The organism is Vibrio paucivorans (assembly GCF_054053395.1).
Map to the genome: position 1 here is coordinate 1 of NZ_CM133230.1, position 57,671 is coordinate 57,671.

Annotated in this window: 46 protein-coding genes, 3 pseudogenes and 1 riboswitch (1 of these 50 running past the window's edge); of the genes and pseudogenes, 24 read left to right on the top strand and 25 right to left on the bottom strand. The window is 43.5% G+C overall.

Annotation, left to right across the window (positions count from 1 at the left end):
- From dnaA to ACXABW_RS00025, 5 genes are all read left to right on the top strand, one after another.
- Positions 1–1,407, top strand: coding sequence for a chromosomal replication initiator protein DnaA (gene dnaA, locus ACXABW_RS00005; protein WP_252028899.1), 1,407 nt, complete (start codon positions 1–3; stop codon positions 1,405–1,407).
- 67 nt (positions 1,408–1,474) lie between these two features.
- Positions 1,475–2,575, top strand: coding sequence for a DNA polymerase III subunit beta (gene dnaN / locus ACXABW_RS00010; RefSeq protein WP_457523363.1), 1,101 nt, complete (start codon positions 1,475–1,477; stop codon positions 2,573–2,575).
- A gap of 16 nt (positions 2,576–2,591) precedes the next feature.
- The gene (gene recF / locus ACXABW_RS00015) at positions 2,592–3,671 is read left to right on the top strand and encodes a DNA replication/repair protein RecF (RefSeq protein ID WP_265687067.1); all 1,080 of its coding nucleotides are present in this window, start codon (positions 2,592–2,594) and stop codon (positions 3,669–3,671) included.
- A gap of 13 nt (positions 3,672–3,684) precedes the next feature.
- Positions 3,685–6,102 (top strand): DNA topoisomerase (ATP-hydrolyzing) subunit B, encoded by a 2,418-nt coding sequence (gyrB, locus tag ACXABW_RS00020; protein ID WP_252028902.1) that lies wholly within the window; start codon positions 3,685–3,687, stop codon positions 6,100–6,102.
- A gap of 484 nt (positions 6,103–6,586) precedes the next feature.
- Entirely contained in the window at positions 6,587–7,021 is a 435-nt protein-coding gene (locus tag ACXABW_RS00025) for an Hsp20 family protein (RefSeq protein ID WP_457523366.1), read from the top strand.
- 130 nt (positions 7,022–7,151) lie between these two features.
- Here the strand turns inward: ACXABW_RS00025 and ACXABW_RS00030 are convergent, their stop codons facing one another.
- The 3 genes from ACXABW_RS00030 to glyQ form a co-directional block, all read right to left on the bottom strand.
- Positions 7,152–8,405, bottom strand: coding sequence for a valine--pyruvate transaminase (locus tag ACXABW_RS00030; protein WP_457523368.1), 1,254 nt, complete (start codon positions 8,403–8,405; stop codon positions 7,152–7,154).
- A 212-nt stretch (positions 8,406–8,617) separates the two neighbouring features.
- Positions 8,618–10,684, bottom strand: a complete 2,067-nt coding sequence (gene glyS / locus ACXABW_RS00035; RefSeq protein ID WP_457523370.1) for a glycine--tRNA ligase subunit beta — start codon at positions 10,682–10,684, stop codon at positions 8,618–8,620.
- Positions 10,685–10,686: 2 nt separating this feature from the next.
- A complete protein-coding gene (gene glyQ / locus ACXABW_RS00040; protein WP_457523372.1) occupies positions 10,687–11,607 on the bottom strand; it encodes a glycine--tRNA ligase subunit alpha in 921 nt (306 codons plus the stop codon).
- Between the two features lie 211 nt (positions 11,608–11,818).
- A riboswitch (yybP-ykoY riboswitch) is annotated at positions 11,819–11,998 on the top strand.
- A gap of 27 nt (positions 11,999–12,025) precedes the next feature.
- Between glyQ and ACXABW_RS00045 the strand changes: the two genes are divergently transcribed.
- The gene (locus ACXABW_RS00045) at positions 12,026–12,580 is read left to right on the top strand and encodes a TMEM165/GDT1 family protein (RefSeq protein WP_457523373.1); all 555 of its coding nucleotides are present in this window, start codon (positions 12,026–12,028) and stop codon (positions 12,578–12,580) included.
- Positions 12,581–12,759: 179 nt separating this feature from the next.
- Positions 12,760–13,020, top strand: coding sequence for a hypothetical protein (locus ACXABW_RS00050; protein WP_265687073.1), 261 nt, complete (start codon positions 12,760–12,762; stop codon positions 13,018–13,020).
- A gap of 46 nt (positions 13,021–13,066) precedes the next feature.
- Here the strand turns inward: ACXABW_RS00050 and tusA are convergent, their stop codons facing one another.
- Entirely contained in the window at positions 13,067–13,315 is a 249-nt protein-coding gene (tusA, locus tag ACXABW_RS00055) for a sulfurtransferase TusA (protein WP_252028908.1), read from the bottom strand.
- Positions 13,316–13,464: 149 nt separating this feature from the next.
- On the opposite strand from tusA, the gene ACXABW_RS00060 reads away from it, so the two are divergent.
- Entirely contained in the window at positions 13,465–13,656 is a 192-nt protein-coding gene (locus ACXABW_RS00060) for a hypothetical protein (protein ID WP_457523376.1), read from the top strand.
- Positions 13,657–13,813: 157 nt separating this feature from the next.
- Complete coding sequence (locus ACXABW_RS00065; RefSeq protein ID WP_265687074.1) at positions 13,814–14,755, top strand: LysR family transcriptional regulator; 942 nt, start codon at positions 13,814–13,816, stop codon at positions 14,753–14,755.
- A gap of 73 nt (positions 14,756–14,828) precedes the next feature.
- On the opposite strand, the gene acuI is transcribed toward ACXABW_RS00065, so the two are convergent.
- The 6 genes from acuI to ilvG form a co-directional block, all read right to left on the bottom strand.
- Positions 14,829–15,809: an acrylyl-CoA reductase (NADPH) gene (gene acuI / locus ACXABW_RS00070; protein ID WP_457523378.1), complete on the bottom strand. Its 981-nt coding sequence runs from the start codon at positions 15,807–15,809 to the stop codon at positions 14,829–14,831.
- A gap of 173 nt (positions 15,810–15,982) precedes the next feature.
- Positions 15,983–17,512, bottom strand: a complete 1,530-nt coding sequence (gene ilvA, locus ACXABW_RS00075) for a threonine ammonia-lyase, biosynthetic (RefSeq protein WP_457523380.1) — start codon at positions 17,510–17,512, stop codon at positions 15,983–15,985.
- 4 nt (positions 17,513–17,516) lie between these two features.
- Positions 17,517–19,373 (bottom strand): dihydroxy-acid dehydratase, encoded by a 1,857-nt coding sequence (gene ilvD / locus ACXABW_RS00080; protein WP_457523382.1) that lies wholly within the window; start codon positions 19,371–19,373, stop codon positions 17,517–17,519.
- 18 nt (positions 19,374–19,391) lie between these two features.
- The gene (ilvE, locus tag ACXABW_RS00085; protein ID WP_457523384.1) at positions 19,392–20,342 is read right to left on the bottom strand and encodes a branched-chain-amino-acid transaminase; all 951 of its coding nucleotides are present in this window, start codon (positions 20,340–20,342) and stop codon (positions 19,392–19,394) included.
- An 11-nt stretch (positions 20,343–20,353) separates the two neighbouring features.
- On the bottom strand, positions 20,354–20,638 hold the full coding sequence (gene ilvM, locus ACXABW_RS00090; RefSeq protein ID WP_457523385.1) for an acetolactate synthase 2 small subunit: 285 nt from the start codon (positions 20,636–20,638) through the stop codon (positions 20,354–20,356).
- Between the two features lie 12 nt (positions 20,639–20,650).
- Positions 20,651–22,297: an acetolactate synthase 2 catalytic subunit gene (gene ilvG, locus ACXABW_RS00095; protein ID WP_457523386.1), complete on the bottom strand. Its 1,647-nt coding sequence runs from the start codon at positions 22,295–22,297 to the stop codon at positions 20,651–20,653.
- A gap of 480 nt (positions 22,298–22,777) precedes the next feature.
- Here ilvG and ACXABW_RS00100 point away from each other — a divergent pair.
- From ACXABW_RS00100 to ACXABW_RS00120, 5 genes and pseudogenes are all read left to right on the top strand, one after another.
- A pseudogene (locus ACXABW_RS00100) lies at positions 22,778–23,689 on the top strand (YifB family Mg chelatase-like AAA ATPase); the annotation flags it as partial.
- Between the two features lie 148 nt (positions 23,690–23,837).
- A pseudogene (locus ACXABW_RS00105) lies at positions 23,838–26,179 on the top strand (hypothetical protein).
- Positions 26,173–28,584, top strand: coding sequence for an integrase (locus tag ACXABW_RS00110; protein ID WP_457523387.1), 2,412 nt, complete (start codon positions 26,173–26,175; stop codon positions 28,582–28,584). Before ACXABW_RS00105 ends, ACXABW_RS00110 begins: the two are co-directional and overlap by 7 nt.
- Before the next feature lie 11 nt (positions 28,585–28,595).
- On the top strand, positions 28,596–29,126 hold the full coding sequence (locus ACXABW_RS00115; protein WP_457523389.1) for a hypothetical protein: 531 nt from the start codon (positions 28,596–28,598) through the stop codon (positions 29,124–29,126).
- Complete coding sequence (locus ACXABW_RS00120) at positions 29,126–30,487, top strand: tyrosine-type recombinase/integrase (protein WP_457523391.1); 1,362 nt, start codon at positions 29,126–29,128, stop codon at positions 30,485–30,487. The genes ACXABW_RS00115 and ACXABW_RS00120 overlap by 1 nt, the downstream gene beginning before the upstream one ends.
- Positions 30,488–30,635: 148 nt before the next feature.
- On the opposite strand, the gene ACXABW_RS00125 is transcribed toward ACXABW_RS00120, so the two are convergent.
- The 4 genes from ACXABW_RS00125 to ACXABW_RS00140 form a co-directional block, all read right to left on the bottom strand.
- Entirely contained in the window at positions 30,636–32,903 is a 2,268-nt protein-coding gene (locus ACXABW_RS00125) for an nSTAND3 domain-containing NTPase (RefSeq protein WP_457523393.1), read from the bottom strand.
- Positions 32,904–33,120: 217 nt separating this feature from the next.
- Positions 33,121–35,298, bottom strand: a complete 2,178-nt coding sequence (locus ACXABW_RS00130; protein WP_457523395.1) for a hypothetical protein — start codon at positions 35,296–35,298, stop codon at positions 33,121–33,123.
- A 288-nt stretch (positions 35,299–35,586) separates the two neighbouring features.
- Entirely contained in the window at positions 35,587–36,387 is an 801-nt protein-coding gene (locus ACXABW_RS00135; RefSeq protein ID WP_457523397.1) for an abortive infection family protein, read from the bottom strand.
- A 220-nt stretch (positions 36,388–36,607) separates the two neighbouring features.
- The gene (locus ACXABW_RS00140) at positions 36,608–37,144 is read right to left on the bottom strand and encodes a hypothetical protein (RefSeq protein WP_457523398.1); all 537 of its coding nucleotides are present in this window, start codon (positions 37,142–37,144) and stop codon (positions 36,608–36,610) included.
- A 267-nt stretch (positions 37,145–37,411) separates the two neighbouring features.
- Between ACXABW_RS00140 and ACXABW_RS00145 the strand changes: the two genes are divergently transcribed.
- On the top strand, positions 37,412–39,679 hold the full coding sequence (locus tag ACXABW_RS00145) for a DUF2971 domain-containing protein (protein WP_457523400.1): 2,268 nt from the start codon (positions 37,412–37,414) through the stop codon (positions 39,677–39,679).
- A 186-nt stretch (positions 39,680–39,865) separates the two neighbouring features.
- On the opposite strand, the gene ACXABW_RS00150 is transcribed toward ACXABW_RS00145, so the two are convergent.
- Positions 39,866–40,159 carry a hypothetical protein gene (locus tag ACXABW_RS00150; protein ID WP_269988323.1) on the bottom strand — a complete coding sequence of 98 codons (294 nt, stop codon included), beginning with the start codon at positions 40,157–40,159 and terminating at the stop codon, positions 39,866–39,868.
- A 405-nt stretch (positions 40,160–40,564) separates the two neighbouring features.
- On the opposite strand from ACXABW_RS00150, the gene ACXABW_RS00155 reads away from it, so the two are divergent.
- The 4 genes from ACXABW_RS00155 (at position 40,565) to ACXABW_RS00170 (ending at position 45,440) form a co-directional block, all read left to right on the top strand.
- Positions 40,565–42,262, top strand: coding sequence for an ATP-dependent nuclease (locus ACXABW_RS00155; RefSeq protein WP_457523402.1), 1,698 nt, complete (start codon positions 40,565–40,567; stop codon positions 42,260–42,262).
- Complete coding sequence (locus tag ACXABW_RS00160) at positions 42,259–43,635, top strand: UvrD-helicase domain-containing protein (RefSeq protein ID WP_457523404.1); 1,377 nt, start codon at positions 42,259–42,261, stop codon at positions 43,633–43,635. Before ACXABW_RS00155 ends, ACXABW_RS00160 begins: the two co-directional genes overlap by 4 nt.
- Positions 43,636–43,936: 301 nt before the next feature.
- Positions 43,937–44,329 (top strand): hypothetical protein, encoded by a 393-nt coding sequence (locus ACXABW_RS00165; protein ID WP_457523406.1) that lies wholly within the window; start codon positions 43,937–43,939, stop codon positions 44,327–44,329.
- Positions 44,319–45,440 carry a beta family protein gene (locus ACXABW_RS00170; protein WP_457523408.1) on the top strand — a complete coding sequence of 374 codons (1,122 nt, stop codon included), beginning with the start codon at positions 44,319–44,321 and terminating at the stop codon, positions 45,438–45,440. Before ACXABW_RS00165 ends, ACXABW_RS00170 begins: the two co-directional genes overlap by 11 nt.
- 65 nt (positions 45,441–45,505) lie before the next feature.
- On the opposite strand, the gene ACXABW_RS00175 is transcribed toward ACXABW_RS00170, so the two are convergent.
- Positions 45,506–46,318 (bottom strand): sce7726 family protein, encoded by an 813-nt coding sequence (locus ACXABW_RS00175; RefSeq protein ID WP_199449553.1) that lies wholly within the window; start codon positions 46,316–46,318, stop codon positions 45,506–45,508.
- Between the two features lie 845 nt (positions 46,319–47,163).
- Entirely contained in the window at positions 47,164–47,334 is a 171-nt protein-coding gene (locus ACXABW_RS00180; protein WP_457523410.1) for a hypothetical protein, read from the bottom strand.
- A gap of 223 nt (positions 47,335–47,557) precedes the next feature.
- Here ACXABW_RS00180 and parS point away from each other — a divergent pair, with 223 nt between their 5' ends.
- Positions 47,558–47,983, top strand: coding sequence for a type II RES/Xre toxin-antitoxin system antitoxin (gene parS, locus ACXABW_RS00185; protein ID WP_168524494.1), 426 nt, complete (start codon positions 47,558–47,560; stop codon positions 47,981–47,983).
- 219 nt (positions 47,984–48,202) lie between these two features.
- On the opposite strand, the gene ACXABW_RS00190 is transcribed toward parS, so the two are convergent.
- On the bottom strand, positions 48,203–48,577 hold the full coding sequence (locus ACXABW_RS00190; RefSeq protein ID WP_457523412.1) for an MbcA/ParS/Xre antitoxin family protein: 375 nt from the start codon (positions 48,575–48,577) through the stop codon (positions 48,203–48,205).
- A gap of 468 nt (positions 48,578–49,045) precedes the next feature.
- Here ACXABW_RS00190 and ACXABW_RS00195 point away from each other — a divergent pair.
- Positions 49,046–49,684: pseudogene (locus tag ACXABW_RS00195) on the top strand (magnesium chelatase subunit ChlI family protein); the annotation flags it as partial.
- 44 nt (positions 49,685–49,728) lie between these two features.
- On the opposite strand, the gene ACXABW_RS00200 reads toward ACXABW_RS00195, so the two are convergent.
- Together ACXABW_RS00200 and ACXABW_RS00205 are read right to left on the bottom strand one after the other, a co-directional pair.
- Complete coding sequence (locus ACXABW_RS00200) at positions 49,729–50,067, bottom strand: hypothetical protein (RefSeq protein ID WP_457523414.1); 339 nt, start codon at positions 50,065–50,067, stop codon at positions 49,729–49,731.
- Positions 50,068–50,177: 110 nt separating this feature from the next.
- Positions 50,178–51,134: a DUF2860 domain-containing protein gene (locus tag ACXABW_RS00205; protein ID WP_457523415.1), complete on the bottom strand. Its 957-nt coding sequence runs from the start codon at positions 51,132–51,134 to the stop codon at positions 50,178–50,180.
- 210 nt (positions 51,135–51,344) lie between these two features.
- On the opposite strand from ACXABW_RS00205, the gene ACXABW_RS00210 reads away from it, so the two are divergent.
- Entirely contained in the window at positions 51,345–52,223 is an 879-nt protein-coding gene (locus ACXABW_RS00210) for an acyltransferase (RefSeq protein ID WP_457523416.1), read from the top strand.
- 38 nt (positions 52,224–52,261) lie between these two features.
- Here the strand turns inward: ACXABW_RS00210 and ACXABW_RS00215 are convergent, their stop codons facing one another.
- From ACXABW_RS00215 to ACXABW_RS00235, 5 genes are all read right to left on the bottom strand, one after another.
- Positions 52,262–52,864: a thiol:disulfide interchange protein DsbA/DsbL gene (locus tag ACXABW_RS00215; protein ID WP_457523417.1), complete on the bottom strand. Its 603-nt coding sequence runs from the start codon at positions 52,862–52,864 to the stop codon at positions 52,262–52,264.
- Positions 52,865–52,901: 37 nt separating this feature from the next.
- Complete coding sequence (locus ACXABW_RS00220) at positions 52,902–53,888, bottom strand: serine/threonine protein kinase (protein WP_265687081.1); 987 nt, start codon at positions 53,886–53,888, stop codon at positions 52,902–52,904.
- A gap of 163 nt (positions 53,889–54,051) precedes the next feature.
- The gene (gene ccoG, locus ACXABW_RS00225; protein WP_252028922.1) at positions 54,052–55,470 is read right to left on the bottom strand and encodes a cytochrome c oxidase accessory protein CcoG; all 1,419 of its coding nucleotides are present in this window, start codon (positions 55,468–55,470) and stop codon (positions 54,052–54,054) included.
- A 296-nt stretch (positions 55,471–55,766) separates the two neighbouring features.
- On the bottom strand, positions 55,767–56,033 hold the full coding sequence (locus ACXABW_RS00230) for a YihD family protein (RefSeq protein ID WP_457523419.1): 267 nt from the start codon (positions 56,031–56,033) through the stop codon (positions 55,767–55,769).
- A gap of 97 nt (positions 56,034–56,130) precedes the next feature.
- On the bottom strand, positions 56,131–56,298 hold the full coding sequence (locus ACXABW_RS00235; RefSeq protein ID WP_252028924.1) for a hypothetical protein: 168 nt from the start codon (positions 56,296–56,298) through the stop codon (positions 56,131–56,133).
- Positions 56,299–56,640: 342 nt separating this feature from the next.
- On the opposite strand from ACXABW_RS00235, the gene ACXABW_RS00240 reads away from it, so the two are divergent.
- Positions 56,641–57,441: a sporulation protein gene (locus tag ACXABW_RS00240; RefSeq protein WP_457523420.1), complete on the top strand. Its 801-nt coding sequence runs from the start codon at positions 56,641–56,643 to the stop codon at positions 57,439–57,441.
- A gap of 92 nt (positions 57,442–57,533) precedes the next feature.
- Positions 57,534–57,671, top strand: partial view of a PAQR family membrane homeostasis protein TrhA gene (trhA, locus tag ACXABW_RS00245; RefSeq protein ID WP_457523422.1) — the 5' portion only. 528 nt of this gene lie beyond the right edge of the window; the window shows 138 of its 666 coding nt (coding positions 1–138); it begins with the start codon at positions 57,534–57,536; its stop codon lies beyond the right edge, outside the window.

Sequence of the window (57,671 nt, forward strand, 5' to 3'; positions counted from 1 at the left end):
GTGTCATCTTCGCTTTGGTTGCAATGTTTGCAACAGCTTCAAGAAGAGCTACCAGCAACAGAATTCAGTATGTGGGTTCGACCGCTACAAGCTGAGCTCAATGACAATACGCTTACTCTATTTGCCCCAAACCGCTTTGTACTTGATTGGGTGCGCGATAAGTATCTAAATAGTATTAACCGACTACTGCAGGAGTTCTGCGGTAACGACATTCCAAGTCTTCGTTTTGAGGTTGGTAGCCGTCCAGTTGCTGCGCCAAAGCCAGCACCGACTCGCACGCCAGCCGATGTGGCTGCGGAATCCTCGGCTCCCGCACAGCTTCAAGCGCGTAAACCCGTGCATAAAACATGGGATGACGACGCTGAAGCGATTGTCGACATCAATCACCGTTCAAACGTGAACCCAAAACACAAGTTCAATAACTTTGTTGAAGGTAAATCAAACCAACTTGGCCTGGCGGCTGCTCGTCAGGTATCGGATAACCCTGGTTCTGCTTATAACCCACTGTTCCTATACGGTGGTACTGGTCTAGGTAAAACCCACTTATTGCATGCAGTAGGTAATGCGATTGTGGATAACAAACCGAATGCTAAAGTGGTGTACATGCACTCCGAGCGCTTTGTACAAGATATGGTTAAAGCGCTACAGAATAATGCGATTGAAGAATTTAAGCGCTATTACCGTAGTGTTGATGCATTACTTATCGATGATATTCAATTCTTTGCCAACAAAGAGCGTTCACAGGAAGAGTTTTTCCATACCTTTAACGCATTGTTAGAAGGCAACCAGCAAATTATCCTGACATCGGATCGTTATCCGAAAGAGATCAATGGTGTAGAAGATCGCTTGAAATCCCGCTTTGGTTGGGGCTTAACGGTAGCGATTGAGCCACCAGAGCTTGAGACGCGTGTTGCGATCTTAATGAAGAAAGCAGAAGACCACCAAATTCACCTTGCTGATGAAGTGGCATTTTTCATTGCTAAGCGTCTGCGTTCTAACGTTCGTGAGCTTGAAGGGGCGCTAAACCGTGTTATTGCCAATGCCAACTTTACTGGCCGCCCAATCACTATCGATTTTGTTCGTGAAGCACTGCGTGACTTGCTGGCACTGCAAGAAAAGTTAGTCACTATCGATAATATCCAAAAGACTGTGGCGGAATACTACAAAATTAAAGTTGCAGACTTACTGTCTAAACGCCGCTCTCGCTCAGTGGCTCGTCCACGTCAGCTTGCAATGGCACTGGCTAAAGAACTAACAAACCACAGTTTGCCAGAAATTGGTGATGCGTTTGGTGGTCGTGACCATACAACGGTGCTGCACGCTTGTCGTAAGATCGAACAGCTGCGTGAAGAAAGCCATGATATTAAAGAAGACTATTCGAACTTGATTCGTACCCTTTCTTCTTAAATCACAGTATTCTTGTACCTAATAGAACAATGTCGGCGCCTCGCCAAAATACCGTTAAGAGCTAGATATGAAATTTACGATTGAACGTAGTCATCTAATTAAGCCACTACAGCAAGTGTCGGGCGCATTAGGTGGAAGACCTACATTGCCGATTCTGGGCAACTTGCTGATCACCGTTCAAGATAATGTTCTGTCGATGACTGCGACAGATTTAGAAGTCGAGCTGATCAGTCGCGTGACGCTAGAAGGGGACTTTGAAGCGGGTAGTGTGACGGTTCCATCTCGTAAGTTCCTCGACATCTGCCGCGGGTTACCAGATAGCTCGGTTATTACTGTGGTATTAGAAGGCGATCGCGTACAAGTACGTTCTGGTCGCAGTCGATTTTCACTTTCAACGCTCCCTGCGAGCGATTTCCCTAATATCGAAGATTGGCAGAGCGAAGTAGAAGTCTCTGTCACTCAAGCTGAATTGCGTGGTCTGGTTGAAAAAACACAGTTCTCGATGGCAAACCAAGATGTACGTTATTACCTCAACGGCATGTTGTTCGAAATCGAGGGAACGACGCTACGCAGTGTCGCGACCGATGGCCACCGAATGGCAGTGTCTCAAACTCAGCTATCTGCTGAGTTTGCTCAAAAGCAGATCATTGTACCGCGTAAAGGGGTACAAGAGCTGGTTAAGTTATTGGATGCACCAGAACAGCCTGTAGTACTGCAAATCGGTAGCTCGAATGTGCGTGCAGAAGTGAATAACTTTATCTTTACTTCTAAGCTCGTTGATGGCCGTTTCCCTGATTATCGCCGCGTGTTACCGCAAAATACCACCAAAACACTGGAAGCAGGTTGTGATGAGCTACGCCAAGCATTTTCACGTGCAGCGATTCTCTCCAATGAAAAATTCCGTGGTGTTCGTGTCAATTTAGCTGATAACGAAATGCGCATTACGGCGAACAACCCAGAGCAAGAAGAAGCGGAAGAAATGCTAGACGTCTCTTTTGAAGGTGATTCTCTCGAGATTGGGTTCAACGTAAGCTATGTGCTTGATGTACTTAACACGCTGCGTTGTGAGACAGTTAGAGTCTCTATGTCGGATGCAAATGCCAGTGCATTGATCGAAAATTCACAAGATGACAGTGCAATGTACGTTGTCATGCCGATTCGCCTCTAATTGCTTCTGAATTTAAATGCCTCTTACGCGTTTAATCGTCCAACAATTTCGTAATATTAAAGCCTGTGATATTGAACTATCGACAGGCTTTAACTTTCTTATTGGCCCTAATGGCAGTGGAAAAACCAGTGTCTTAGAAGCGATCTATTTGCTTGGACATGGGCGTTCGTTTAAGAGCTCCCTTACTGGGCGAATTATCCAAAATGAGTGTGACGAGCTGTTTGTACATGGCCGTTTTTTGAACTCGGATCAATTTGAACTACCAATTGGCATTAATAAGCAGCGCGATGGCTCGACAGAGGTTAAAATAAGCGGTCAATCTGGGCAAAAACTGGCGCAGTTAGCGCAAGTTTTACCTTTGCAGTTGATTCATCCTGAAGGGTTTGATCTACTCACGGATGGGCCGAAACATCGCCGAGCATTTATTGATTGGGGCGTGTTTCATACTGAAACGGCATTCTACGATGCGTGGGGGCGTTTCAAGCGCTTGAACAAGCAACGCAATGCCTTACTGAAAACGGCGACCAGTTATCGAGAATTGAGTTACTGGGATCAGGAAATGGCGCGATTGGCCGAGAATATCAGTGCTTGGCGCAGCCAGTACGTTGAGCAAATGAAAACAGTGGCAGAGGAAATTTGTCGCACATTTTTGCCAGAATTTGATATTCAATTGAAGTATTATCGTGGTTGGGAAAAAGATACCCCATATCAACAAATCCTCGAGACTAACTTCGAACGTGATCAGTCGCTCGGCTACACCTTTAGTGGGCCAAATAAAGCGGATTTAAGAATTAAGGTGAATGGGACACCTGTAGAGGATGTTCTGTCACGTGGTCAGTTGAAGTTAATGGTGTGTGCATTGAGAGTCGCTCAAGGGCAACACTTAACTCAAATGACAGGTAAGCAGTGTATCTACTTGATAGATGACTTCGCTTCCGAATTAGATAGCCAACGTCGCAAGCGTCTCGCAGACTGCTTGAAAGAGACGGGGGCTCAAGTTTTTGTAAGTTCTATTACCGAAAGCCAAATTGCCGATATGCATGACAATACCGGTAAGATGTTTCATGTGGAACAAGGCAAGATAGAGCAAGGATAAAAGAGAGAAACTCATGTCTGAAAATTACGATTCATCGAGTATTAAAGTACTGAAGGGTCTGGATGCAGTACGTAAGCGTCCAGGTATGTACATCGGCGACACAGATGATGGCACCGGTCTACACCACATGGTTTTTGAGGTGGTGGATAACTCAATTGATGAAGCGTTAGCGGGTCACTGTAATGACATCATTGTGACTATTCATGAGGACAACTCAGTATCAGTACGCGATGACGGTCGTGGTATCCCGACTGAAATGCACCCAGAAGAAAACGTATCTGCGGCAGAAGTGATCATGACGGTACTTCACGCTGGTGGTAAGTTCGATGACAACTCGTACAAAGTATCAGGTGGTCTACACGGGGTGGGTGTTTCGGTAGTAAACGCACTATCTAAGCAAGTGACGCTAACGATTCACCGCGGCGGTGAGATTCATACTCAAACGTATCACCATGGTGAGCCTCAAGCGCCACTTTCAGTGATCGGTAAAACGGACACAACAGGTACAGAAATCCGATTCTGGCCAAGTGAAGAAACGTTCTCTAACGTTGAGTTCCACTATGACATCTTGGCAAAACGCCTACGTGAACTGTCTTTCCTAAACTCTGGTGTATCTATCAAATTGATCGACGAGCGTGAAGAAGATAAGAGCGATCACTTCATGTTTGAAGGTGGTATTCAAGCGTTCGTTGAACACTTGAACACTAATAAAACGCCAATTATTCAGAAGATTTTCCACTTCGATAATGAACGTGATGACGGTATTACCGTAGAAGTAGCCATGCAGTGGAACGATGGTTTCCAAGAAAACATTTACTGTTTCACCAACAACATCCCTCAGCGTGATGGTGGTACTCACCTAGCAGGTTTCCGTGCAGCATTGACTCGTACACTGAATACCTTCATGGATAAAGAAGGTTTCTCGAAGAAAGCGAAAACGGCGACGTCGGGTGATGATGCTCGTGAAGGCTTAACAGCGGTTGTTTCGGTTAAAGTGCCAGATCCTAAGTTCTCAAGCCAAACCAAAGACAAGCTGGTTTCTTCTGAAGTGAAATCTGCAGTTGAATCAGCAATGGGTGAGAAACTGTCTGAGTTCCTAGTTGAGAACCCGAACGAAGCGAAGATGGTTTGTTCGAAAATCATCGACGCAGCACGTGCTCGTGAAGCGGCGCGTAAAGCTCGTGAAATGACTCGTCGTAAAGGCGCTCTAGACTTAGCAGGCCTACCAGGCAAGCTTGCAGACTGCCAAGAAAAAGACCCAGCGCTTTCAGAACTCTACATAGTGGAGGGTGATTCGGCAGGCGGCTCCGCAAAACAAGGCCGTAACCGTAAGAACCAAGCGATTCTTCCATTGAAAGGTAAAATCCTTAACGTAGAGAAAGCACGTTTCGACAAGATGCTTTCTTCACAGGAAGTAGCAACGCTGATCACAGCGCTTGGCTGTGGTATTGGTCGTGACGAGTACAACCCAGATAAACTGCGTTACCATAACATCATCATCATGACCGATGCGGATGTCGATGGTTCGCACATCCGTACGCTACTATTGACCTTCTTCTACCGTCAAATGCCAGAGCTTATTGAGCGTGGCTACATCTACATTGCTCAGCCACCACTATACAAAGTGAAGAAAGGCAAACAAGAGCAGTACATCAAAGATGAAGATGCAATGAACCAATATCAGGTTGCGTTGGCACTGGATAATGCTGCTCTACACGTTAACCCAGAAGCGCCAGCGCTAGCGGGTGAAGCGCTAGAGAAGTTGGTTCAGCAGTACAATGCGGGTATCAAGCTGGTGGAGCGTATGAGCCGCCGTTACCCACAACCTCTTGTGCATGAATTCATTTACACTCCACGTCTAACTGCAGAGCAATGTCATGATGCATCAGCGGTTGAAGCGTGGACTAAGCAGCTTGTCGATCAGCTAAATGCGAAAGAAGTGGGCGCAAGCCAATACAGCTTTGAAGTTGAACAACATGCAGAGCTAGGCCTAAACCTGCCGAAGATTGTGGTACGTACTCACGGCGTGACTCATGAGCACGTTTTAAGCATTGATCTGATTAACTCTAAAGAATACGGCAAACTGGCAGATCTTTCAGAAGCGCTAGAAGGCCTAATCGAAGAGGGTGCTTACATTAAACGTGGTGAGCGTACTCAGCCTGTCGCGAACTTTGTTGAAGCACTAGAATGGCTAATCAAAGAGTCTCGTCGTGGTCTAAGTCTACAGCGATACAAAGGTCTAGGTGAGATGAACCCAGATCAGCTTTGGGAAACGACTATGGACCCAGAGACTCGCCGCATGATGCAAGTAACAATCGAAGATGCGGTTGGTGCAGATCAGCTGTTTACGACACTAATGGGTGACCAAGTAGAACCTCGTCGTAACTTCATCGAAGAGAATGCTCTTAAAGTAGCCAACCTAGACGTTTAGTATCTTTGATACTTCGCTCTTTCGCTTAATTTCTGTGTCAGAGGTGCTCACATACCTTCGTATGCTCCGCGCCTCTTCCTTGAACTAAAGCGAAATAGCTTCGTCTCAAAAAACTAAATTGTTATTTTAAAGACTGCCAGAAATGGCGGTCTTTTTTTGTTTTTAAGTGATTGAAAAGTATTGGCTTGTAAAAATAATTGAAAAAAGTCCCTTGAAACTGATTTGAGCTATCCACATATCTATTTGTGAAGAGGGAAGCTGTCTTGCTCAAGAGAGAAGAAACAGACCCTTTGGAACGCTGAAGAGGTATCGCTCAGGAGAGGATAGCCTTGAAGGCACACAATTGAACTGATTTATTACTATGTCCCTGCGTTATGAGAACCCGAGGAGTAGAGGATAAATCCCTTAGTCGGCAGCGATCGAACACACTATCGATCCATGCAAACTCACGACTAAGACTATTGCTTACTAAAAGGATAGCATTATGAGAACTGTAGATTTCACTCCACTTTACCGCAACGCAATTGGCTTCGATCGTCTATTCAACATGATGGAAGCGAATACTTCGAAGAACTCTTCTGGTGGTTACCCTCCATACAACATCGAGCAAAAAGATGAGAACAACTACCGTATTACGATGGCGGTTGCTGGTTTTGCTGATGAGCACTTAGATCTGACTCAAAAAGAGAATATGTTGATCGTTAAGGGTGAACACAAAGCTGAAGAAGAGAAAACATACGTTTATCAAGGTATTGCTGAGCGCGATTTCGAGCGTAAATTCCAGCTGGCAGACTACGTGAAAGTCGTTGGTGCGAGCATGGAAAATGGTCTATTACATATCGACTTAGAGCGCGAAATCCCAGAAGCTATGCAACCTCGTAAAATTGCGATTAATGGCAGCAAGCTAATTGAAGGTTAATGGTTGCCAATAGCTTTAATTAGCTGAACTAAATCGGGAAAAGAGTGAAAGAGCACCTTATAGGTGCTCTTTTTTATTGTGTGGTTTTTAAGTCACTCCATAGGAAGGAGAGGAGTGACTAAGTCGAGGGCTACTGATGTTCGCGATATGCTTTTTCTACTTCTTCAGCAATAATGGCAATGCCTTTTTGCATCATTTCATCGTCTTGAACGTAGTTCATTCGTAGGCATTGATGTGCATGGTCCCAATCGCCTTTTTGGCCGATAAAGAAATATTCCCCAGGTACTATAAGTACACCACGTGCTTTTAAGCGTTGGTATAGTTCCATTGTGGTAATAGGTAATTCGTCAAACCACAACCAAAGGAAAATAGCCCCTTCTGGTTTATGAATTCGAAAACGAGGGTCGGTGATGGATTGCTGCAAAAGCTCCACAGCTCGTTGGGACTTTTGCTGGTAAAACGGCTTGATGACATTACTGCTGAGGTTTAATAAATCACCCTTTTCAATCATATGATTAGCCAGTGCAGGGCCAATACTGCCCGGAGCTAAACTGATAATGCCATTCATATTCGTAAGAGCTTGGATCACTTCTTCACTTGCTATCACAATGCCACATCGCACACCAGGTAAACCCAGTTTAGATAAGCTCATACATAGAATTGTGTTTTCGTTCCAAAATGGCTGAACATCTTCAAAAATGATGTTTGGAAATGGCAGACCATAAGCGTTATCGATAATCAGCGGGATATTGTTTTCTCGGGCGAGTTTATCCAGTTTCAGGATTTCTTCGTCAGTGAGAACATTACCGGTTGGATTGGTTGGGCGAGAAGCACATATCGCCGCTACGGAGCCATCAACCGTTAACTGTTCAAAGTCGACATGGTATTTAAACAATCCATCTTCAAGCATCTCAATTTCAGGGTGGTAGGACACAAAAATGTCTTCATCAATCCCTGCGTCACCATAACCAATGTACTCGGGTGCCAACGGCAGTAGAATTTTCTTATGAGAACCATCTGGTTGAGCACCTGCCAACAAGTTAAATAAGTAAAAGAAGCCACTTTGGCTACCGTTGGTTAGGCTGATGTTCTTTTCGCTGATATTCCACCCATAGGTGTCTTTTAAAAGCTTAGCGAGTGCTTTAACAAAGCTATCTTTTCCCTGAGGGCCGTCGTAGTTGGCCATGGCGGCCACGAGGTCCCCGTTGGCGAGCATCTCCTCACTGGCTTGGCGAAAGTAGTCGAGCATGGCAGGAATGGCCGCTGGGTTACCACCACCGAGCATGATAGCGCCAGGTGTGCGTAAACCATCGTTAAGATCATCCATTAACTGCGTAATACCGGAATACTGATTAAATTTTTCACCAAACTTTGAGAATTGCATTACTACTTTTACCTAATTCATTGTGATTGCTTTTATTGAGTGTGAGTACTGAAGAAAGTTAGTGTCATACACTGTGCTTCGAGTAATCCTTGAACATACCTTAATGACATTGCGAGTCAAAGCTCATTTTTAGCTTAGCGCAAAAATAAAGCCCAACTCATGGAGTTGGGCTTTATCATTTTATCTCTGAAAGAATGGCTTCGAAGTGAAGATTACTTCTGCAGTAGAGAAATATCCGCAATCTGTAGGAACAGGTTACGTAGGTTGTTCAGCAGTGTTAGACGGTTTTTCTTCAGAGCTTCGTCATCTGCCATTACCATTACGTTATCGAAGAAGGCATCAACAGGCTCGCGTAGACCTGCAAGCTTGCTTAGCGCTTCTTGGTAGTTACCTGTAGCGAATGCTGGCTCTAGCGCTTCTGTCATCACTTCAACGCTTTCTGCTAGTGCTTTCTCTGCGTCTTCTTGTAGAAGAGCTAGGTCGATCTCAGCAGCTAGTTCACCGTCGAATTTCGCTAGGATGTTACCTACACGCTTGTTCGCAGCAGCTAGTGCTTCAGCGGCTTCTAGCTCGCGGAAGTGAGATACCGCTTTCACACGCTGGTCGAAGTCTGCTGGCTTAGTTGGACGGTTAGCCAGTACAGCTTGGATGATGTCCACACTGAAGCCTTCGTCTTTGTACCATGCGTTGAAACGACCAAGCATAAACTCGATAACGTCGTCAGCAACATTTGCGTTAGTCAGCTTGTCGCCGAATAGAGACTGAGCCTTCGCGATAAGGTCTGTTAGGTCTAGGTTGTAGCCGTTCTCTACGATAATACGTAGTACGCCTAGTGATGCACGACGAAGTGCAAATGGGTCAGAGCCTTTTGGAGCTTGGCCAATACCGAAGATACCTACGATAGTGTCTAGCTTGTCTGCCATTGCTACTGCAGAAGAGATACCAGTGCTTGGTAGGTCATCACCTGCGAAACGAGGCATGTACTGCTCGTAAAGTGCTAGTGCAACTTGCTCGTCTTCACCATCGTGAGTCGCGTAGTGCATGCCCATTACACCCTGAGTATCGGTAAATTCGAATACCATAGAGGTCATTAGGTCACACTTAGCCAGTAGGCCTGCACGCTTAGATTTTTCAACGTCAGCATCGATCTGCTCAGCGATGTAGCCAGCAAGCTCGGTGATGCGGTCTGTTTTGTCTTTGATAGTACCAAGCTGTTTCTGGAAGATAGCTTGTTCTAGCTCTGGTAGACGGTCGATAAGAGGACGCTTACGGTCAGTGTTGAAGAAGAATTCTGCATCCGCTAGACGTGGACGTACAACCTTCTCGTTACCTTCGATTACGTAGCGAGGCTCTTTTGATTCGATGTTTGAAACGAAGATGAAGTTAGGCAGTAGCTTCTTGTTGTCATCGTAAACAGGGAAGTACTTCTGGTCACCTTTCATGGTGTAAACCAACGCTTCAGAAGGAACCTTTAGGAACTCTTCTTCAAACTTCGCAGTTAGGACTACTGGCCACTCAACCAGAGAAGTTACTTCTTCTACTAGGTCATCTTCTAGATCCGCTGTACCACCAACCGCTGCTGCTGCTTTTTGCGAGTCAGCAAGGATGATCGCTTTACGCGCTTCGTAATCTGCCATTACTTTACCGCGCTCTTCTAGGAGCGCTGGGTATTGCTCTGCAGAATCGATAGTGAACTCTTGCTCACCCATGAAGCGGTGACCACGGATAGTGCGACCTGAAGCCACGCCTAGGATTTCGCCTTCGATAAGGTCAGAGCCCATAAGCATAGTTAGCGTTTTAACCGGGCGGATAAATTGAGTCGTCTTGTTACCCCAACGCATTGGCTTAGCGATAGGTAGGTTACCCAGTGCTTTTGCTGCTAGGTCTACAACGATTTCAGACGTTGCTTGGCCTTTCACTTCTTGTTTGAAAAGAAGCCATTCGCCTTTGTCTGTTACTAGGCGGTCAGCTTGTTCAACAGTAATGCCGTTACCACGAGCCCAACCTTGAGCCGCTTTGGTTGCGTTACCCTCAGCATCGAATGCCACAGAAACCGCAGGACCACGTTTCTCAACCACTTTGTCTGCTTGGCCTTCAGCTAGAGCTGAAACCTTAAGTGCGAGACGACGAGGAGCCGCGTACCATTTTACACCTTCGTGTGCTAGGTCTGCGCCTTTAAGCTCTGCTTCGAAGTTTGCAGCGAAAGCTTCTGCTAGAGTACGAAGTTGCGTTGGTGGTAGCTCTTCAGTACCCAGTTCAATTAGAAATTCTTTAGCCATGATTACTTCTCCTCTTCCTTACGGCACATTGGGAAGCCAAGAGCTTCACGTGATGCGTAGTACGCTTCTGCAACAGACTTAGTCAGGTTGCGGATACGAAGGATGTAACGTTGGCGCTCTGTAACAGAGATAGCTTTACGCGCATCAAGAATGTTGAATGCGTGGCCAGCTTTAAGAATGCGCTCGTAAGCTGGAAGCGGAAGTGGCTTCTCAAGCTCAAGTAGCTCTTTACACTCTTTCTCACACTGATCAAAGAACGTGAATAGGAAATCTACGTCTGCGTGCTCGAAGTTGTAAGTTGATTGCTCAACTTCGTTTTGGTGGAAGATATCACCGTAAGTTACCTTGCTGCCGTCTGGTGCGATGTTCCACACTAGGTCGTAAACAGAATCGACTTCTTGGATGTACATAGCTAGACGCTCGATACCGTAAGTGATCTCACCAGTCACTGGTTTACACTCAAGGCCACCAACTTGCTGGAAGTAAGTAAACTGAGTCACTTCCATGCCGTTTAGCCAAACTTCCCAACCAAGACCCCATGCGCCTAGCGTTGGGTTTTCCCAGTTGTCTTCTACGAAACGAATATCGTGTACTAGCGGGTCGATACCAAGAACTTCAAGTGAGCCTAGGTACAACTCCTGGATGTTATCTGGAGAAGGCTTTAGGGCTGCTTGGAACTGATAGTAGTGCTGCAGACGGTTCGGGTTTTCACCGTAACGGCCATCGGTAGGACGACGTGAAGGTTGAACGTAAGCTGTCGACATTGGCTCTGGGCCAAGTGCACGTAGACATGTCATTGGGTGAGAGGTGCCCGCACCTACTTCCATATCTAGAGGCTGAACAATGGTACAACCGTTTTGTGCCCAGTAATCCTGCAGCGCGAGGATCATTCCCTGGAAGGTTTTGATATCGTATTTTTGCATAGTAATTCGCGCGATTCTTCTGTCTTAAATTGAGAAAAAATAACAATCAAGTATACCCAGATATTTGGCATGGGAGTAGAGCTAATCTTGATTAATTGGTAGCCGAAAATCTCCTTTAGTGGATTTTTTCCGACTTATCTAACCGATTTCTATTAAAAGGGAGTTTATTTGTAGTTTGAAGGTTGAGAATCTTCAACGAGGTGGATAGAATCACGCTGTCTTTGGGGAGTAGCTTACCGTTTTAAACACTCTGTTTATTCGGTTCGTTCGTCAACATAATTGGTGCAAAATCACCATGGCGTTCGAGGCTTATCGCACGATGAGTTTAGCAAGACCTTAGACAAATCATCACGAACCAGGGTGGGGCGTGAGGTTTGTCTTCGGTTAAAATAATTATCCCACCCTAAAAGAGCATGTCGTGAGCGTTTTAGCTATTTCAATTACCACTGTAGCGTTAGCAGAAATTGGCGATAAGACCCAACTGTTATCCCTATTGCTGGCCAGCCGTTACCGAAAACCAATTCCTATTATTGCTGCAATCTTTTTTGCAACGATCGCCAATCACGCATTAGCGGCATGGCTAGGGGTGGTTATTGCTGATTACTTATCGCCTGAGATCTTAAAGTGGGTGCTGGTGGTGAGTTTTATCGCTATGGCAGCATGGGTTCTCATTCCAGATAAGCTGGATGACGACGAACAGATCTCTAACCGAGGCCCTTTTATAGCCAGCTTTATTGCGTTTTTTATTGCGGAGATTGGCGACAAAACTCAAATAGCCACTTCGATTTTGGGTGCACAATATGCCGATGCACTGACTTGGGTGATCTTAGGTACGACGATTGGCATGCTGTTAGCTAATGTTCCGGTGGTGATTATCGGAAAGTTATCTGCCGACAAAATGCCACTGGCATTGATCCGAAAAATCACCGCTATGTTATTCATGGCATTAGCCATTGGTGCGGCATTTTTCTAAGCCAATTTCGAGTGAGCTTATAGCGCAAGATCTTGATTGGTTAGGTTGAAGTTGCACTGGATCAAACTCTGGTTCGGTAGCATTGAATAGCGTGATGGCTGACATATTAGTGTCACAATTGTCATGTTAATTTAATGTTGGACAAGGTAATCCGTTCCTATCAGCGAGAGGGCACTATTATGCTTACACGTTATATGGGTATGACTGCGAAAAGTCAGAGTTACTTATTCACCTTTGGCCTAGTACTGACCATTCTCGGGATGGTGCTAACAGATATGTGGCTGCCGATGGTCGTAGGCGCTATTTTGATGACAGGCTTAATGGTGGAGTCTTGGATTCGCGTTGCGCACATTATTCCCATGCATGAAGAAATGCGCGCTATGAGAACCCAGGTCAATAAGCTGCAATCGGAAATACGCACCTTAGAGTACAACGAATAAAAAAAACGGCAGCCCAAGGGCTGCCGTTTGTTTTAGTTGGCTGGAATTATTCCATACCTTTCTTTATCAGATATTGGTAAGGCAACGTTTCTGTTTGCGAACCAATTAACTGGTGATCCATAAAACGGCAAAAGCTCGGAATGTCGCGAGTTGTTGACGGGTCATCAGCATTCACTAATAGCACCTCACCGTCTTGTAGATTTCGAATCGTCTTCCTGACCATCATGACCGGCTCTGGGCAGCGCAGTCCTTCTGCCTCTAGAGTATGTGTTGCGAGTTCTGGATTAAATGTCATGGTCATATCTTTATTACAGCGTATTGAGAGGTGAATGATACTAATGGAGAAAAAATATTCAATAAGCACTTGGCAAAGCGATCGAATTGTTTTAACTTAGTTAACAAGTTGGTAACAAATGCATTTATGCAGCAAATGGAGGAGCAAATATGTTAACAGCCCTAGATAGACTGACCATCTACTCTGTACTCTATTTTATTTCATTTTGCGCCTTAGTTTTGCGTACGCCAGCAGAGACGTCATTAATGCCATTACTTGGTATGAGTGCAACTATTGCAGGAATTTGGCTTGAGATGCGCCGTTGGCACGGTTCATCAGAAGAACAAGAGAATAATTCCTAGCATATCGTAGGCACTTGTAAGACTACGCTCAAATACATTCCGACACTATCCCCAGTTTTCTTGGGCTTCCCCGCTGAAAGGCGGGATTTTTTTTATCTAAAGAAAGAGTACACTTAACGGATAAGGCAACCCTTTTGCCGATTGTGGAGTGTATACAGTGGAATTAGAAGATATCTACCGACGTGACCTTAATCTATTGGTGGCGTTAAGAGTCTTGATTGAAGAAAGCAGTGTGAGCAAAGCGGCAGCTCGGCTTAACCTGAGCCAATCGGCGATGAGTCGGGTGCTTGGGCGCTTACGCGATTTGCTTGATGATCCACTATTTACCCGCCAAGGTCAGCATCTTATTCCCACCGAGAAAGCGCTTGAGGTTGATCGGGCGCTTGGTGAGCCATTGGAGTCTTTGCGCGCATTACTCTCTCCGGTGGAGTTTGACCCGCAAAGCTGCGATCAGACTTTTACCATCGCTACCACTGACTACGCAATGCAAACTATTTTGCCTTTTGCACTACCAAGAATTTATCAGGAAGCACCGAACCTATCGTTTGAGTTTTTGCCTCTACAACATGATCGATTAGCTGATCAACTGACTTATGAAGGTGCGGATTTAGCGATTTGTCGGCCCACCGCACCTGTCGACCCACTGCGTAGTGAAATTCTAGGCCGGGTAGGGGTGTTGTGTTTATTATCCAAACAGCATCCTCTGGCAGACGCAGAGATGAGCTTAGAGGATTATTTGAGTTACCCGCATGCCATGATTGCTATAAGTGATGGCGTGAAAGCCCTAATTGAACAAGCGCTGGTGGACAAACCTAAACGCAAAATGGTGTTGCGTGCGTACCATCTTGAAGCGGCACTCGCGATCGTTGATACCATGCCGATTATTATTACCGTGCCTGCTGATTTAGCTTATTTGGTGGCTGAGCGCTATGACCTAGTGGTGAAACCACTGCCATTCCAGTTCACCCCGTTTGATTATTCAATGATATGGCACCCTCGTTGTGAGCATTCACCTGCACAAGAATGGCTTCGCTCTATGGTGAAGGAGGAGTGCAGCCGTTTGATAGCCAAACGCATTGAAGACATGGGACTAAACTGATGGTTTTAAATTGACTATCTAGTGATACAAAAAGAGCCAGCAATGCTGGCTCTTTCTGTTTTCTTGCTTGTCGTTATAGCTTGATGACAACGCGACCCGTTACTTGGCCGTTGGTAATGTCTTCTGCGTACTTTGGTGCTTCTTCTAGTGCAACTTCGGTACAGGCTTGCTCGAAGTAGCTGTCTGGTAGCAGTTCAACCAGTTTTTCCCACGCTGCAATACGTTTTTCTGTTGGGCACATTACGGAGTCGACACCTTGTAGGCGAACGTTACGTAGGATGAATGGCATTACCGTTGTTGGTAGATCAAAACCACCAGCAAGGCCACACGCTGCAACTGCGCTGTTGTAATCCATCTGCGCCAACACTTTCGCTAGTACTTTGCTACCAACCGTATCTACCGCACCAGCCCATACTTGTTTTTCTAGTGGTCGAGCTGGCTCTTCAAATTCAACGCGGTCGATGATGCGGCTAGCACCCAGTTTCTCAAGTAGTGGGCCGTTTTGTTCCACACGGCCTGTTAGCGCTGCAACTTTGTAACCGAGCTCTGCCAGAAGCGTTACTGCAACAGAACCGACACCACCACTTGCACCTGTGACCAGGATTTCACCATCTTCCGGTTTGATACCTGCGTCAAGTAACGCTTGTACACAAAGCATACCTGTGAAGCCTGCAGTGCCGACCATCATCGCTTTTTTGCTGTCTAGGCCTTTTGGTAGTGGAACCAGCCAGTCTGCTTTTAGGCGTGCACGCTGTGCCATACCACCCCAGTGGTTTTCACCTACACCCCAGCCAGTCAGTACCACTTTGTCACCCGCTTGGTAACGGCCGTCTTCAGAGCTTACTACTGTACCCGCTAAGTCGATGCCTGGCACCATAGGGAAGTTACGGATGATCTTACCTTTACCTGTGATCGCCAAACCGTCTTTGTAGTTCAGGGATGAGTAATCCACTTCAATCAGGACGTCACCTTCAGGAAGTTGCGATTCATCAATCTGCTCGATGTTAGCGATGGTACGTTTTTCTTCTTGGTTTAGGACTAAGGCGTTAAACATAAGAGTCTCCAGTTAAGCACTGCAAGGAATTAAATTAGCGTTAGTGTAGACGCTAAATCTATATGATTAAAATGAAACTTTAGCATTATATCTATGCGTAAAACGCATCTTATTTTGCAGAACATAGACATTGAGTAGCAAAAAGCCAGTCGAAGACGACTGGCTTTGGAAGTTTAAGATAAGAAGAACTGATAGGAAGGATTATCGGTTTCATCTTTACACTGATACCCCAGCTCTCTTAGATGAGTAGAGAAGCGAGCTAAATCGCTTTCATCCAGTTCAAAACCACATAACACTCGGCCGTAATCTGCGCCATGGTTACGATAGTTGAATAAGCTGATATTCCAGTGTGTACCAAGCGTACTCAAGAACTTAAGCAGTGCGCCAGGGTATTCTGGGAATTCAAAACTGTATAAACGCTCTTTGAGAGGCTTTGAAGGTTTGCCGCCAATCATGTAACGAACGTGCAGTTTCGCCATTTCATCATCAGACAAATCCACTACCGGGTAGCCCCCGTCACGCAGATCTTGGATGATGTTCTCCAACTCTTCCTGACCACCTTGAAGGCGAACACCCACAAAAATATTGGCCAGTTCATCACTACTGTAACGGTAGTTAAATTCAGTAACTGCGCGGCCACCAATGATGTTACAGAACTCAAAGAAAGCACCTTGGCGCTCTGGGATTGTAACTGCAAGTAAGCCTTCACGCTTTTCACCCAGCTCACAACGTTCAGAGACATAACGTAAACCGTGGAAATTGGTGTTGGCACCAGACAGCACTGTACCAAGCTGTTTGCCCTGCAACTGATTTTGTTCTGCGAACTTTTTCAGGCCAGCAAGCGCTAACGCGCCGGAAGGTTCAGCGATTGCTCGAGTATCTTCGAATATATCTTTTACGGCTGCGCAGATTTCATCGCTTGATACCGCAATGTGGCCATCAATGTACTTTTGGCATAAACGGAAGGTTTCTTCACCAATTCGTTTCACCGCAACCCCATCCGCAAACATGCTGACTTGGTCTAATACCACAGGCTCACCAGCATCGAGCGCGGCTTTCAAGCAAGAAGAGTCTTCTGGCTCGACGGCAATCACTTTGATTTCAGGCATCAGCTGCTTAACTAGTACCGCTACGCCTGCTGCTAAGCCGCCGCCACCTACTGGCACAAAGATGTAATCCAAATGGCCGTTTTGTTGCAGCATTTCCATACCAATAGTGCCTTGCCCTGCGATCACCAATGGGTGGTCGAAAGGTGGGACAAAGGTATAGCCATGCTCAGAGGACAAGCGCTCTGCTTCGGCTTTAGCTTCATCAAAGTTGCTGCCGTGCAATACTACGTTGCCACCAAACCCACGTACCGCTTCGACTTTGATGTCTGGCGTCGTTTTTGGCATCACGATGGTGGTCTTGATACCTAGTTTAGTGCCTGAAAGTGCCATGCCTTGTGCGTGGTTGCCTGCCGATGCGGCTATGACACCTGCAGCTTTTTGCTCCTCAGTTAAGCTCGCGACCATGTTGTAAGCACCGCGTAGCTTGAATGAGTGTACTGGCTGGCGATCCTCACGTTTGAGTTGCACATTGTTGCCAATGCGCTGCGATAGGCGAGGCATTTCTTGAAGTGGCGTAACGGTCGCCACTTCATAGACCGGAGCGCGAAGGATTTGGCGCAGATAGTCTGCGCCTGTTTGTTCGGTCAGGGTCATAGGGTTACCCCTCGAGTTTAGACTTGTCGCGTACTGCGCCTTTGTCTGCACTGGTCGCCATACTTGCGTATGCTTTCAGTGCAAATGACACTTCACGTTGACGGTCAACCGGTTTCCAGCCGAGTTCGTCTTGCTTAGCGCGACGTTCAGCGAGTTCTTGCTCCGACACTTCAAGTGAGATTGAACGGTTTGGAATATCAATCGCAATCATATCGCCTTGTTGAACCAAGCCAATCGCACCGCCGTTAGCTGCTTCTGGTGAAGCGTGACCGATTGAAAGGCCAGATGTACCGCCAGAGAAACGACCATCAGTCAGTAGCGCACACTCTTTACCAAGTCCCATTGATTTCAGGTAAGTGGTTGGATATAGCATTTCTTGCATACCCGGGCCACCTTTCGGACCTTCGTAACGGATAACAACCACATCGCCCGCTTTCACTTTGCCACCAAGAATGCCTTCTACCGCGTCTTCTTGGCTTTCAAATACCACAGCAGGACCTGTGAATTTTAGGATGCTTTCGTCTACGCCTGCGGTTTTTACGATACAGCCGTCAAGTGCAATGTTCCCTGACAATACGGCTAGGCCACCTTCTTGGCTAAATGCATTGTCTTTGGTACGGATACAGCCTTCTGCACGGTCGTCATCAAGGCGATCCCAACGGCAGTCTTGAGAGAATGCTTGCGTAGTACGGATACCAGCAGGGCCAGCACGGAAGAATTTAAGTACGTCTTCATCTTCGGTTTGCATGATGTCGTATTGAGCTAACTGCTCTTTCATCGACACGCCGAGTACTGTGCGTGCATCATTGTGCAATAGTCCAGCGCGATCCAACTCACCAAGGATAGCCATAACACCACCCGCGCGGTGTACGTCTTCCATGTGGTATTTCTGAGTTGAAGGCGCCACTTTACATAGGTGTGGTACTTGGCGAGATAGGCGGTCGATATCTTCCATATCGAAATCAACTTCACCTTCTTGTGCCGCAGCTAATAGGTGAAGAATGGTGTTGGTTGAGCCACCCATCGCGATATCGAGTGCCATTGCGTTCTCGAATGCATCAAACGTTGCGATGTTGCGTGGTAGCGCTGAATCATCGCCTTGCTCGTAGTAGCGCTTGGTTAACTCAACGATGCGTTTACCGGCATTGATGAATAGATCTTCACGGTCGGCGTGTGTTGCTAGCATAGAACCGTTACCTGGCTGAGAAAGGCCGAGCGCTTCGGTTAGACAGTTCATCGAGTTTGCTGTGAACATGCCTGAACATGAACCACAAGTAGGACACGCGCTACGCTCGATTTGCTCGCTCTGCTCGTCAGAGACTTTCGGATCAGCACCTTGAATCATTGCATCAACAAGGTCGAGTTTAATGATTTGGTCTGAAAGCTTAGTTTTACCTGCTTCCATCGGGCCACCAGACACGAAAATCACAGGGATGTTTAGGCGCATTGACGCCATCAGCATTCCCGGAGTGATTTTGTCACAGTTCGAGATACATACCATAGCGTCGGCACAGTGAGCGTTGACCATGTATTCTACAGAGTCGGCGATAAGCTCGCGTGACGGTAGTGAGTACAGCATGCCGCCGTGACCCATTGCGATGCCATCATCGACAGCAATGGTGTTGAATTCTTTAGCAATACCGCCTGCTTTCTCAATTTCACCCGCAACCAGTTGACCCATATCTTTTAGGTGTACGTGGCCCGGTACGAATTGAGTGAATGAGTTAACTACTGCAATGATAGGTTTACCGAAATCTTCATCTTTTACGCCAGTTGCACGCCATAGTGCGCGAGCGCCAGCCATGTTGCGTCCGTGAGTCGTTGTTGCGCTACGGTATTTGTTTTTTGGAGCCGAGGACATCTGATACTTCCTTATAAATTATTTAGCTGAGGGTGCGTTTTCTGGGTAGACGTAATCCAACCAGCCCCACTTGTCTTCAGTGGTGCCGTTGAATAAGCCAAAGTAAAGATCTTGCATTACTTTGGTGATTGGTCCGCGTTTACCGCAACCTACTTCAATTTTGTCGATAGTACGAACTGGAACAATTTCTGCTGCCGTACCGGTCATAAATACTTCGTCTGCAAGGTAAAGCGCTTCACGAGCGATATTCGCTTCACGCACTTCATAGCCTTGTTCTTTTGCTAGCGTCATGATGGTGTCACGAGTAATACCAGGCAAAATCGCGCTGGTTGCTGGTGGAGTCGTAATTACGCCATCTTTAATCACAAAGATGTTTTCACCCGCACCTTCAGACAGGTAACCATCTACGCTTAGTGCGATACCTTCATCGTAACCGTGACGACGTGCTTCACCACCAACCAGTAGTGAGGACAGGTAGTTACCGCCCGCTTTTGCTGCGGTTGGAATCGTATTTGGAGCAGCACGGTTCCAGCTAGAAATCATCGCATCTACGCCGTTTTCTAACGCTTCTTCACCTAGGTAAGAACCCCAAGGGAATGCTGCAATGATCAGCTCCATCTCAGTGCCTTCTGGAGGGCATACACCCAAGCCAACGTTACCCACAAAGCCAAGTGGGCGAATATAAGCAGACTGGAGTTTGTTTTGACGCAGTGTTTCACGAGTGGCTTCCATGATTTCTTCTTCAGTGTAAGGAATCGGGAAGCGATAAATCTTGGCAGAGTCTTTCAGGCGCTTGGCATGCTCCGGATGACGGAAGATGATTGGGCCGTTAGGTGTGTTATAGCAACGTACGCCCTCAAATACTGAGGTACCGTAGTGCATTGCATGAGTAAGTACGTGGACATTAGCTTGGTTCCATGGAACCATTTTCCCATTAAACCAAATGAAATCTGCAGTTCTCGCTGTCATTATTGCTTTCCTTATGCACTTACTTGTTGTTGTAGGTTGTTATTCGGGAGCTCGTCATTGCGTATTTGCAACACGTCTACTGTGCGTACATCCCATAACTTCTCTATCTGATTGGTAAGAAATGAAATCGGTCGATCGCTATCGACAATGATTTCAACACTCGCGACCTTACTCGTGTGGTTTTGTGTTGCAGCAACCTGCTTGATCACAAAGCCACGGTGGCGAATAACACGTAGTACCCTTTCTAATAATACTGGCTTATCGTCAGCCTTAATGTCTAATAAATATCTTTCCATTGGCTGAGTCTCCTACGTGTTTTCCAACATATCACTGTTTGATGCACCTGGTGGTACGAGTGGCCACACATTTTCTTCTTCATCGATTAAAACGTGCAGTAGATAAGAAGTCTTGCTCTCTAACATTTCTTTTAGAGCAGGCTCTACTTCTTCTTTTCTCGTGATGGTTTTACCTGGAATATCAAACGCTTTCGCTAACATGACGAAATCAGGGTTATCATCCAAAATTGTTTCACTATGGCGGCCATCAAAGAACAGCGATTGCCACTGGCGCACCATGCCTAAGCGTTGGTTGTCTAGCAGAACAATTTTTACTGGGATTTGGCGGCGTTTCAGTGTGCCGAGTTCTTGTACGTTCATCATGAACGAACCGTCACCGGTTATAAGTACAGACTGATCGTCCGGGCGAGCAACAGCTGCGCCCATCGCAGCAGGTAGGCCAAAGCCCATAGTGCCTAAACCAGCAGAGGTAATGAAGTTTTGTGGATTGCGTGGCTGAATGTGCTGCGCAGCCCACATTTGGTGTTGGCCAACATCGGTCGACACAATGCTGCTTTCAGGCATCATATCCGAAAGCTGTTTCAGCAGTAGCGGGGCAAAGATTAGATCACCAGGATGATCGTAGCGCCACTTAAACGCGCTGCGTAAACTCTCTGAGTGGTGAACCCATGGCGTGATGTCTTGGCTTAATTCCAACTGAGGTAAAATTACATTGATATCACCGCGCAATGATGCGTTAGCCGTTCGGAGTTTATTGAATTCAGCGGCATCAATATCGATGTGAATGACTTTAGCGTGCGGTGCGAAGGTATCCAATTTACCAGTGACTCGGTCATCGAATCGAGCGCCAACCACAATCAGTAAGTCACACTCTTGCACAATGAGGTTTGCCGCTTTCGTACCATGCATACCGAGCATGCCAAGGTAGTGTGGGTCGTGACGTTCGATAGTACCCAAGCCTTTCAGCGTGCTGACTGATGGCATAGGGTTAATACGTAGAAATTCACGTACTGATTCGGTTGCGTGCGCCAGCTGAACACCACCACCCACATACAATACCGGGCGAGTGCTTTGTGCTAACACTTCTTGTGCGCGAGCAAAATCTTCATTGCTTGCAATAGGAATCGCAGGTGGAATGAACTCTGGAAGGCTCTCGACAGGCGCTTGTCCAAGCTGAACGTCTTTTGCTATATCAACAATAACAGGGCCTGGGCGGCCAGTTTTGGCAACTTCAAATGCTTCTGCAAGGGTTGGAGCGAGTTCGTTGATGTCGGTGACGAGATAACTGTGTTTAGTACATGAAAGCGACATACCGATCACATCCATTTCTTGGAATGCATCGGTACCGATGTGAGAGCTTGCTACTTGACCTGTGATCGCCACTAACGGCACTGAATCCATAAAGGCATCGGCCAAACCCGTTACCAAGTTGGTCGCTCCTGGGCCCGACGTTGCCATACATACTGCAACGTCTTGAGTAGAGCGAGCCATGCCTATTGCAGCCATTGCAGCACCTTGTTCGTGTCGGCAAAGGATGTGTTCTACGCCGCCATCATAAAGCGCATCGTAGATTGGCATAATAGCGCCACCGGGATAACCAAATACGGTTTTGATCCCTTCTTGTCTTAAAGCGGCTACGACTAATTCAGCACCTGTCATCGTATGCCTCCTGTACTACCTGTCTGTGTAGTGATGTTGTGATTGTTGCACGTCATGTGCGCTCCCATTCTTCCTGTCATTTCTGACTACTATCTGTATGTGGTAATCAGGACTTACTTCAATTTAATAGTTGTAAAAAAAACCCCGGACTTTTCAGTGCGGGGTTTTTTTAAATCTTGTGGTTATCTTTCGCCCACTAAACCCCGCGCGGTGCCAATAATGACCACGATAAGCAGGATAATCAGTGCATTGAAGCGGGCGTTGAAGTTCATCTTTTCTTCTTTATATTGAGTCGCGTAATATCTTACGTAATTGTTTGCGTCTCTAGTGGTAACATACAAATCCGTTAAATGACAAGCAAAAAGTCATTCTTTTTTCACATTCAATCATCATTCCTACAAGCTATATAACAACCTCTATGAAAATACAGGCAGCTGATTACAGCTGTGAATGCTTTTAAATCAATAGCAAGGGTGTGTTATGGGGTTGGCGATAATTCATAGCCGTGCCAGTGTGGGAGTTGAAGCTCCTGCTGTTACAGTCGAAGTACATATTAGTAATGGGATGCCAGGGTTCAATTTGGTGGGCTTACCCGAAACGACGGTTAAAGAATCCAAAGATAGGGTGCGCAGTGCCATCATCAACTCACGATTTGAGTTTCCTTCCAAGCGAATTACAGTGAACCTAGCACCAGCAGACTTACCTAAAGAAGGCGGGCGGTTTGACTTACCCATTGCGCTTGGCATTCTTGCTGCCTCGCAGCAAATTGCGATAGAGCGGTTGGGGGATATGGAATTTGTCGGTGAGCTCGCTTTGTCGGGCGAATTGAGAAAAGTGAAAGGAGTACTGCCTGCGGCATTGGCGGCCAATAGTGCACAGCGTTGTCTCGTTGTGCCGCATCATAATGGCGATCAAGCAGCATTGGTCGCACAAGACAGTCACAAATCGGCGCAAAGTCTGTTAGAGGTATGCGCGGAAGTATGTGGGCAGCAGAGCTTGGGGCTGCACCAGAGTGTCACTCAGCAAGTTTCACCAAATTTGCAACGCGACCTGCAAGATATCATTGGCCAACAGCAGGGTAAGCGAGCACTAGAGATAGCCGCGGCAGGAAACCATAATTTGCTTTTCTTAGGCCCGCCCGGTACAGGAAAAACCATGCTAGCTTCTCGTCTGTGCGATTTGCTGCCAGAAATGAGTGATGAAGAAGCAATGGAAACGGCATCGGTGGCTTCGCTGACTCAGCAGGAAATCAATGTTCACAATTGGAAGCAAAGACCATTTCGTGCCCCTCACCACTCGAGCTCTATGGCGGCGTTAGTTGGAGGCGGCTCTATCCCAAGACCAGGGGAGATTTCGTTGGCGCATAACGGGCTGCTGTTTCTTGATGAAATACTCATAATCCTAATAATTATAAAATATCAAAAAATATAACTTATTGAATATTAAAGTTTAAAATTCAAATGAAGGTCTTTTTTAACATTGACAATGATTATTGTGACAACTAATGTGTTGAGAGTTGTCAATCTATGGGGATTTGGTTGTGAATGTAAAAGCACTAAATGAGCTTTCTTTATTAAAAACTGCACTGTCAGCGGAATACTCTAATTACCTAACACTTGCTGCTGAATCCTCAGTCCACCCAAGTTTGATACAGTCAGTATTGAATCTTTATGCGGCTTACTGCTACTTGGTTGGACAAAGCAGCTACAGTGCATTGGAGATACTGAATGATTCAAGCTCACTTAATGCACACTTCCAGTCGTTTATTGGGTTTGTATATAGCAGTGATGATATAACTATCAAGCGCAGATATGACATAGGTAATCAACTCAAAAACCTTTTCATGTACATTGCGCAAGATAAGCATTTAACCCTGAATGAAGTAAAGCTTTCGAAAGTTAAAATCACAGAGGAAGTTTCGATCTGTTTAGCTCAGTTCCGAAAGCTTAATGTAGATAAAATAAAAGTTGACTACCTTGGTGGTTGGCAAGTGGTGTCAAAAGAAGGCAAAGAATTTGAGGTTCACCTCGATACGCTTTATGTAAATTTTGGCAAGGTGTTTACAGACAAGGTTCACCTTGCTCTAAAAAATTATTCCTCTACACAAAAATCCACATCTCTGGGGCAGGCACTAAAAGAACTCAGAAAACTTTTTGTGGGTATCACTACTGTTTATAACGAAAAGGGTGGGCTAACAATAGAGACCCTTCTTGGTCGTAATCATGTGCAGTCATTCTTCCACAAGGTGTTTAAAGTGCTATTTGTGCGCTCCCAAGCTGCCCAGAACTGTCCAAAGCATTTTCATGCTAATTGGCGAAATACCATTAACTATTATACCGAGTGCTTTATCAAAACAGGTGTTTTTTCTGAGCCTCACAAACCATTCATTGTTCCAGGTTGGAAAGATCCAAAAGGTGCAGCGCCCACCTTTTCAATTGGCGGCAATGCTACGCAGCCAGAAAAACTTAGATGGTTTGCTAACATCCCACTTAAAATTAAAGATGAAGAGGCTGTTTCAATTATTAAGCAACGTGTAGATAGAGACATGGCGCATATCAAGCATGTGTGTCTCTTGAAATTTGAGGAGCTTTTAGAGCGAGAGGGCAGAAATAGAGATTTTCAAAGCACAGGCTTAGTTAAACCATTGAACGGCACGCCAGGCTATACACAATATAATTACTTTGTCGGGGTAGATAAGTTAGACAATACCGTGGCAACCTTTTATGCACATGGCATCGCTGCAAAAGACACTGGTTATTTATCATTTTTGGGGTTTTACAGGAATGCTAGCCAACTCAACACAGAGTTAAATTTACCAACCAAATCAACACTGAACGCTCTTTTGACACTTCTTGTGATGGAGCATCCTCTTATAACACCGTCTTGGTTAGCAAAGTGGGACTTATTTGATGTAAATGGCAATATGGTGGGCTATAAGCAAGTTGGTAATCAACACCTTGCTGTCAGTTACAAATCACGCAAAGGAGCGACTAATGCGCAGCAAGAAGTAGTGCTCAATGAGTTTTCTAAATCTATAGTCGAGTTCCTAATACAGCATACCCGCATAGCGCGTGAACACCTAAAAAAGAAGGGAAATATCAATTGGCGAAAGATGATTTTGACTGCAACCTATACCAATGTGATACACCCAGATAGTCTCAATAAAACTATTCATTCAGCAAATGATTTTTATAACTGGCTTCAAGATAAATCACTCTTTGATAAGAGCAGCGATATCACCTTGAAAGATGCCAAAGCCATTTCTGACATTCATTCATTACGCTCAATCAGACGACACAGAGGCTTTCAAATTTACTTGGAAACACGTTCTATGGATGCCGTTGCCGAGGCGCTTGGACATGAAAAAAAGATGCAAATCTACTGACCTCTTACCTTCCTAAACCTCTCATGGACTTCTTTAATGCACGTTGGATACGTCAGTTTCAGAACGCCATTTTACTTGAAGCCATGAAAGATTCAGAGCATCGACTTGATGCTGTGAACATGAGCGCTCAAGACATCGAAGAGTTCTTGAATAACCACGGCATAAGCAACATTCCAGAGCATTTCGAACATGGTTCTGTTCAGCAGACGACTACTGATAATGAAGTTTCTGAATCAATAGAGTTTGACCAGTTGACATACACTATATCGACGTCTCTTTTGCAGTTATTAATGGCGATACGCTTTGTTGTTGAGAATAGTGACAATGAGGAATCTTTTTTAGATATTGTGGCTCATTGGTATCAATCAGCAGTGTTTGTCACTGACACCCTGCGTTCAGGAAAACATAGTGCTGATGATGATTTAATGGAAATGCTTGATGTTGCGACCAATAACAAATTAGATACTGACTCGATTAAAGGAGCGCTGCTATGTTAAGTGTTGCTATCGACAATTCCTCCATTTCTAACCTCATTGAAAGCATAGTGCTAGACCATTCGATTTTGGATGGTCTAAGTGCCGAGAGTCTTGAAGAGATTATCAATTTCTCAGTAGCAAATGATGACTATCGAGCTTTAGATGTCATTACGAACTTCCATACAGGCATCTACGGTTACGATGACAGACAGCCCGAATGGTTAGAATCCAGTTTTCCTGCAAGCAAATGGGTACTAACATTTGGTAAAACTCCAAAAACGATACATTGGGACACGGTTTACTTGGATGACGGAAAGAAACTCACCGACATAAAGCATCACAACTTATTAAACAGTTTCAAATACTGGATCACAGCAGCAGATAATCCACTTGAAAACGGTGGGAAGATTATTAGTCCAATAACGGCTTATCAAAAAGTTACCAAAGTTATCGCTCTCATCAATGCTATCTTGCTGCACTCGAACGAATTGAAGCTAGCAAAATATCACCTTCTGAACGTGAACGATGACTTCTGGTTGAACATCTTGACGAAATACGCCGAACACGGAAATTTTCAAGGTGTATATGAGATTGATAGGCGCACTCAGGTATTGCTTGATAACGGTTCTCAGAGTATTTCTGATGCAGACGCACAAACGTTTAAAGAGAAGTTCCCCTACGTTACACAAGACATTGCGCAAGATGAAAGTTTCTTATTTCTAGTAGAGAGAGAAAAGGGGTGCGCTTGGCTCTTTGAACAAGGCTATTATCACGTTGGAGAAGCCATAAAATACACTGGCAGCAGCTCTATGCTGGGTGAGTTGTTATTTAAAGGTAAGATGCTTTATCACGACATTAAACTCCCCAACTACGCAGAGTTTCATCTCAAAGCGCCAAAGCGAAGCTCAGAGTATCGTGCAGTTGAGAATAAAGACACCTCAACAGGCACGAGTCAACAGCATATATCGGCATACATTGAAGCAATTCGATTGATTCATACCAACCTTGAGCGTGAAGATTCGGTAAGTATTTCAATCTTGTCCGAGCGAGTCAGTTCAGGTCACATTAGCCAGTTAGTTAGCTTAAAAAGAACAGGACGTACCCGCACCTTGCCGCCTGCCTTTGTGTTTAATTTAATTCGTCAGTGCTATGAGTTTGTCAAAGAGCATCTACCTACAGAGGAAGGCGCTGTTACTTTACTGGATGAAATATTAACGCTGCTATCTAAAGCAAGAAGCAAGTCTACTGCAACACATTCCAACACGCTCCGTCCACCTGAAAGCAGCCGAGCTTGGAATGAAGAATTGCATCGAGATATGTCTGGCTCTGAGCGAGGGTATTGGTTTCAAACGGATGCAATCAATTGCCTGAGTAGTGAATACCTGGAAAAAGGGATAAAGCAGGTTCAAGGTTTTGCTGATAGCACTGAAAATCGACACAAAAGAATTCGAGCTAATGAGAGCTTGTTTGATTTGTTTACTGTATTGCAAGGCGCAATACAAGTCTTGGTGGGTGCAATCATGGCTCGAAGACAAGATGAATTAATTAAGTTGAAGCCACATGGCAACCTCTCACCTAATGTAAGCCCCTTTTCTGAAAAAGGTGCAAAAACAGAGTACAACCTGATATTTAAGGTAAAAAAAACCGGCTCAAAAGGGGTAAACGCAACAATAGAAAGACCAATTCCCTTATCTATCGCAAGGTTCATTTGGCAACTGGAGCAATTTAACATCAAAGCGAGTGATCTGAACCTATGCAAAGGAAAGCTATCTCTGTTTAACAATCTTGATTCAAAGCGCTCTCAGTTAAGTCAGGTAAGCAGCTGTACTTATAATGCACACCTTGATGATTTATGTGATTACATAGAAACGGACTTGGTAGAGTACGACAACGGTGAGTATCGCCGTAATTATGTTCGCCAGCATCAATTGAGACGCTTTTTTGCGATGGCATTCTTCTGGTCTAAAGGGTTTGATGGTATGGATGCTCTGCGCTGGATGCTCGGACATTCAGACATGGAACATCTATACCACTATATCTCAGAATCAGAGACAGGGGCGGTACTTAATGGGGCTAAAGCCAGTGTAATTGTTCGTGGTGTGGTCGATTCCACTTCTGAACTAGCGAAGCTCGAAGGGATAGAAGAGGTTCGTAAGGTCATTGCAGAACGCCTGACAGGTGATAGTTCAACACCAATCACTGTAGAATCTGTTAGTGAAGCAGCAGAAGATTACGATGATGAGTCTTATCTAACCGTTCCTCATATCAGCCAACTTCAAAAAGAGCAGGACATTGAAACAGCGGTTATTCAGTTTTTAGAAGAAGGTCGCATCACGCTTGAGCCAGAGTTCTTTACCATCGAAGATGCTGATGGAAATACAACTCAAACCTTTAATCTAATTTTAAAAGTCAAAGACCTTGATTGAGGATTGGGATAATGAAAGTTTTAGAGAAAAACCAAACTAAGATACTTGAAACAGAAAAGCTGTTAAGGGAAATCATCACTACCCCTACTGAGTTTAAAAATGATGAGGAACTACTAAAAGCGCTCAAGTCTCAATCTGGTATCGCTAAATATCAGAATCAAGAGCGTAATATCACATCATGCTCATTAAACACGCTCAAAAGCATCTCAGAAGCACTCCTGGAAAGAGGCTTCTTATCATTAGATGAGCTTCGTATTAATGCAAAACAGGCGATAGAGGCTGCACATCACGATGAGAAAGCTTCCAAAGGCAATAAGCAAACCGTAGTGGGGCTAAGGCACAAAGTTGCTGAGCTTGAATCAGAGTTGGATGCAGCGGAGCGCAGCAATTCCTTACTGACCGCTATGGTCTCTGAGTTGCGCTCTAGGCTAAAGCAACTGGCGGTACATGAGGGGACAGTAGAAGAGCGACTGGAGCTTTATCGAGAGCACAATCGGACGATTGAAGCACAGATGAGTTACACCCTGAGTGGAGAGGTTTGATGGCGGTTCGTAAGCTTAAAAACTTTGAACAATGGAGTCATCTTGGGTTTGATGGAAAGCTTGTTTTTCGTAAGCCTTTGGACATTCCCTTCGTAACTTACAGTGACCATACTCCTTGCTATGAGGTTAATGCCTACATTCATAGCTTGATAGTGAGAAATTTGAAAAGCGACACGATTCGTGGATATGCACACGATATTATTCACTTAGTGCACTTTATTGAAAAACAGCCACTATTGAGCTGCTTTAGCCAGCTTACCGACGCAACGTTCACCCTTTTCATTCAATCACTACAAGCAGAGAGGACACCGCTCGGTGAGCTAAAACGAAGAAATAACTCGGTTATAAAGATCGCCCATACCTGCTTAGATTTCTTGCAGTTCGTCCAAGACTTTCATGATTTAAGCGCTTTTATAGGCAAAGATAAAGGCAACTCAATTCAGATAATTGAAAAACCTTATAAGCGCAAGCAGGAAGGTTATAAAGGCTTTATTGAAGGTGTCAAAGTCACCCATATAGCCGTGCCAACAAAAGATGAGATCAAGAAACGTCACCCTGTTTCGGAAGATGATGCGTTGCGAGTGTGGGAGTTTATAAAGACTCAGAAAAATAAAGATAAACGCAGAAGGGACATGGCGTTATATACTGCAATGGAGCAACTTGGCGCTCGTGTAACGGAGCTTCATTTGATTAAAATGAGCGATTATGAGGAAGCGAGACGCACAGGAATGCTTACTCTCACCACTCTGAAGCGTAGGGACGACAACACCACTAGAAAGATTCCTGCGCCACACCTTTTGTTATCAATGATTGCGGATTACATCAAAGTTCGTAAGAAAGTGATGAGGAAGAAAAAGGTTCAGCATGACTACCTCTTTATAAGCTTAACTGCAGGTCAACCCTTATCTGCTGAATCATGGACAACGTACATGAACACTTGGAAGAAAGAGCTTGGCATCGAGGGTGAGTTACATCCACACCTGTGGAGGCACGCATTCATTACAGACAAGCTTAAGGAACTTATTCTTGCCTCTAAAGAAGTGAATGACAAAGATGATTTCCGAAAACATTTGCTTCATACACAAACATTTAAAATGCAGCTTCAGCAATGGACAGGCCATACGCAATTGAGTTCTCTAGATATTTATATCGACCTCGCTTTTGCTGATATTCATGGCTATACCGAGGTTTATAATGCCGTTTCTCTAAAATCAAGCGTTGACCTAGCAAAACGTCAGGTTGAATTATTAAGAGAACAGGTAGCAAGGAAGGAGCTGACCACTACCGCTGCGCTTAGGGAGTTCGAGGTGATATTGGAAGCCTTCCAGTCAGATATCGATAAAAGTACTGTCTCATCGTGATAATAAAGCGTGTTAGCAGAGATAGCGCTGAAACATTTCTGGACATAAGTTTGTTAGTGCTTTTGATCTAACTTGTAAAGCTCAGATTAGCAAAAATATGGGTAGCGCCCGTAGCTAGGTAACCTTTGATAGCCTGTGAGCCTCGTTGCTAGTCATCGTCAATATCATCAAAGATACTTCTGGTGCCGTATTTTTCCTCAGGGGGAGTCACCGTACCAAAGGAGCGAGGGCTGACTTTCGGTTCTGGGGATTCAGACTCGGCAATCCACTCATTAACGAGCTCAAGCTCACGTTCAATAACCTTAACTGTATCTTCATTTTCGCTAAATTTAATCTTCAGTATGTTAAGCGACTCGAGCATAGTTTGCATGTGCTCATCCGGTTCCTCAGAAGAGTTATAATTGCTCTGAACATTCATCCGCACATCTGCCAGATTGGGTAACAAGTTGCAACGAACAGTCTCAATGAGTTCATCAAACTCACTCTCAGTAAAAACGCTTCTTATACCAGAGTCGTCCAAAGCGTATAAGTCTTCACCTTCGATGGCATAACTACTGACCGTCTCAACAAATTTTCTCCGATTAACTTCGGGAAGAAGATCAAACTCATGCAAGCGTATAGCAAGGTCAACTTCGGGTACCACGCTGAGATTTAAACCCGGATTAGATATACGCTGTAGGATTTCTGAATTTTGCGCAAGATACATCACCAAGAATTCTTCCGAGCAGCGATTAGCTAGGAATCGGTAGAGCGTCCATCTAGCGCCCCACGACGATAGCCATTGCACCTTGTTCTTGGTACTTTTCGTGAACTCATTTAACCGCTCGATCATCATTGTGAATAATGACTTGGGAACAATAACTGCCTTTTCAATACCAACATTGCCACATGTGACCTGTGATATTAGGTTTTCAGTTGAGCTTCCACTTAAGAAAATTCCCAGCAAGTCTGTGCTGAGGGATAGCGTAATCGCGTACGCATCTCCAATCGTCGGATGCTTGAAGCACCATACTGGCTGATCATCAGTCTGCACTTGCGTAACAAGACTACCATTGAGTGCAGTTAGTGCTGTGATACATTCCCCTAATGTACTGCCGAGTCGTTCCAATGCCAAAGGCTCAGACTTCTGTAGCGTGATAGGGCTTTCTAGATGGCCTTTTCTCATGTAGATCAAGCCGAGTGCGGCCTTATCGTTAACATCCAGCCCTTGGAGCACTTCAAGAAGAAGCTGTTCGCGCTTATCTACAAATTGCCCCAAATGATATTCGCTCAAATAAAGACCCTTAGTAAATAAAGGGTCAGCGATGCGGCGTGCTGTTTCTGGAATGAAGCGTGAATGTGCTGCAATGTACTCAAGATACGGCTTTATCGAAGAGCAAAAGGCAACGGGTTGTTTTCCGAGCTTCAAGTGGTTGTAAAGAATCTGCTGCCTTTCAAGATCTGATAGTTCATGAACATCGATCACGACTTGGCTCTCATTGATTAGTGGAAAAGTGCTTTCCTTTAGGTCATGGCGAGCACGATTGTAGATATAATCCCTTGAAGTCATGACGATCTTTACTCCTTGGCGCAACATTGCCTTAATCTGCACAAGAGAATGATTCCACCCGTGAACCAACGGCGACTCATACTGAGTTACGCCAAAAGCATCATCAATCCAAAAGAATTGAGTGGGCTCTTCCACGTTCCAATGCTCGACGACCTTTCCTGGGTCATCTAGTTTGAGAACAGACGAGTCCCATTTATCTGCAGCCGCCATTGCTAACATCGATGCAATGGTCGTTTTCCCCGCAGCTGGTTCGCCTATGAGTAATACAAACCCATGCTTATCAAGAGCATCAACTGCCTTTCGGTATGAATCCGTAACTACAACCTTAGCCAAATCTTCTCGTAACGATTCCAGAACTGCACGAGCCTGAGCGTAGGCTCGTTCGTCTAGAATTTGACTGAGATCTCCTAAACCATATACGCGAGGTACGAGCATCCGAAGCCGTGTATTTTCTTTGATTTGATCCTCGATCCATGTAGAACCTAAAATCAGAATGTGCTTCACGCCGGCTTTAAGCAACTCTGATTTTATTAACGATTCTTGATTGGCAGACACCCCAGCGTTCGTCATCAAAATATAAACATCGCAAAAACCATCAGCGACAAGCTTGCGTACTTTAGGTATTTCATCCGTTATGCTGGACTTCGTGAGATAAAAAGAGGGTCTATTTGTAAACTTGCACTGAATCACAAAATTTCCACTAAGATGCTCTCCTGAGGAAGGTGTCCAATTACCAGCAAAAGCACCATCCCGTCCAGCATCGTTTGAGTCCAGAAAGGACTGTACCGTTTGCCCAAGTACTTCTCGGGTGATTGTAAGGCAAAGCTGTTGGAAACTATTCCATCCAAGAAGGTGTAAGTCGTACATATTAGTCCAAATCAAGGCTAAGAAACTAAAGGGCTCAGCAATCCCTTGTCCCCTTCTTGGGGCTTAACGTCCAGTTGTTAGGCGGACAACGCTATAAACACTTTACCTACTGCAAACTAAAAAATGCCTCGCGCTGTAAACCGATGTATGAACAACAACTTCTTTTCATGCTGCCTAAACTAACTAAATTTAAAAAAAACAGTGCTTTAATACGCCATTATTGTGATTCCAATAACTCTGAAATACCTGAATACAACATGTATAAACGATGAGCGGACATATCCAAAATTGGTTCGTACATAAACGAATTCAGGTGAATATTTTCTGGTGTCATTAAGTTAACTTGATCCAACAAGTTTATGGTCTCGCCTTCAGCTGGGAACAAGTCAACATACTTATCAAAGAGTTCGCGGGTTTGGTTCGAAGAGATAGAGTTAACAAAGGCTTGATCAGCAATTTTGGCAATCATAAACTCTTCAGCTTTAAGCCTAATAGCCATTGCTAAAATAACTTTACATTCAAGCTCGGGGGACTCATTGTCAGCAGTTACTAGCGCATTACTTTGCTGAATAATTTTGTTTATGACAAGTTCATCGCCATCTGGCAACGTTAATTCAGACTGATCAATAAACACCTCTCGGAAGATCGCCTGCACATCGCTTACTTTGATGTCTCTGCTATCAGGTTTTGAATGTAGTAATGAAGTAAGCTTAAGAAAGTGCTCTTCGTGACCGCAATACTCGGCAATGTTCCTGGCAAATGGAATACTTGCTAGCATGTAACTTTCGTTGTTATGTAACCTTTGTTTCCAAGCTTTAAAGACATCATTTTGATACATCTCTTGCCTGATATTTATGCTGTCTGGGGACTTTATCGCCATTAGTCGATTCTGACGTTTTGCACCTAAACGACTACTTATGATTCGGTGAAAGTCAAAGTTGTGAGTAAGCAACAGCAAGTGGAAGTGGGCAGTCTTGGCAATGTCGCGCAGGTATTCAACAATGGCATACTTATTTTTGTAGTCGAATGAGTCAGCTATATCGTCGATAATAACGAGTGTAGGCCGAATATTCTGCTTCCGCACTTCAATTTCAAATAGTACATTAAGAATGTAGAGTGCACGCTTTTCGCCTTGGCTTAACGCTGCAATCAGGCTTTCTTGGTTCACTTGTTCAGTGTCTCCACGACCATCGTTAAACTCAAATTTGATCGCAGGGGCTACATTATTGAGTATCACTTCATCCTGATTATCGACACTTAACTTAAATGGCACGCTGAAACGCTTATTAAAAGTATCTACAACAGTTTCCCACGTTGTTTTTTGCTGTTGAGCCTGATGAATAATGTCTCCAACCAACTCTTGATTTTGCTTGTAGGTGACAACCAAATCTTCCCAAAGGGTTTGTTGTGACTGTAAGTAGCCCAGAATAACTTTCTGCTTAAGTAAAGGCAGATTTTGATATTCTGGCAACAACTCTTGATGTTCTGCGATGAAATCACGAAAAACTTGAGTATCTTTGTTTTTCAGTTTCCCGTCTACTTTACTAAATTTTTCTTTTAGTTCAGGGCTTTTCAGAACCCTATCCTGCTCATCTGTAAGTAGTTGGTTTAATTGTTCTTTTGATGTAATTTCCTGCTTTTCACCTTTAATAGACAAGTTCACGCTGTGTGAGGCTGTGAAGAAACCCGAGTCATTCAGGTTTTTTGATACATCACCTGCTCTCTGGTGATTAAAGGTTTTCGATAAAACGGTAGATTCTTGAATGAGCTTGTCATAAGTTTCAACGTATTCTGCTAGCTCTTGATTGAAATCACCTGAAGAGATTAGTTCAATCACTTTCGGGTTAAACAAGCTACCATACTTAAATGCTTTATAATGGCTATAATCCAGGTGTTCTTGTTGATACAACTCGGTGAGTAACTCTAGCAGGTGCTTTTCTGGTCTGCTGAAAGCTTCACAGATAAGCTCGGGGATAGCCTTAGCCTGCTTACCAGAAAATTTTACCAAGGCTTTGATTAACGCATTCCGTTTATCATCAACTTCTTTTAATGCCAGGTCATACTGTTGTTTTAAGTTCTCATCAACCAGTAAAGTCGATAACTGCTGAGAGCTGTAACTTTCATTGTAGGACTCAATAACCATAACTTGTTCAGCTTCAATATCAACATCATCGATCTCTATATCTCTTGTAGTGGCGCGATCTGGAAATATTAGATCCTTGGTCTCTTTATTATTCTCGATGTCTTTAAACGTTTTGGCTAGCGAGGTCTTGAGCGTTCCATTGGGAGCATACAGTGAGTTTAATCCATCATTAGTATCCGATTTTGTAAAATCAAATTCTTTCGACAACTGATTGATGCCATAACAGTTGATTAGATCTATTTTTAGTTTCATTGCTCTTCCCTTAAAACTGCTTCTCGGCACAAAATAGGCCATTAGATGTCTAATTCCATTGGTCATAATATAACATTGAATGCATAAAGAAGGACGTGATGTAGGTCGCAAGCGGATGTGGGTGGTGAGGTTTCGAGGAGAAAGGTAAGGAGTTGGGGCTGACGGATATGTAAGTGCTCTGCCTTAGAATAACTAATTGTACAGAGCGCATCTGTTAACACTCTATGGGGCAAAAACCGTTAAGCAAGGGCTAACTGATGTTTGTCAGCCCATCCTGTAGTCCAAGGATCAAAAATCTACAGTTAGTTCGGGGTTGTGTGACTCCAAATGTGTTTCGACTAAGAACAAAGCCATTGCGCCTGCGAGATTTACAGCTAATTCCGCGTGTCGTTTTTTGGGTTTCGCTGATTTTCGCTTGTCACCGTGCGCATCGCCATGTTTGTTTCTCAACGTGCCTAGACCATTAACAACACCAGAGCAACCACCAAGTATTTGCTTAAATACTTGTTCTGAATGCTGTTCAGGAGACATGTTTAATTCTTTAGCGGTGGATTTATATAAATCAGAAAGCTCAATGCGATTTTCATCAAACGTCACACCTCTATCATGAAGAATGTGCTTGCAAACTGACTCTATGATACTTCGGGCCATAGTAATAGCACCATCTGGATCGTGAGATTTACGCTCTAATGCTTTCTGCCATGCTCTATGAATGCTGTCTTCACTGAACTGACTCAGTACTTCATCAATAGACTGATTCGCTGGGTGGGCTTGCTTCCCTTCGAGAAAGTCTAAACTAGCAACAAACTGCCCATATATGTACTGTCTTCGCTCTTTGTAGGTTTCAAACTTTGGTTGTATGAACCCCCAAAACTGATCGAGGCTTCTATTCGTTTTTATGAACGAAGGACATAAGGCTTTTAAGGTTGAATGGTTGATAACATAGTCTCGTAGAATTTTGTAATCATCTTGGCTGTTATCATCACCTCCTGTAGCCCTTGAGATAAGCATGTTTTGGAGATATTCAATCTTCTCTAAATCGGTGTACTCATCTAAGTAGCATTGTCTATTAACCAAAAATTGCTTCAAATCACTCTCCAGAGTCATCAACATGTCGCTATGTGCATTTAATGATATTAAATGCATAAGATTAGTTCAGTCAAAGACAAGGCAGTAGAAATATTAAGAATACTTGCACTAACGCAGTTTGGGGCATAAACGGCTCACTAACCTTACTAAATTAGCAAGTTATGATTAACTGCAAGTATGGAAGGTCACTTAACTTAGTGTCCAATATCGATGGGGCGGATCACCCATTGGAAATAATATGTGGAACAACTACGTCGTATAGGAATTCAGCCACATCCTCGAGTTGACTCTCATAAACCGCAATATCATTTTCATACTTGCAACCATACAGCAGTTCGTCCCGAGTAGAAGCTATGGGAGGTCTTGGAATCTCTCCTTTATGTGAGTAAGGGTATCTGCGAAGAGTAAATACGTTCTTGTTTAGTTTGAGGTCTTCCTTGAATGATCGAGAATACTTGCTCATATAACCATTCTTCAAAAACTCTGCATCTCGTGGGTAATTGCATTCAAGCTTGTGGAAGATGCTCGTTAAATCGTGCGTTCTTTTTGTGTGGTTAACTTTTACGCCTAAACCCCTATCCCACAGCGTGGTTGTCCTTATACTCTTTAAAAAGCACTCGGCAGATATGGCTAGCATTAAATGATACGGAGTACCTTTTGAGCCATTGTCCTTGAGAGTCCGAGCTGCTTCGTAATATTCCTTGGCATACAAGCCTAATCCAAAATCTACTAAGTTTTCTGTTTCAGTAAAGTTCATTGTTTTCCTATAAGTAAAAGGTTTGGTCAAACACCATCTTACTAAACACTACACAGATAAGGAAAATTAGGTCAAACCAACTCAATATGATTTGTAAAGTTAAGTGTCTCTGGCACGGAAAGGGGCTCTTTTGCCCTAGTAAGTACCAAGTGTAACAAATCTAGATTGAAGAGTATCAGTAACTATGCAAACTTGACAAGAAGCAAGACATTAGCCTTCTAGTTCTTCATAATCTTGATAATACAAGCGATTAAAAGAATGGATGACATGAGCAGCATTGATGATAAAAAGATAATCAGTTGGATTAAAGACCAAGAATTTTCGAAGCTAACTTTTTTAGATAGCTGTTGGCAGTCTGATGATAATGAATGGCATCTAGGATTTTATTACTTTATCCAATATCTAAAGCAAGAATGCTTAGATGATGTTATTGCCGAAGTAATTTCACGACACAGTGATGAATCGTCCGCCTATTGCTACCTTGGAGATACCGCCAATAAGATTTACAGCTCATTCAATGAACAACACATTCCAGCCTGCTTCTATCGACATGCTAAAAAATTAAACCCAAATAACGCTCACGCTCATTGGGGACTCTTCATAACGGATGATGATACGAATTCATGCATCACATCTTTAAAACTCGATTATGAAAACAATGAGTTTGAGCAACTGGGCCGCACAATCGATAACCTGTTCTACCGCAGAAAACACTTCTCAAACTTTAGTCTTCAAGACTGGCAGTTTATCAAATCTTTAATTCAAGACAGCAAAGTTACTTGCAGGAGAGATATGCTTGTTTTTGCACTTTTCTATCTTGATGAAGTTGAGGATTGCTTAGCCCTAATAGAATCAATGGAGAGAGTAAGTGTTGAAATCATTGAGGCGTATTTTAATCGCAACTTAATCAGTAAAGAGTTTGCGCTAAGCAAGCTTAGTTACTGGCAGGTCGATCAGTTCTTGGGTGACGACCACAAAGCAATTTACCAAGCTTATGTTAAAGAATCAGAGAAAGGCGAAGCTAACCCTCTGAGGCAGGAGCTAATACAAAAAGCTTTTCAGGCTGGAGAATATAAAGACGTCGTTACTTACCATGAAGAAGCTTCAACAGACGATTTGGATTACCGAGGCGATGTAAACGGACGCCTGTATTACTTGCTAGCGTTGTCACACCTAAAGCAACCGGTGAACAAGCAAATTTTGGAGGTTATTAATGACAAGGCAGATACCTTGCGCGATGAATCTAAAATTCTATATCAAGCTGTTAGATGCAAACATAAAATCGATGAGCTAGAACGACTATTCCTAGAAAAGACACACTTCAACGATACAATTGATGGATGGGGAATATATCGAGAAGTGATTAAGGCATTTGACTCCCCCGACCTAATCAAACACCAAATCTATGAGCATTTGAGTAGTGAGTTAAAGTCATTAAAAACCATGTGGAACGACGCGTACTACGATATACAGCTAGCAGAGATGAAAGTCAAATTATCTAATGGAGATATGAGTAGTGACGATTTCATACGTTTATACAACTTAGGCATAGAGTGCAATGAATTTGATTTTGTCATAGAAAATGTCACTAAGTTTCATGCTAGCAATCAACCAACTATGTCATCGTACAATTGTATTGGCGTGTGTCATGAGCGCAAAAAAGAACTTAGTCATGCATTCGAATACTACAAGCTTGCGATAGAGCTAATGCGCTCATCAAAAGACCACAATCACATTATCATTGGTAACTACATTAGCTGTGCAGAAAGATTACCCAACATAGAGATAGCAGAAGAAGAATATAAGGATTTGCGACACTGGTACAATGCTGACTTGATCAACCAGTTCAAATGGCACACCTTTACAGCAAAATCAGGCCGACTTTTTAAGTACTCTCCTTTTAGCGTCAATAGTATTGATGCACTTACAAACCAGTACTTCTATTTTGCGTCAAAAAAACAGCTAAATGATCCCATTGAACTACCAACATTAAGGAAGCTTGATTCGGATAATCTCATAGATACCAACTATCGTATCTGCTCACTATCGAACAACAATAATTCTATGTTGATGTGGTCTCACTACGCACAAGAGCATCAAGGCATAATGGTTGAGTATTGGTTTGGCGGGGAATTTCCTTGTGGGGTTGGCGTTGAAAAAGTGAACTATGTGAATGAATCTAAAAGAAACTTAGAAAAAGATTTATACGTTTTTAATCAGTACCTTCTAACCAAAAACAAAGACTGGTCTTACGAAGATGAAGTTAGAATATTCACTAATGTTAAAGAAAAGATCAACTTTGAGAGTTTTGAGTACCCGAATACCGACCGCACCAAAATCAACGCTAGGATTTGCAGTATTACGCTAGGGTGCGATTTCCCTGATGATAAGAGAAAACTTATAGCAAATATAACTAATACTATAAACTCCAAGAGAGAAAGCCATGTGCCCAAAGTAACTTTACGAGAAGCTTTTATCTCACAAGATAACTGTTTCGCTTTAGAGTATCGGGATATCGATATTTCAAAAATCTAACTGAGAACCTCGGGGGATCTTGTTTCTCGCCATCTATTACTTTTTGTATCTCAAAGCTAGTAAATTGTCTGAAACAACTATTCGAGCTATAAATCATAATGGGGCATTTTTGACTCAGGCTAATTTGTGCAACAGGCTGTTGCACAATTGGGAAACGGCTTGTTTCACTAACACGCGAGTCTGATTTTAGCCAACAGGTTGTTGACCAAACCTTTCATCGGGAAGGTCTTTCTCATCATCGAACATCACAATGCTTCGACGATGCTCCTTTAGAGCAGATAATGCAACTTGAAAACAACTTTCACACATATCAAGGTGGTGGGTAATACCGTCCATTTTTGACCCAAATCCCCAGTTAGCAGTCAGCTCACCAACCTCTTCTAACTTAACGCCATTTGAATCGACCATCACGCTAGTACCACAGATATCACAACATCGATCAACAACGACCTCTATCGTTTTTTGTCCATAAACTTTCATTGTGAACTCCTGTCGCTGATAAGATTAATCATTACTTGGATGTTAACCAGTACCAAATAACAACTAAGCAGTAGCTGAAATTATAGCTGTCCTATAGTCAACTGAGCAATTAACAAAGTCGCTGAATTTTCATTGTTACTCAGCGAAGTATCCTTCTTATGTAAACATGTAAAACGTGTTAGTAAACCTAAGTCATGAGGCAGAGCAACAGGGAACAGGCTCAATTGACGCTGGCACAGAATGGGGCATTTCTGAGCTAGAAGTAGCCCCGTGAAGGTTATGGACATTTCCGAGTTACGTGCGATCACACTTAGGCACCAACAAGTAGTTGGAACAATACAGTAACCACATGACTTGTAGTACATTAGTGGCATATGCACTTGTATGCTTTTGAGGGGAATTCTTATGTACATCAAAAAGGTAACGATCAAAAACTACCGCAGCTTCCGCTTTTTCGAAGCACAGCTTCAGCAGCTAACAGTTGTCATTGGTGAAAACGATACTGGTAAGACGAACTTTTTCACCGCACTTTCGTTACCGTTAAGCGGCAACCAAATAGACTTCAACCAGAAGCGATTGAGTGTCTCAGACATTAACAAAGATGCCGTGATTGATTTTCTAAAGTCTGTTGTCGATGATGACACTGAAGAGAATCAGCTTACAAAGATCCCTAAAGTATCCGTAACCGTAGAGTTCGCAGATCCGAAAGATGCTTATGAAACAGCTCTGTTGGCTAAGTGGATTGTTGCTGATGGAGGCGAAGAAACATACAAAATTAGATACGACTTTAAGCCTAAAGACGACAAAGACTTGCTTGAGGTTGTAAAGAAATCGCTCGCTGGTAAGACTTTAGATGATATTAACTGGTTTACTCTACCCGTTGAGCTTTATGACTACCAAGTCGTATCTGTGAACAACGAAAAGCCTATCGCATACAGTGACTTAAAACACGTCAGTATCCATAGTATCAATGCAGAGCGAGATGACTTCTCAGAAAGCAGTTCAATGAAGTCCAATAGCATTTTCACCAAGCTGCTTATGAACACTCTCAACGATGACGACAAAGGTCAGATCAATACAGCCTACTCTGAGTTCTTTAGTGCTATTGAAAAGACTGAAACATTCGACAAAGTCATTGGAGCTAGTGACGATTTTGAGAATTACGACAGTATTATCAAACAGCTTGAGTGCACTCCTAACCTGCCTAATTTGAAGAACATCTTATCGAACATCACTTTGAAATACGGTAATGAATTTCTGTACCAAAAAGGCTTAGGGCAACGAAATCTTATCTACATACTCATCCTGTTTGCTTACTACAAGTCATGTGGTGATACATTCAACTTGTGCTGTATAGAAGAACCAGAAGCACACTTGAGCGTTAACAACCTTCGTTTAGTAAGAGACTTCATTGAGAAAAGCTCAAGCAACAGCGGCTCGCTTGTACAAACTATCATTTCGACCCATAACCCATCGATCATCAACAAGTTGAAGCTTTCTAATGTGTTGGCGTTTACTGGCGAGAAAGCAATTAGTCTGTCTGATACTCCAACTAAGCTAGTTGACTACCTAAGAAAGAGACCTAACTTCGACATCTTAAAGCTGCTGTTTGCGAACAAAGTAATTCTCGTAGAGGGGCCGACTGAAGAAATGCTAATCAGCACTTATCTGTCTAAACAACCAGCCCTCAACGACATCGATATTATTCCAATTGGTCAACGTGGTTACGCCACTTTCTTAGATATATGGCTAGCCTTGAACAAAGATAACCAGAATAAGAAAATTGGTGTTGTCCGTGATTATGACAATTCAGATGCGGCTAAAGCCAAACATGATGCCTATGACACAGCGCATGCGAATGTCACTGTAAGAACAACAACAAACTACACACTTGAAATTGATTTAGTAGAAGCAGAAGACAACCTAGCTTTACTAAATGATTTATTCGAAATGGAAGGCGACCTCGACGCAGTATCCAAGCACATGATTAATGGTAAGACAGCAAGAATGCTTGATGTATGTGATGCGATGGTTGATGAAGAGAATCCACTGGATATCAAGTTACCAGCTCACATCGCTGAGGTCATCGAGGAGGTATCATGATAGAAGTACAGATTGCTGGTGCAGGTGCTGGGAAAACTTATGGCTTAGCAAAGACTTTGATAGAGCACATCGAAGCTTGTACTAGTCACAAAAAGACATTTGCACTGACGTACACAAACTCTGCAACAGCGAAGATAGAGCAAGAGATAATCAAACAACATGGCTTTATTCCGTCGAATCTCTGTATACAGACCGTACATAGCTTCTTGTTAAACGAAATCATCTACCCATTCTCGTCATTCACTCTCGGAGATGTGTATAACGACGCATCAATAATGATGCTACCGAGCGATGCTAGATTCAAAAACTGGCACTTAAAACGATTAAAAGATAAGAACGTCATTCATGCCGAGAGCGTATACAACATCGCTAAACAAATTGTTGATGAAACCATCAGCAAGCACAATAACAGAGCGAAGAAAGCAAAAGTCCGCAGACTATTGGCTATTCTAGGAAGCTGCTTTGACAAGATATTCATCGATGAAGTCCAAGACTTAGACAAAGATGCACTCCGTTTTTTCGAAGTTCTAGGGTGCAACGATATTGATGTGTATATGATCGGAGATCCAAAACAAGCCATCAAGTTTCCCCAAGATCTTGATGCTTTCGTTCGAAAAGTAGCTCCAAAAGAATACGCGACCATACTACCGATCAACAATCAAACCAGACGAGTACCCACAGAGATACTAGCGGTCTCAAACAGCTTCTGTTATGAAGGTCAACAACAAGAGTCACTATCAGAAATGGTTGGTGAACTCATGTACATTGAATCGACGGACGGACGATATGACGAGCTACTAACGAACTACTTAGATACAAAACAACTTGTTTGTATCGACAAAAAGAATGGTCGCTATACAACTTCGTCTAAACACAAACACGCATTCCCACGAGAGATCGAGGAAATGATTCGTGATTCTAACCACAAGAAAGACAAAGCTTTGTTTGTTAAAGCAGCTTTTTCTGACTTTATGGACGATGTCGCCGAAGTCGGTGCAAGAATTGCTATCAATAGGCTAAAAGCCAGTCATGGCTTGACACTTAGTAAACAACACTTAGCCCAATTACTTGAGCTGTGCAATTCTTGTACGGGAAATGACGTTCAATTCAAAGTCCAAAGTATCGAATCTATCAAGGGATTGGATGCTGATGTGTGTGTAATCATACTTAGCTCTAATACCCTAAAATACTTGACCCAAAATGCTATTAGCGAAGCAAACCGATTTAATAAAGAATGGAAAAAGGTCTATGTCGCTCTTACTCGTGCCAAGAAGAGGTTGGTATTGGCTTTAGATCACGAGTTACTCGCTAAAGAAGATATGGCGGCTGTTAGGGACTCCATTGGTGAACTGGGATTCGTTACTCATAACTAGTATGCATCTGTACACAAACACCGATGGAGTCTAGTAGAAGACTGACTCAAAAAATGTGTGATATCTAGCGACCCTGTAAATAATTTTTTTGCCCCTGATTGTAACTCGCTTTGGGGCACATTTGAGTTAGCAAGTCTCATAGTAAAATTCAGGCTATGGATAATTCTGTTTTATAGCATTTACTACATTAGCAGTTATGAACTGAATTTCCTTTATCTAATTCTGCTACTCAATTATCATACTTAATCGACTGATTTGTTTAAAATTTACGTTATTATTGCTAGCTTGGAAGGTAAGTGGTTTGAAGGTAATCATCAAAATTCTTGCGGCGTTGGTCTCTGTTCTCGGTGTCTTATCCGCGTTCAAGACTCTTATTCCAGAAGATATTACATACTCGCAAATTGTTGAGAGTACAGTATTCATTTCTGGATGGGGGGTAAGTTTTATACTCTGTTTAGTATTGATATACCAAGAGGTTCGACACAGAGATGAGAAGCAAGCTCAAGATCAACGCCATACTGAACGACAAGATGTGATCAATGACTTACTCAATGAAAGATCAAGTGATAAAGAGTATCTTCAAAGTGAGCTTTCAAAGTCCAACATTAGTCTCAATCATCTAACTTCAGGGCTAGATAGATTCGAACGTCCAATACCAAGAACCCGAAGAAGCGAGGATCAAGATGAATTTTAGCCAGTATAAGTACATACCAACTCTGAGAACTCGCGCTTCTGAATTGCTAGGTGTTGAGAAACTGGGTGATTCTACCAAAGAAAAAATCCTACCGTTCGTATGTTTATCGAAAGCTAGTCGTGTTGCTACTGCTTCAGGCGCATTTGAAAAATGGCAAAGCGTCTTTGATAAGCCAGCGATACTAGGCTTTTCCGATAGTAAAAGACTACAGGTCGAGGACTATGAGCAACTATTGTCATCGGATAATGGTTTTAATGAATGGGCGAGCTTCTTCGAAAATGCTAAGAAAGTGAACGACCTACTAATTCCATCCCTAATTCTAAATAAGAATGTGGGAAAGAGAGACTTTGTAAAGCAATTACAAAGATTTGAGAGTGAATTTGGTAAAGTTGTACTTAGAGTTAACCCTTTGCACCGCCGTGAGATTGCAGCGGCAATGACTGCTGCTTCTGTAATCGGCTCTACCGACAATATTTTATTTATTCTAGATGCGGGCCAAATTTCTAGAGAGCATCAAAAAGCGACTCTCGACGCAACGATTCATGGTCTAAATGAGCTACGTTTAATCGACCCTAGTATCGAAGTAGTAACCACAAGCTCTAGCTTCCCTCGAATGTTCCAATCATATACCCAAGACCGCGAAGGTAAGTATGGCGAGATTCCTATGCTCGAGTGGGAAAACTATCACGCACTTGGCGGACAGAATATTGCAATTTATGGTGACTATGCTGGTATACATGGAGAGTTTTATGAAGGTAGTTATGCTAAATTTGTTGCACGAGTGGACTATCCTACACCCGCAACATGGATTTTTGAGCGCAGAAGGCAAGTTAAGGGGGATGATGTTCCCCGTGATAAACTTTATGGTAGAGCAGCTAGGGCAATTCTTACCAGTGAGAGCTGGGATGACTCTTTAGATGTTTGGGGATCGCAAATCATTAAAGATGCAGCTAACAATCAGCTAGAAAGATTTGGAACACCAGCAAAATGGATTTCTGTCCGTTTAAACTTACACATTGAAAGAATCACTCGCTTTCTAGATGCGGGGATTTCTATGCCGCAAGTATCTACAGACAATGGTGATTGGGACAATGATGACTTCGATTGGTAATTTAGGAAGTTACGATAAAAGTAATAAATTGTGTTAACCTCAAGAATATAGCCTAGCAAGCTACATTATGTAGCTTGCTTAACGACTCTGGGAATTACTTTAATTGGCGTTGAAGTAACAAAACCAAACCGATTCATACTTTCTGATATATCAACGCCAGTCTCACTAACGGCTTTAGAAGCATCTCCACTGATTTCCCATACTTCATCACGAATTTGAGTGGTTCTAATCTCAATAGACTCAGCATGAAGCTTCTGTGGGCTCAGGTATGTTAAATCTGATACCTCAGTAACATCATGTTTGTTTACCAAAAAGGATTCGCAGGTCGGGCGGTACTTGTTTTTTAAGTAATCTAAAACTAGGTTGCGCCAATATGATTTTGGTAGCCGACTCAACTTTTCACTCAACATGCTTCTAGTTTCACTAAATTGGCATGCTAGGTTTTTACTTTTGAGTGAGCTAACTAAATGTCTCTTATCGACGAAAGATAAAAAGTTGCTGGCAGTGTCTACTTTTTCAGTTCTGCCTCGACGTTTAACCTTTAGAGATACATCGCCGTGAGTGTCCGTAGCAAGCTCTAGCACTTCCACGACACTTGGTAACATATCAATTGCCTTTTCCGTAAACTTGGGTGAACAGACTAAAGTAACTTTATCAAAAAACGCTAAGTAAGTTTCAATCTGTCCTTTCAGGCGAATTAGGCTGTCAGCATCACTTTTGATCTCAAACGCGTGAAGTTTACCATTAGCGACGACTAGGTCGGCGCGTCTATTGAAATTGTCTACAGGCAACTCATTGATTAGAACAGCATCTTGGTTTAGATGACCCTTACTAATCAACCAGTCAATCGTAGCAACCTTATAGTCAGCTTCTTTCATAACGTCACACATAAAAACACAAAACAGGACTTACTCAAATTCAAACTGATGCCTTTTATCATTTACCCTGATTAATTACAATAGAGTAGGTTGATACATATGTCGATCCTTCAAGGCTAGCTTTGAGAGCTCAACATTAAGGTTCCAGTCCCATATTTCTCAACGGTTCTGTTCTAATTTCTCTCTGATCATTCTTCATGTAAAGCTCCCAAGCTAAGGATTTATGCCTCTTTCCAATCAATGGTTAGGTAAAATGGCTGGATAGCTAGAAAACGAGGGAAAAGTAATCTTGCCATATCAGTTTCTTAGCTTTAAATTGACGCTGAGAGCCTCGGGTATCCCTGCTTTTTCTTGAAGTTGCTATTTATTGTCTGGCCAGAAGTAATTGTATCGAATTGAACTTGGCTTAATTGCAAAGCAGACCACCGAGGACATACGATAAGTCTAGGTGCTTTCCCTCCCATATGCATTGGTGATTAAACACCCGACGCTGCACACAGAGTGTATTGAATGACAAACCTTCTGTAGCTGTTTACATAGCCATAGGCATTGCCTGTGGCTTTGTCGTATCTGGAACTAAAAAACTGGTTCAACAGGCTTACACACAAATTAATCTATTGATAGTTTCTTATGCTCTAAAAACGTTTAGGGGCGAAGGTGAGTTTGCTGTGAACTTTTTTGGACACCTCTGGACTCGAAACAAACAGGGCGTCCACATATGGTAAAAAAATGACATCCAACCACTAGTATTGCCTGTCTTTGTGTTTCCCAAAAGCTTGAATTAGTAGGTAGGAGTAATAACCGTAAATTTAATAAAATTTACGGTTGAATCAGGTGATTGGTTGTTAACGCTGGTATTTTTTCTTCAGCTTTTTTAGCTCTTCTGGATTGTTTTTCTCTAGCTCTTTTTCATATTCATCCATATGTTTCGAGAGCCAAATGTGAACATTTTCCGAATAGAGAGCAAAAGCACCAATAGCTAAACTCAATGCGAATATTATACTTAGAAACAACATCCTAGCCCTCTCATGTGTTGTGCCGACGCGCTAGTTCGTACTAGCTAACAACCCTATCAATTAATCAGTTGTAACTGTTTTTCATGAACCATTTTCGTTTATAATATATACAGCAATACGATACTTGGATTCGGGAGCAACTAGCAAGCCTCGACACATTCCCGTGTTAAAATAATCTAATTACGCCTATTGTGTAAGTGTAGTTAGGTTCGGAGGTACTTTAATGTTCAGTGCTGCTTATGAAATGCTTGGATGTGAAAAGCGTAACGCTCAGAGCGTAATCGATAGTCTAAAAATTATTCGTCAAGGGCTTCCTGTTGAAACAATGGATAGAGGAATGTTAACTCTCGGTCTGACTAAGACAGATTATGCGAAAATTATTGGCGTTAATCTGCGTACTCTCCAGAGAAAAATGAAAGAGCCGAGCGCAACCCTAAGCCCAACTGCCAGTGAACATGCTCTTATGCTTGCCGATATGGTCAAAGAAGCAGATGAGTATTTTGGTGATCGTGATGCGACATTACACTGGTTAAATAAACCCAGTTTAGTGTTTGAAAACGAAACACCACTTTCACTCTGTGACACAAAAATCGGTATCATTCTGGTGACAGAAGAGATCAATAAGTTGAAGTACGGATACACGGCTTAAATGGAAACCTACCGATGGTCACAAAGCAACTTTTCTGACATAGCAGGGAAAGTTGGTATGTTTGGTTCTGCGATATAGGTTCTTATACACATATGATTGGGTACAAGCGTGTTAGTTCCAGCCCATGTAGCGTATCTCTGCCTTGCAAAGTAGGCTTCATCCGGAAAGAGATGGCCAATGGCTCAACATATCAACCTGATTTTTTGAGATAAAAGCATCTCAAGAAAAATCACCATACCTGATACGATTTAATGCTTCTAAAACGCGTTTTAAATCACCTTTAAGCAAAACTTCTAGCGGAGTTAGACCAGATAGCGCTGGAATTGCGGAAGTTAACCATTCTGCTCCCAAACCAGAGCCCTCAAACACATCTTCCATTTGCTCTTTTAAAGTAGGATGTTGTGAAAGAATGTACTCTATAGACTTCGACTGGGTACCATCCTCAAGTTCAACTTTGCGTAAAGTCCATGAGCCATCGTTATTGTCGAGCCATTCGATTTGATCGCCTTCTTCCCATTGCAATTCTTCTTGAAGTATTTCTGGAATGTTGAAGAAAGCTTCACCATCACAGGTCTTCTTAATTTTAACTTTCATTGCTGCTTAGAACCTTATTCTATTCACATGGTGATTTTATGACACGCTTACTCCAGTTTAGCAAAAACAGATTGCAACTAATTGGAACGAACATGCAACTTGCACAATTATGGGCTAGAGTTTGTCCAATAGGCTGTTGCCCAATTGGATTGCAACCAAGAACATTCCTTCTTTCTTATCTAAAAGTGAGCAGACTCTAAAAAGGTTTGGGGAATAACTGTTTTAGCTGGCAGTTTCGCTTTCTATCTGAATTCTGTGATTGAGTCAGTTGTTGTATCTAATGAGTAAATGAATATTTATTCATGAGGAGGAGCTAGATGAATACGTCAGATTGAATGGATAACATAGCTACTTGCTCGACTAAATAGAAAAATGAATGACCTATCGTTCCGCTAGCATCTGAAGCGATGCGCTCCACTAACTCGGACAACACTCACAACATTCAAAGCCTCAAATTGACAATATTTATTACTTAAACTTGATATTAGGAAAATGCCTGAGTTTGAGCGCAAAGTGTTGGATTCACTCCGTGAGCCTTTGGAGTCCGGGGAAATTATCATTTCGCGAGTACAGGGCAAAACTCGTTTTCCTGCTCGGTTTCAGCTTGTGGGCGCACTCAACCCTAGCCCGACAGGGTATTACGAAGGCAATCAGTCTCGAATCAATCCCCAAGCTATATTGCGTTATCTCGGCAGGTTATCGGGGCCATTGCTGGATCGTTTTGACATGTCGATAGAAATCCCGTCATTACCGAAAGGGACATTGGCTCAAGGAGGCGATAGGGGAGAGCCTACTCAAGTGGTCAAGCATAGAGTTGAGTGCGCAAGAAATATCATGTGGCAGCGCGGTGGCATGAGCAATGCGTTGCTAGGTAGCCGAGAAATAGAAGCTTACTGTCCACTGCAAAAGGAAGACGCCGAGTTTTTGGAGAATGCGCTACATAGGTTGGGCTTATCTATTCGGGCTTACCATCGAATAATTAAGGTAGCGCGTACCATTGCAGATTTGGAAGGCTGCGAACAGATTGCGAGGCCGCATTTAGCTGAAGCGCTAGGCTACCGAGCCATGGATAGACTGCTTAAGCAACTTACCGCTCAAGCCGTATAATCATGAAGCTGCTAAGTTGTTGATGGGCTCGCTTAGTAAGGGGGCTAACAATCTTTAACGTCGACGACTGAGTAACTCTTTCTTTCTCCATTGACCCAAGTGTAGGTGACTATCTTACATAGCTCATCGGCTCTAATTGTGCCGACTGAAGTGACTAGGTAGTCTTCTTCTTTGATGACCTCGGTTGTTAATTCATAACTATCGTTGTTGACGGCAGTTAACTGGTCTACCATGCTTATCCATCCTTCTTTATCTGCAAGATGGGAGAGGGCCATGGCTGAGTCGGTTCTCATCTGACTGTTTTTTTCCTGCATACTCGAAAAGAGGTAGTAGCCAACAGCAGCTAAGAATAGTAGGCAGCCTAAGGTGATTTTATTGCTCATGCTCAAACGTTTTTCCAATTAAAAAGCCGCCTTATTATGAGGCGGCTTCTTTATCCTTTCTAACGTTAACTGAATCAATGTGTAACCAAGCGTTAGTGAGAGCAATAGAACTAGAACTTGTAGTTAATACCGAGAGACATGAAGTACTCGGTTTCATCGTAGAAAGTGATATTAGAATCGCTGCTGCTGTAGCCCGCTAGCGAGATCAGCGACCAATTTTCCCAGTTCATCAACTTATCGTATTCATAAACCGCAAATAAACCGAGCTTATCGTCGGAACGTATTTGGTTTCCAAACAAGGAGTTTTCACCTTCGTAATCCGACACTGTATATGAGCCTGTGAGACCAAACGTATGCTTGTTAAGGAAAGTGAAATAGCTTAACTCAAATGCATACGAGTCATAAGAATTGGCGTTGCCATCCGCTTCGTGTTTGATGTACTTGAGCGCCGGTAGGACGAAGCTAGTTCGGCTGAGCATCTGGCGATATTGTGCTTTGAGGTAATAGCTTTTTCCATTGCGAGCCAGCTCGGTGCCGACCAGTTCGTCGTTTTCTACATCTTTCGTCCCGTAGGCAAAGTCTAGGGTAAACGGTGAGCCTGCAATTCGATCTAGAGTGAGGCGATACGCATTGCCGTCTTCATCGGTTTCTTGGCGAGCGGTATTCAGTTCATAAGGGTTAGTCCAACTCTTCGCTGCCATTACTGTTGGTAAGTAAGCGACATCGATAATTGTCCCACCAGGGATCTGATATTTGTAACCAAATTGAAAGGCCAAAGTACCGACCGCGATATCTTCACGGGTGGTACCCATATACAATTGCTGCTGTTGTTGGCTGCCGAAGGTGTAGGCCAGATTACCTAATGGGCCGACAAAACTGCCACTTTCTGAGCTGCCACTTTGATCGAGTGAAGTGATGGTCGCCTCGCCTTCAGTATTGAAGTTAGAGTCACTGGATGTGTAGCCCGCGTTGAGTGAAATTTCGCCGCTGATACCGGCGGGCCCAGGTGCTGCGTAGGAAGGAATGGCAACAGCACTTAAAAGGGCAATAGAGAGAGACTTGTTCATTGAAATTCCTTTTAATTATCAAACATAAATAGACTGAATGTTTCAATAATGTCGATTACAACACATTAAAACTAATCTGACCATTTTGTGAATGATTCCATTGTGAGAATACAATTGTATAATTACACACTGTTTTATTGTCGGCAGCACTTTATGCTTGCTTAACAGGATCTTAGTCACTTTATATTAGCTATTCTGATGTTGGCCACTATGTTTGCGTATTTATTGCTCGTACTTAATGTTTCCCTAGTTATTGCGAACTCAGCAATTTGCTCCATTCTGATCTGTATTATTGCGTTGTTTAAGTTTGTGTTGCCAACACAAAGCTCGAAAGCGGCGGGCACGGCATTAGCAAATAAAGTGATGTGGCTGTGGGCAACCGTCAATGCCAAAATCCTCTCGATATCCAACGACATTGATTGGGATATTCAGGGAGGAGAACAACTAAAAAAAGATGGCTGGTATTTGATGATCAGCAATCACTTAAGTTGGACTGACATTGTGGTGCTGTGTTGCGTGTTTAAAGATCGTATCCCGATGCCGAAGTTCTTTCTAAAGCAGCAACTTTTATATGTCCCGTTTATTGGTATGGCTTGTTGGGCACTTGATATGCCGTTTATGCGCCGCTACTCCCGTGAGTACTTAATTAGGAACCCACACAAGCGTGGGCAGGATCTTGAAACGACTCGCCGCTCATGTGCCAAATTCCGTCATACTCCCACAACGGTGGTTAACTATGTAGAAGGCACGCGCTTTACATCTGAAAAGCAGCGCAAAAGTCGAGCAGGCTATCAGCACTTATTGCAGCCTAAATCTGGTGGTATTGCTTATACCTTAGCGGCCATGGGAGAGCAGTTCGATAATATTGTTGATGTCACTCTGGCTTACCCAGAGAATACGGAAAAACCGTTTAAAGATGCTCTTATGGGCCGTATGAGAAAGATTGTGGTGAGAACTAAAGTGCTGCCAGTCGATGAGCAAGTGCAAGGTGATTACTTTAATGATAAGCCTTATAAGCGTCAGTTCCAGCAATGGCTAGGGGAACTTTGGCAAGACAAAGACCAAGTGCTAAAAGATATTCATAAATAAAAAAGGGAGCCAAATGGCTCCCTTTTTTATTGCAGTGTTTATTTCTTAGTGAGCAGGTAGTTAACCAGCTCAAAGTACTCATCCAGAGTTTTGATCGACTGAGACTGAACTAAGTAACGGTTGTTTACAACAACGGCCGGTACACCAGACAAACCGCTATCTTTAAACTGTTTGTCGAAACGACGAACCATAGAATCTACCGCAAAGCCATTGAAAGCCGCGTCGAACTTCTTACCATCGATACCTTCATCAACAAAGATTTGGCGTAGCTCTGCATCATCTTTTGGTGCTTTACGCATATTGTGAATGCGGTTAAACATTACAGGCACCATCTTGTCTTCCACTTTCATAGCAACCATAGTTGCGTAGGCTTTGCTCATTGAAAGTCCCATGTTGCCACCCATGAAAGAAACGTGATTCTTTTGTAGTTTAGCACCTTCAGGTAGTTGGTCTTTCAACTGCTGAATGATCGGCTCAAACGTATTACAGTGTGGGCAGTAGAACGAGAAAAACTCGGTTACAACAGGCTTTTTAGAGGCTTCTAGGTCCAACACTTTGTAGTGTTCGCCTTGTTTAAATTGAGCTGCGTGAGCAGACAGGCTCAGCATGAGAGTTGCAACAAGTGCAAACAGCTTTTTCATTTTTTACTCCATTGTACTTTTTAGGCAAAACAGCCTGTTACCACTGAGGCATTAAAGAAAGAGGTGCTTCCTCTAACGCCGCAATTTGTTCTTTAAAGGCTAAAACTTGGCTTTCCCAGTATTTTGGATCATCGAACCATGGAAAAGCGATAGGAAAAGCAGGATCTTGCCACCTTTTTGCTAGCCATGCCATATAGTGCACCATTCGTAGACCGCGCAATGGCTCGATTAGTTTCAACTGGTTGGAATTAAAGTCGCAAAACTCTTGGTAGGCTTCCAAAATTACATCGAGCTGCATCAGCTTATCTTGGCGTTCGCCGTTTAACAGCATCCACAAATCTTGAATTGCTGGGCCATTACGTGAGTCATCCAAATCAACAAACATCGGCCCATCTCGCCATAGAATATTACCAGGGTGGCAGTCACCATGTAGGCGAATAGGAGTCGCACTGTTATCCCAGTGTTGTTCTAGTTGACCGATCAATAAATCGAGGTCATTGAAGAACGCATTCTCAAGATGCATTGGGATAAACTGAGAATTCTCTAAGATTTTTCTAGGTTGATGTAAGTACTCATCCAAACCTATGGTAGGACGATGAGCAAAGGGTTGTCGGCTACCTACTTTATGAATCCGGCCTAAAAAGCGGCCAACACCTTCAAGCTGGTCGATGTTATCGACTTCAAATTGTCGTCCACCCACACTGGCAAACAGAGCGAACAAATATCCCTGATATTGATGCAGTGTTGCGCCGTTGATCTGGCAAGGTGGAGCAACGGGGATATCTGACTCAATCAGTTCAAGAGTGAACTGATGTTCCTCAATAATCTGTTGTTGGCTCCAACGCTCTGGACGATAGAACTTCACTACGTAGCGTTGACGCTCTTCGTCTGTAAATTGGTAGACGCGGTTTTCGTAGCTATTAAGTGGAAGAAAACCAGACTCAGCACGAATTCCGATGCTTTCTAAGGCGTACCACATAAAGTCGGGTGTCAGTGCATCAAAATTAAAGGCTTGGTTAGTCATAGGTTTGGCTCGTTGAGTGGCGATGGAGGCGGTTCTCATCGCGTGAGTAATTGCTTATATGATTACACAGTTTTGCCGTTCGAGCCTAATCACAGTGAGCTTATGTTGTTGCTAGAAAATAAAAAGGCTCATTGCTGAGCCTTTAGGAAGGTATTAGTGAAAACTAGAGCTTTTTGATAAAACGGCTCTCTACTTCGATAGAGAAATCTTCACTGTCGGAAAGGACAAATTGAATGGTTGTCACTGGCGAACTGAGTTCATCAGGGTTAGCACCTAAACTCATTGGTAAGTTCACCACTTCACCCGGCTGTACGGTGACGGTTTGTCGACCATACCAAGACACATCACTGAAGCCTTTCACATCCAAGCGATATTCCTGTACCTGCTGGGTTTTATTGATCACTTTCAGCGTGTAGGTGTTTTCGATCTCACCGGAACTGTTGGTTCTAAACAATTGATTGCGGTCACGGATAACGCTGAGGCCTGCGGGGTCAACGCTGACAATCTGGACAAAGAACAAGCCAATCATTAATAGTAAAACCGCACCATAACCCAGCAATTTCGGGCGCATGACTTTGGTATTGTGGCCAGATAAACGGTGTTCTGTGGTGTAGTTGATTAAGCCTTTCTCATAGCCCATGCGATCCATGGTTTTGTTACAAGCATCAATACATGCACCGCAGTTAATACACTCATATTGTAGGCCGTCACGGATATCGATACCTGTTGGACATACCTGAACACACAAATCACAGTCGATACAGTCACCTAAACCGAGTGCTTTCGGATCGGCTTTACGCGAGCGAGGGCCTCGGCTTTCACCACGCTTGGCATCATAGCCAACGATAAAGGTGTCTTTATCGAACATGGCTGATTGGAAACGAGCATATGGGCACATGTGGACACAGACAATTGAGCGCATCCAGCCTGCGTTTGCGTAGGTACAACCAGCAAAGAACAGTACCCAAAACGCCACCCAGAAACTGGTGTTAAAGGTGAAGAAGTCAATCACGAGCTCTCGAACTGGAACAAAGTACCCAACAAAGGTCATGCCGGTTGCAAGCGCAATGGCCCACCACGCGAGGTGCTTCGCGGTTTTTCGCATTGCGAGGTTAGCGGTCATTTTGCCAGAGTCTTGTTTACGACGTTTGTTTGCTGCTCCCTCTAGTTTTTCTTCAAACCAGATATACATGAAAGTCCAGACCGTTTGCGGGCATAAATAACCACACCACACCCGGCCTAAAAAGGTTGTGAGGAAAAACAAGCCGAACGCGGCGATCATGAATAGCAGCGCTAGCAAAGTGAGATCTTGCGGGTAGAGGGTTGTACCAAAGAAATTAAACTGCTGATTGCCGATGTCGAGCAAGATAGCTTGTCGTTCACCGTAAGGAATCCAAGGGATTAAGGCAAATAACAGCAGCAGAAACCAGCCACCATACCGGCGCAGTTTCTGGAATGTACCTTTACTTTCCCGAACGTAAATACGATTGCTTGGGTTAAAGCGATCGTCATTTCCTTTATGGGTTTTGGGGTTAAAGGTTTTAGGAGTCACATCTTTGATATCGATCTTATCCTGACTCATGAAGTTTTCCTTTTTAGGCTTAACGGCACAATTTCTTTGATTGTGCTCTATGACATTGCTCAAAGAGATTTTATCAACGCTGTTGATACAAGAGTTGATAAGGCCTCTCTAATACTTTAGAAGATTCTTATGGACGGCGATTATATACGCAATAACATTTTTATTTCTTTAACGTTATCAACCTTTAACAACAAAGATCAGTACAGTTTTATAAATAAATAGCCTAACAGTTCAGGCTTTCATGATGTGTAGGTATAAAAAAAGCGACATGACGTCGCTTTAGTATTCTGAGTGGCTTAGTCGATCAAGCCACGAGCACGCAAGATTGCGGTTTTAAAATCGTCTTCTTGGTCTTTTTTAAGACCCGGAATCATTTCATCTTTTTCGCTGTTACGCATTTTAAGATGGTAGATCAGCACATCGTCAGTGAGATCTTCCAATTTGCCTTCATAGCCAGCTTCTTGGCTCAGTTTGATGATGAACTGAAGTAGGTTTAAATCTTGGTCTTTTTGCCATTCTGGCTCAAGTAGCTCAAGTAGCTCTTCAATACGGTGACACTTCACGGACTTTCTCCACAATATTTATAATGATTTGTTGGTAAAGGTATCAAATTGCAGAAATGAAGGTAAGAAAAAAGCGCAGTGATACTGCGCTTTTTAATTAGGCTGCTTTGACAACTTTTGCAGGAGCTTCAGCCATAAGAGCTGTTTTCTCTACAAGAGTCATCGCAGGAGCGATTTTTTTTGCAACCGGTGCAGTAACAAAACCACTGCGACGGCGCATCGCACTACGATTAGTGTGCGAGAACCTGACTGCTGTTGGGCGCATTAATTTACCTAACTGTCAGGCATATCCATTGCCAATGTAATGGCCTGTTCAACTATGAGTTGAGCTTCAACAATCTGAAGGGTGGCTCTTCTGGCTTTCGCCAATCCAAATAATTGAGCAGGAATAATGATATGCATGCATATCACAAAGTAGATTATCACCATCTGATAAATTGATCGATAGATGAACAATAAATACACAAAATATTAATGGTTTTAATTCATTATGAGAAAGGTATGAAAAGCAGCGTAGTGTGCGCTCTGGGTATAAAATTGTGTGAGTAGGGTAATTGAGTTCATAGTGACTTCAGGATTACTATGGCTGTCTACCAAGGAGGTGTGTATGTCGTTTTTTAAGAAAACCCTCGCGAGTTTTGGTATTGGCTCTGCACAGGTTGATTCCGTTCTACAGCAAGAAGTGCTGTACCCAGGTCAAAGCGTTGACGTCACCATCCATGTATATGGTGGCTCCAGTGATCAAGATATCGACAACATCGACTTAAAGCTTTGCTGCCGCTATGTTGAAGAGGTTCCTGTCGATCGCGATAGGGGGCAACATCGTCCTGGTGAGCGAATGCGTAAGGTGAATCAAAGCTATACATTGGCTAAGTGGAGCTTACCTTATGCGTTTACTATCAAAGCAGGGGAGACCCGCGACTTCAGTATTAGTTTAGATGTGCCTTGGAATACTCCGATCACGGTTGGAGACGCCAAAGTTTGGCTCGAAACTGGGCTCGACATTTCAATGGCCATAGACCCTACAGACAAAGATATTCTCACGGTTCGACCTGACCCATTGATGGATGGCATTTTCACTGCCCTCGAAGAGCAAGGTTTGCGTATCAGGCAAGTGGAATGTGAAGCGGTAAAAGGATTTGATTTACCGTTTGTACAGGAATTTGAGTTTGTGCCAACCACAGGCCCGTATCATGGTCGTTGGCGTGAGTTGGAAGTTGTTGCTTACCGTACCGACGAAGTACTTAAGCTATGGTTTGAGATAGATCGTAATCGCAGCGGCGCTAAAGGGTTGTTGGCAACTTTCCTCGGTACCGGCCAGCTCAAAAGGCAGTTGGATATTCCATTGCATACTCCGGCGGAGGAAGCGGGCCAGCAGGTGCTCGAGTATCTGGAGAGTACTTCTTAACCAAAACTTAATGTATTTGAGCTTACACCTGTACGCTTAATGTGTCATACTGCGCTTGTTGGAATAAATACTCTAGCTCGAACAGGTGCACTATGACGCAATCCACTCAAGCCAGTTATGGTTTAAAAGAAGAGATCGCCAATGCGGTGACCCATGGCCTTGGAATGGTATTTGGCATTGTTGGTTTGGTGTTTCTGTTGCTAAAAGCCAATGAATATCATGCAGATACT

Coding starts and splice junctions, on each gene's coding strand:
- ccoG (WP_252028922.1), bottom strand. CDS start 55,470: ATGAGTCAGGATAAGATCGATATCAAAGATGTGACTCCTAAAACCTTT.
- ACXABW_RS00025 (WP_457523366.1), top strand. CDS start 6,587: ATGAGAACTGTAGATTTCACTCCACTTTACCGCAACGCAATTGGCTTC.
- ACXABW_RS00220 (WP_265687081.1), bottom strand. CDS start 53,888: ATGACTAACCAAGCCTTTAATTTTGATGCACTGACACCCGACTTTATG.
- ilvD (WP_457523382.1), bottom strand. CDS start 19,373: ATGTCCTCGGCTCCAAAAAACAAATACCGTAGCGCAACAACGACTCAC.
- tusA (WP_252028908.1), bottom strand. CDS start 13,315: ATGACATTTAATCCAGAACTCGCAACACATACTCTAGAGGCAGAAGGA.
- ilvA (WP_457523380.1), bottom strand. CDS start 17,512: ATGACCCTGACCGAACAAACAGGCGCAGACTATCTGCGCCAAATCCTT.
- ACXABW_RS00030 (WP_457523368.1), bottom strand. CDS start 8,405: ATGCAATTCTCAAAGTTTGGTGAAAAATTTAATCAGTATTCCGGTATT.
- ACXABW_RS00150 (WP_269988323.1), bottom strand. CDS start 40,159: ATGAAAGTTTATGGACAAAAAACGATAGAGGTCGTTGTTGATCGATGT.
- gyrB (WP_252028902.1), top strand. CDS start 3,685: ATGTCTGAAAATTACGATTCATCGAGTATTAAAGTACTGAAGGGTCTG.
- ACXABW_RS00215 (WP_457523417.1), bottom strand. CDS start 52,864: ATGAAAAAGCTGTTTGCACTTGTTGCAACTCTCATGCTGAGCCTGTCT.
- ACXABW_RS00130 (WP_457523395.1), bottom strand. CDS start 35,298: ATGAAACTAAAAATAGATCTAATCAACTGTTATGGCATCAATCAGTTG.
- ACXABW_RS00155 (WP_457523402.1), top strand. CDS start 40,565: ATGTACATCAAAAAGGTAACGATCAAAAACTACCGCAGCTTCCGCTTT.
- ilvM (WP_457523385.1), bottom strand. CDS start 20,638: ATGGAAAGATATTTATTAGACATTAAGGCTGACGATAAGCCAGTATTA.
- ACXABW_RS00200 (WP_457523414.1), bottom strand. CDS start 50,067: ATGAGCAATAAAATCACCTTAGGCTGCCTACTATTCTTAGCTGCTGTT.
- glyS (WP_457523370.1), bottom strand. CDS start 10,684: ATGGCTAAAGAATTTCTAATTGAACTGGGTACTGAAGAGCTACCACCA.
- ACXABW_RS00170 (WP_457523408.1), top strand. CDS start 44,319: ATGAATTTTAGCCAGTATAAGTACATACCAACTCTGAGAACTCGCGCT.
- ACXABW_RS00160 (WP_457523404.1), top strand. CDS start 42,259: ATGATAGAAGTACAGATTGCTGGTGCAGGTGCTGGGAAAACTTATGGC.
- glyQ (WP_457523372.1), bottom strand. CDS start 11,607: ATGCAAAAATACGATATCAAAACCTTCCAGGGAATGATCCTCGCGCTG.
- ACXABW_RS00190 (WP_457523412.1), bottom strand. CDS start 48,577: ATGAAAGTTAAAATTAAGAAGACCTGTGATGGTGAAGCTTTCTTCAAC.
- recF (WP_265687067.1), top strand. CDS start 2,592: ATGCCTCTTACGCGTTTAATCGTCCAACAATTTCGTAATATTAAAGCC.
- ACXABW_RS00145 (WP_457523400.1), top strand. CDS start 37,412: ATGAGCAGCATTGATGATAAAAAGATAATCAGTTGGATTAAAGACCAA.
- ACXABW_RS00180 (WP_457523410.1), bottom strand. CDS start 47,334: ATGTTGTTTCTAAGTATAATATTCGCATTGAGTTTAGCTATTGGTGCT.
- ilvG (WP_457523386.1), bottom strand. CDS start 22,297: ATGACAGGTGCTGAATTAGTCGTAGCCGCTTTAAGACAAGAAGGGATC.
- ilvE (WP_457523384.1), bottom strand. CDS start 20,342: ATGACAGCGAGAACTGCAGATTTCATTTGGTTTAATGGGAAAATGGTT.
- ACXABW_RS00235 (WP_252028924.1), bottom strand. CDS start 56,298: ATGCGCCCAACAGCAGTCAGGTTCTCGCACACTAATCGTAGTGCGATG.
- ACXABW_RS00140 (WP_457523398.1), bottom strand. CDS start 37,144: ATGAACTTTACTGAAACAGAAAACTTAGTAGATTTTGGATTAGGCTTG.
- dnaN (WP_457523363.1), top strand. CDS start 1,475: ATGAAATTTACGATTGAACGTAGTCATCTAATTAAGCCACTACAGCAA.
- ACXABW_RS00240 (WP_457523420.1), top strand. CDS start 56,641: ATGTCGTTTTTTAAGAAAACCCTCGCGAGTTTTGGTATTGGCTCTGCA.
- ACXABW_RS00050 (WP_265687073.1), top strand. CDS start 12,760: ATGCTTACACGTTATATGGGTATGACTGCGAAAAGTCAGAGTTACTTA.
- parS (WP_168524494.1), top strand. CDS start 47,558: ATGTTCAGTGCTGCTTATGAAATGCTTGGATGTGAAAAGCGTAACGCT.
- ACXABW_RS00060 (WP_457523376.1), top strand. CDS start 13,465: ATGTTAACAGCCCTAGATAGACTGACCATCTACTCTGTACTCTATTTT.
- ACXABW_RS00210 (WP_457523416.1), top strand. CDS start 51,345: ATGTTTGCGTATTTATTGCTCGTACTTAATGTTTCCCTAGTTATTGCG.
- ACXABW_RS00175 (WP_199449553.1), bottom strand. CDS start 46,318: ATGAAAGAAGCTGACTATAAGGTTGCTACGATTGACTGGTTGATTAGT.
- ACXABW_RS00115 (WP_457523389.1), top strand. CDS start 28,596: ATGAAAGTTTTAGAGAAAAACCAAACTAAGATACTTGAAACAGAAAAG.
- ACXABW_RS00120 (WP_457523391.1), top strand. CDS start 29,126: ATGGCGGTTCGTAAGCTTAAAAACTTTGAACAATGGAGTCATCTTGGG.
- ACXABW_RS00125 (WP_457523393.1), bottom strand. CDS start 32,903: ATGTACGACTTACACCTTCTTGGATGGAATAGTTTCCAACAGCTTTGC.
- ACXABW_RS00110 (WP_457523387.1), top strand. CDS start 26,173: ATGTTAAGTGTTGCTATCGACAATTCCTCCATTTCTAACCTCATTGAA.
- ACXABW_RS00205 (WP_457523415.1), bottom strand. CDS start 51,134: ATGAACAAGTCTCTCTCTATTGCCCTTTTAAGTGCTGTTGCCATTCCT.
- acuI (WP_457523378.1), bottom strand. CDS start 15,809: ATGTTTAACGCCTTAGTCCTAAACCAAGAAGAAAAACGTACCATCGCT.